At 74.4% G+C, this 56,371-nt stretch carries 50 protein-coding genes (2 of these 50 only partly in view); 15 read left to right on the top strand and 35 right to left on the bottom strand.

The window, feature by feature from the left end; all coding sequences use genetic code 11:
• The 7 genes from cysD to GBN72_RS02045 all read right to left on the bottom strand — a co-directional run.
• Window positions 1–95, bottom strand: the 5' portion of a protein-coding gene (gene cysD, locus GBN72_RS02070; protein ID WP_151769887.1) for a sulfate adenylyltransferase subunit CysD. 841 nt of this gene lie to the left of the window's left edge; the window shows 95 of its 936 coding nt (coding positions 1–95); its start codon is at window positions 93–95; its stop codon lies beyond the left edge, outside the window.
• On the bottom strand, window positions 92–646 hold the full coding sequence (cysC, locus tag GBN72_RS02065) for an adenylyl-sulfate kinase (RefSeq protein WP_246212206.1): 555 nt from the start codon (window positions 644–646) through the stop codon (window positions 92–94). The genes cysD and cysC overlap by 4 nt, the downstream gene beginning before the upstream one ends.
• A 41-nt stretch (window positions 647–687) precedes the next feature.
• The gene (locus tag GBN72_RS02060; protein WP_151769885.1) at window positions 688–1,398 is read right to left on the bottom strand and encodes a phosphoadenylyl-sulfate reductase; all 711 of its coding nucleotides are present in this window, start codon (window positions 1,396–1,398) and stop codon (window positions 688–690) included.
• Window positions 1,395–1,604, bottom strand: coding sequence for a hypothetical protein (locus GBN72_RS02055; protein ID WP_151769884.1), 210 nt, complete (start codon window positions 1,602–1,604; stop codon window positions 1,395–1,397). The genes GBN72_RS02060 and GBN72_RS02055 overlap by 4 nt, the downstream gene beginning before the upstream one ends.
• On the bottom strand, window positions 1,601–3,292 hold the full coding sequence (locus GBN72_RS02050; protein WP_151769883.1) for a nitrite/sulfite reductase: 1,692 nt from the start codon (window positions 3,290–3,292) through the stop codon (window positions 1,601–1,603). Before GBN72_RS02050 ends, GBN72_RS02055 begins: the two co-directional genes overlap by 4 nt.
• A gap of 136 nt (window positions 3,293–3,428) precedes the next feature.
• A complete protein-coding gene (locus GBN72_RS35995) occupies window positions 3,429–3,512 on the bottom strand; it encodes a putative leader peptide (RefSeq protein WP_356135130.1) in 84 nt (27 codons plus the stop codon).
• 472 nt (window positions 3,513–3,984) lie between these two features.
• Window positions 3,985–5,271 carry a hypothetical protein gene (locus tag GBN72_RS02045; protein ID WP_246212205.1) on the bottom strand — a complete coding sequence of 429 codons (1,287 nt, stop codon included), beginning with the start codon at window positions 5,269–5,271 and terminating at the stop codon, window positions 3,985–3,987.
• Between the two features lie 310 nt (window positions 5,272–5,581).
• Between GBN72_RS02045 and GBN72_RS33935 the strand changes: the two genes are divergently transcribed.
• Both GBN72_RS33935 and GBN72_RS02040 read left to right on the top strand, forming a co-directional pair.
• Window positions 5,582–5,743 (top strand): hypothetical protein, encoded by a 162-nt coding sequence (locus tag GBN72_RS33935; protein WP_164540317.1) that lies wholly within the window; start codon window positions 5,582–5,584, stop codon window positions 5,741–5,743.
• A gap of 358 nt (window positions 5,744–6,101) precedes the next feature.
• A complete protein-coding gene (locus tag GBN72_RS02040; protein ID WP_151769881.1) occupies window positions 6,102–6,980 on the top strand; it encodes a phosphotransferase in 879 nt (292 codons plus the stop codon).
• Window positions 6,981–7,029: 49 nt separating this feature from the next.
• Here the strand turns inward: GBN72_RS02040 and GBN72_RS02035 are convergent, their stop codons facing one another.
• Complete coding sequence (locus GBN72_RS02035; RefSeq protein WP_151769880.1) at window positions 7,030–7,740, bottom strand: 3'-5' exonuclease; 711 nt, start codon at window positions 7,738–7,740, stop codon at window positions 7,030–7,032.
• A gap of 127 nt (window positions 7,741–7,867) precedes the next feature.
• Entirely contained in the window at window positions 7,868–9,103 is a 1,236-nt protein-coding gene (locus GBN72_RS02030; protein WP_151769879.1) for a DUF5919 domain-containing protein, read from the bottom strand.
• Window positions 9,104–9,520: 417 nt separating this feature from the next.
• Here GBN72_RS02030 and glgX point away from each other — a divergent pair, with 417 nt between their 5' ends.
• Both glgX and treY read left to right on the top strand, forming a co-directional pair.
• Window positions 9,521–11,656 carry a glycogen debranching protein GlgX gene (gene glgX, locus GBN72_RS02025; protein ID WP_151769878.1) on the top strand — a complete coding sequence of 712 codons (2,136 nt, stop codon included), beginning with the start codon at window positions 9,521–9,523 and terminating at the stop codon, window positions 11,654–11,656.
• A 298-nt stretch (window positions 11,657–11,954) separates the two neighbouring features.
• The gene (gene treY / locus GBN72_RS02020) at window positions 11,955–14,300 is read left to right on the top strand and encodes a malto-oligosyltrehalose synthase (RefSeq protein ID WP_151769877.1); all 2,346 of its coding nucleotides are present in this window, start codon (window positions 11,955–11,957) and stop codon (window positions 14,298–14,300) included.
• A gap of 54 nt (window positions 14,301–14,354) precedes the next feature.
• On the opposite strand, the gene GBN72_RS02015 is transcribed toward treY, so the two are convergent.
• Window positions 14,355–14,858: an SSI family serine proteinase inhibitor gene (locus tag GBN72_RS02015; RefSeq protein ID WP_151769876.1), complete on the bottom strand. Its 504-nt coding sequence runs from the start codon at window positions 14,856–14,858 to the stop codon at window positions 14,355–14,357.
• Between the two features lie 183 nt (window positions 14,859–15,041).
• Between GBN72_RS02015 and treZ the strand changes: the two genes are divergently transcribed.
• Entirely contained in the window at window positions 15,042–16,787 is a 1,746-nt protein-coding gene (treZ, locus tag GBN72_RS02010) for a malto-oligosyltrehalose trehalohydrolase (protein WP_151769875.1), read from the top strand.
• 138 nt (window positions 16,788–16,925) lie between these two features.
• On the opposite strand, the gene GBN72_RS02005 is transcribed toward treZ, so the two are convergent.
• From GBN72_RS02005 to GBN72_RS01990, 4 genes are all read right to left on the bottom strand, one after another.
• Window positions 16,926–17,930 (bottom strand): phosphotransferase, encoded by a 1,005-nt coding sequence (locus GBN72_RS02005; protein ID WP_151769874.1) that lies wholly within the window; start codon window positions 17,928–17,930, stop codon window positions 16,926–16,928.
• A 69-nt stretch (window positions 17,931–17,999) separates the two neighbouring features.
• The gene (locus GBN72_RS02000; protein ID WP_151769873.1) at window positions 18,000–19,124 is read right to left on the bottom strand and encodes a M24 family metallopeptidase; all 1,125 of its coding nucleotides are present in this window, start codon (window positions 19,122–19,124) and stop codon (window positions 18,000–18,002) included.
• 247 nt (window positions 19,125–19,371) lie between these two features.
• Window positions 19,372–21,609 (bottom strand): germacradienol/geosmin synthase Cyc2, encoded by a 2,238-nt coding sequence (gene cyc2, locus GBN72_RS01995; protein WP_246212204.1) that lies wholly within the window; start codon window positions 21,607–21,609, stop codon window positions 19,372–19,374.
• A 138-nt stretch (window positions 21,610–21,747) separates the two neighbouring features.
• Window positions 21,748–22,542, bottom strand: a complete 795-nt coding sequence (locus GBN72_RS01990) for an SAM-dependent methyltransferase (protein WP_151769872.1) — start codon at window positions 22,540–22,542, stop codon at window positions 21,748–21,750.
• 285 nt (window positions 22,543–22,827) lie between these two features.
• Between GBN72_RS01990 and GBN72_RS01985 the strand changes: the two genes are divergently transcribed.
• From GBN72_RS01985 to GBN72_RS01975, 3 genes are all read left to right on the top strand, one after another.
• Window positions 22,828–23,910, top strand: a complete 1,083-nt coding sequence (locus GBN72_RS01985; RefSeq protein ID WP_246212203.1) for a polyprenyl synthetase family protein — start codon at window positions 22,828–22,830, stop codon at window positions 23,908–23,910.
• A 20-nt stretch (window positions 23,911–23,930) separates the two neighbouring features.
• Window positions 23,931–25,343 (top strand): FAD-dependent oxidoreductase, encoded by a 1,413-nt coding sequence (locus GBN72_RS01980; protein ID WP_151769871.1) that lies wholly within the window; start codon window positions 23,931–23,933, stop codon window positions 25,341–25,343.
• A 154-nt stretch (window positions 25,344–25,497) separates the two neighbouring features.
• On the top strand, window positions 25,498–25,890 hold the full coding sequence (locus GBN72_RS01975; protein ID WP_151769870.1) for a VOC family protein: 393 nt from the start codon (window positions 25,498–25,500) through the stop codon (window positions 25,888–25,890).
• Here GBN72_RS01975 and GBN72_RS01970 read toward each other — a convergent pair.
• Window positions 25,875–26,465 (bottom strand): DinB family protein, encoded by a 591-nt coding sequence (locus GBN72_RS01970; protein WP_164540314.1) that lies wholly within the window; start codon window positions 26,463–26,465, stop codon window positions 25,875–25,877. The genes GBN72_RS01975 and GBN72_RS01970 overlap by 16 nt on opposite strands.
• Before the next feature lie 115 nt (window positions 26,466–26,580).
• Here GBN72_RS01970 and GBN72_RS01965 point away from each other — a divergent pair, with 115 nt between their 5' ends.
• The gene (locus GBN72_RS01965) at window positions 26,581–27,192 is read left to right on the top strand and encodes an RBBP9/YdeN family alpha/beta hydrolase (RefSeq protein ID WP_151769869.1); all 612 of its coding nucleotides are present in this window, start codon (window positions 26,581–26,583) and stop codon (window positions 27,190–27,192) included.
• A gap of 129 nt (window positions 27,193–27,321) precedes the next feature.
• Here the strand turns inward: GBN72_RS01965 and GBN72_RS01960 are convergent, their stop codons facing one another.
• Complete coding sequence (locus GBN72_RS01960) at window positions 27,322–27,876, bottom strand: DinB family protein (RefSeq protein ID WP_151769868.1); 555 nt, start codon at window positions 27,874–27,876, stop codon at window positions 27,322–27,324.
• Between the two features lie 123 nt (window positions 27,877–27,999).
• On the opposite strand from GBN72_RS01960, the gene GBN72_RS01955 reads away from it, so the two are divergent.
• Window positions 28,000–29,022: a helix-turn-helix transcriptional regulator gene (locus GBN72_RS01955; protein WP_151769867.1), complete on the top strand. Its 1,023-nt coding sequence runs from the start codon at window positions 28,000–28,002 to the stop codon at window positions 29,020–29,022.
• On the opposite strand, the gene GBN72_RS01950 is transcribed toward GBN72_RS01955, so the two are convergent.
• From GBN72_RS01950 to GBN72_RS01940, 3 genes are all read right to left on the bottom strand, one after another.
• Entirely contained in the window at window positions 28,952–29,623 is a 672-nt protein-coding gene (locus tag GBN72_RS01950; RefSeq protein ID WP_151769866.1) for an acetoacetate decarboxylase family protein, read from the bottom strand. The two genes, GBN72_RS01955 and GBN72_RS01950, sit on opposite strands and share 71 nt — an antisense overlap.
• A 61-nt stretch (window positions 29,624–29,684) precedes the next feature.
• Window positions 29,685–30,617, bottom strand: coding sequence for an aldo/keto reductase (locus tag GBN72_RS01945; RefSeq protein ID WP_151769865.1), 933 nt, complete (start codon window positions 30,615–30,617; stop codon window positions 29,685–29,687).
• Between the two features lie 92 nt (window positions 30,618–30,709).
• Entirely contained in the window at window positions 30,710–31,150 is a 441-nt protein-coding gene (locus GBN72_RS01940) for an SRPBCC family protein (RefSeq protein ID WP_151769864.1), read from the bottom strand.
• Between the two features lie 93 nt (window positions 31,151–31,243).
• Between GBN72_RS01940 and GBN72_RS01935 the strand changes: the two genes are divergently transcribed.
• Both GBN72_RS01935 and GBN72_RS01930 read left to right on the top strand, forming a co-directional pair.
• On the top strand, window positions 31,244–31,639 hold the full coding sequence (locus GBN72_RS01935) for a hypothetical protein (RefSeq protein WP_246212202.1): 396 nt from the start codon (window positions 31,244–31,246) through the stop codon (window positions 31,637–31,639).
• A 38-nt stretch (window positions 31,640–31,677) separates the two neighbouring features.
• Window positions 31,678–32,451, top strand: a complete 774-nt coding sequence (locus tag GBN72_RS01930) for an aminoglycoside adenylyltransferase domain-containing protein (RefSeq protein WP_151769863.1) — start codon at window positions 31,678–31,680, stop codon at window positions 32,449–32,451.
• A 162-nt stretch (window positions 32,452–32,613) separates the two neighbouring features.
• On the opposite strand, the gene GBN72_RS34765 is transcribed toward GBN72_RS01930, so the two are convergent.
• Both GBN72_RS34765 and GBN72_RS01920 read right to left on the bottom strand, forming a co-directional pair.
• Window positions 32,614–32,973 carry an alpha/beta hydrolase fold domain-containing protein gene (locus tag GBN72_RS34765; RefSeq protein WP_369695877.1) on the bottom strand — a complete coding sequence of 120 codons (360 nt, stop codon included), beginning with the start codon at window positions 32,971–32,973 and terminating at the stop codon, window positions 32,614–32,616.
• Between the two features lie 435 nt (window positions 32,974–33,408).
• Window positions 33,409–33,927, bottom strand: coding sequence for a pyridoxamine 5'-phosphate oxidase family protein (locus tag GBN72_RS01920; protein ID WP_151769862.1), 519 nt, complete (start codon window positions 33,925–33,927; stop codon window positions 33,409–33,411).
• Window positions 33,928–34,081: 154 nt separating this feature from the next.
• Between GBN72_RS01920 and GBN72_RS01915 the strand changes: the two genes are divergently transcribed.
• Window positions 34,082–35,218: an amidinotransferase gene (locus tag GBN72_RS01915; protein ID WP_151769861.1), complete on the top strand. Its 1,137-nt coding sequence runs from the start codon at window positions 34,082–34,084 to the stop codon at window positions 35,216–35,218.
• Between the two features lie 306 nt (window positions 35,219–35,524).
• Window positions 35,525–37,087, top strand: a complete 1,563-nt coding sequence (locus GBN72_RS01910; RefSeq protein ID WP_151769860.1) for a sodium:solute symporter family protein — start codon at window positions 35,525–35,527, stop codon at window positions 37,085–37,087.
• 175 nt (window positions 37,088–37,262) lie between these two features.
• On the opposite strand, the gene GBN72_RS01905 is transcribed toward GBN72_RS01910, so the two are convergent.
• Window positions 37,263–38,858 (bottom strand): aldehyde dehydrogenase (NADP(+)), encoded by a 1,596-nt coding sequence (locus tag GBN72_RS01905; RefSeq protein ID WP_151769859.1) that lies wholly within the window; start codon window positions 38,856–38,858, stop codon window positions 37,263–37,265.
• 143 nt (window positions 38,859–39,001) lie between these two features.
• Between GBN72_RS01905 and GBN72_RS01900 the strand changes: the two genes are divergently transcribed.
• The gene (locus GBN72_RS01900) at window positions 39,002–39,772 is read left to right on the top strand and encodes an IclR family transcriptional regulator (RefSeq protein ID WP_151769858.1); all 771 of its coding nucleotides are present in this window, start codon (window positions 39,002–39,004) and stop codon (window positions 39,770–39,772) included.
• Window positions 39,773–39,830: 58 nt separating this feature from the next.
• Here the strand turns inward: GBN72_RS01900 and GBN72_RS01895 are convergent, their stop codons facing one another.
• The 13 genes from GBN72_RS01895 to GBN72_RS01835 form a co-directional block, all read right to left on the bottom strand.
• Entirely contained in the window at window positions 39,831–40,958 is a 1,128-nt protein-coding gene (locus tag GBN72_RS01895; RefSeq protein ID WP_151769857.1) for a pectinesterase family protein, read from the bottom strand.
• 788 nt (window positions 40,959–41,746) lie between these two features.
• A complete protein-coding gene (locus GBN72_RS01890) occupies window positions 41,747–43,096 on the bottom strand; it encodes a pectate lyase family protein (RefSeq protein WP_151769856.1) in 1,350 nt (449 codons plus the stop codon).
• 143 nt (window positions 43,097–43,239) lie between these two features.
• Window positions 43,240–44,574: an ABC transporter substrate-binding protein gene (locus tag GBN72_RS01885; protein ID WP_151769855.1), complete on the bottom strand. Its 1,335-nt coding sequence runs from the start codon at window positions 44,572–44,574 to the stop codon at window positions 43,240–43,242.
• A 60-nt stretch (window positions 44,575–44,634) separates the two neighbouring features.
• Window positions 44,635–46,191, bottom strand: coding sequence for a glycoside hydrolase family 43 protein (locus tag GBN72_RS01880; protein ID WP_151769854.1), 1,557 nt, complete (start codon window positions 46,189–46,191; stop codon window positions 44,635–44,637).
• Window positions 46,188–47,078 (bottom strand): DUF6807 domain-containing protein, encoded by an 891-nt coding sequence (locus GBN72_RS01875; protein ID WP_151769853.1) that lies wholly within the window; start codon window positions 47,076–47,078, stop codon window positions 46,188–46,190. The genes GBN72_RS01880 and GBN72_RS01875 overlap by 4 nt, the downstream gene beginning before the upstream one ends.
• Window positions 47,075–48,259 (bottom strand): Gfo/Idh/MocA family protein, encoded by a 1,185-nt coding sequence (locus tag GBN72_RS01870; RefSeq protein ID WP_151769852.1) that lies wholly within the window; start codon window positions 48,257–48,259, stop codon window positions 47,075–47,077. The genes GBN72_RS01875 and GBN72_RS01870 overlap by 4 nt, the downstream gene beginning before the upstream one ends.
• Window positions 48,260–48,331: 72 nt before the next feature.
• Window positions 48,332–49,240 (bottom strand): carbohydrate ABC transporter permease, encoded by a 909-nt coding sequence (locus GBN72_RS01865; RefSeq protein ID WP_151769851.1) that lies wholly within the window; start codon window positions 49,238–49,240, stop codon window positions 48,332–48,334.
• The gene (locus tag GBN72_RS01860) at window positions 49,237–50,190 is read right to left on the bottom strand and encodes a carbohydrate ABC transporter permease (protein WP_151769850.1); all 954 of its coding nucleotides are present in this window, start codon (window positions 50,188–50,190) and stop codon (window positions 49,237–49,239) included. The genes GBN72_RS01865 and GBN72_RS01860 overlap by 4 nt, the downstream gene beginning before the upstream one ends.
• Window positions 50,191–50,527: 337 nt before the next feature.
• Window positions 50,528–52,267 (bottom strand): L-arabinonate dehydratase, encoded by a 1,740-nt coding sequence (araD, locus tag GBN72_RS01855; RefSeq protein WP_151770874.1) that lies wholly within the window; start codon window positions 52,265–52,267, stop codon window positions 50,528–50,530.
• 62 nt (window positions 52,268–52,329) lie between these two features.
• Complete coding sequence (locus GBN72_RS01850; protein WP_151769849.1) at window positions 52,330–53,241, bottom strand: dihydrodipicolinate synthase family protein; 912 nt, start codon at window positions 53,239–53,241, stop codon at window positions 52,330–52,332.
• 62 nt (window positions 53,242–53,303) lie between these two features.
• A complete protein-coding gene (locus GBN72_RS01845; RefSeq protein WP_151769848.1) occupies window positions 53,304–53,966 on the bottom strand; it encodes a GntR family transcriptional regulator in 663 nt (220 codons plus the stop codon).
• A 253-nt stretch (window positions 53,967–54,219) separates the two neighbouring features.
• Entirely contained in the window at window positions 54,220–55,410 is a 1,191-nt protein-coding gene (locus GBN72_RS01840) for a hypothetical protein (protein WP_151769847.1), read from the bottom strand.
• Window positions 55,407–56,371, bottom strand: partial view of a 5-dehydro-4-deoxyglucarate dehydratase gene (locus GBN72_RS01835; protein WP_151769846.1) — the 3' portion only. It continues 28 nt past the right edge of the window; 965 of the gene's 993 nt are visible here — the last part of the coding sequence; its start codon lies beyond the right edge, outside the window; the stop codon is at window positions 55,407–55,409. Before GBN72_RS01835 ends, GBN72_RS01840 begins: the two co-directional genes overlap by 4 nt.

Below are 56,371 nucleotides of genomic sequence, written 5' to 3'. Positions count from 1 at the left end.
CGGAAGATGTGCACGGCCTCGGACTCGAGGACGTCGAGGTGGCCGAGCGGGCCCTGGCCCGCGGCGGTGTCGCGGAGTGCGGCGACGGTGGTCATGCCAGGCCCCTTTCGGTGAGCAGCGCGTGGACGGCGGCGGCGGACTCGGCGACGGTCTGGTCCTGCGACTCGATCCGCAGGTCGGGGGCGGCCGGCGCCTCGTACGGGTCGTCGACCCCGGTGAGGCCGGATATCTCGCCCGCGGCCTGCTTGGCGTACAGGCCCTTCACGTCGCGGACCGAGCAGACCTCGACCGGGGTGGCGACGTGCACCTCGAGGTAGGCGGTGCCGCCCGCCTCGTGGCGCTTGCGGACGGCGTCGCGGCTGTCGGCGTAGGGCGCGATGACCGGCACCAGCGTGGTCACGCCGTTGCGGGAGAGGAGTTCGGCGAGGAAGCCGATGCGCTGGACGTTGGTGTGGCGGTCCTCCCGGGTGAAGCCGAGGCCCGCCGAGAGGAACTCGCGGATCTCGTCGCCGTCGAGGACCTCCACGCGGTGTCCGTCCGCCCGCAGGCGTCCGGCGAGCTCCATGGCGATCGTGGTCTTGCCGGCGCTCGGCAGACCCGTCAGCCAGACGGTGGCTCCGCTCACGTGCTCGTTCTCCTTGCTCATCGCTTGCCCCACCGTCTCCCCCGTGGTTCCGGTGCCGCCGGTCATCCGTGCAGCCCGCACTCGGTCTTGCCGCGCCCGGCCCAGCGGCCGGCGCGGGCGTCCTCGCCCTCCAGCACCCGGCGGGTGCAGGGCGCGCAGCCGACGGAGGCGTAGCCGTCCATCAGCAGCGGGTTGGTGAGCACGCCGTGCTCGGCGACGTAGGCGTCCACGTCGTCCTGGGTCCAGCGGGCGATCGGCGAGACCTTGACCTTGCCGCGCCGCTCGTCCCAGCCGACGACGGGCGTGTTCGCGCGGGTCGGGGACTCGTCGCGGCGCAGGCCGGTCGCCCACGCCTGGTAGCCCTTGAGCCCTTCCTCCAGCGGCTGGACCTTGCGCAGCCTGCAGCACAGGTCCGGGTCGCGGTCGTGCAGCTTCGGCCCGTACTCGGCGTCCTGCTCGGCGACGGACTGCCGGGGGGTGAGGGTGAGGACGTTGACGTTCATCACGGCTTCGACGGCGTCGCGGGTGCCGATGGTCTCCTCGAAGTGGTAGCCGGTGTCGAGGAACACCACGTCCACCCCGGGACGGACCCGGGAGGCCAGGTGGGCGACGACCGCGTCCTCCATGGAGGAGGTCACGCAGAAGCGGTCGCCGAAGGTCTCGACCGCCCACCGCATGACGTCCAGGGCCGACGCGTCCTCGAGCTCCCGGCCCGCCCGCTCGGCGAGCGCCTTCAGTTCCTCGTCGGTGCGCTGCTGTTCCGTCGTGGTCATGTCCCCTCCTCGCCGTCGCTGTCTCCGTGCCGCAGGCCGTCCTGGTGGCCGCCGCCCTGGAACCCGCGGGCGAGCAGTCCGAGGAACTTCAGCCGGAAGGCGCGGTTGCACGCCCCGCACTCCCAGGTCCCCGGTCCCTCCTCACCCGGCCGCAGGTCCTCGTCCCCGCAGTACGGGCAGTGGAAGGGGGCGGCCCGCTCGCTCACGACAGGTCCTTCTCGCCGGCCCGCGCGGTCCAGGCGGCGAACCGCTCGCCGGCCTCGCGCTGGTCCAGGTAGCGGCGCAGCACCCGCTCGATGTAGTCGGGGAGTTCGGCGGAGGTGACCTTCAGGCCGCGGACCTTGCGGCCGAAGCCGGCCTCCAGGCCGAGGGCGCCGCCGAGGTGGACCTGGTAGCCCTCGACCTGCCGGCCGTCCTCGTCGAGCACGAGCTGGCCCTTGAGGCCGATGTCGGCCACCTGGATGCGGGCGCAGGCGTTGGGGCAGCCGTTGAGGTTGATGGTCAGCGGCTCGTCGAACTCCGGGAGCCGGCGCTCGAGTTCGTCGATGAGCGCGGAGCCGCGGGCCTTGGTCTCGACGATGGCCAGCTTGCAGAACTCGATGCCGGTGCAGGCCATGGTGCCGCGCCGGAACGAGGAGGGCTCGACGACCAGGTCCAGCGCGCGCAGCCCCTCGGTCAGCGAGGCGACCTGCTCCTCGGCCACGTCCAGCACGATCATCTTCTGCTCGACCGTGGTGCGCAGCCGGCCCGAGCCGTGCTCCGCGGCCAGGTCGGCGATCTTGGTGAGGGTGGCGCCGTCCACGCGGCCGACGCGCGGGGCGAAGCCGACGTAGAAGCGGCCGTCCTTCTGCCGGTGCACGCCGACGTGGTCGCGCCAGCGCTCCACCGGCTCGGCGGGCGCGGGCCCGTCGGCCAGCTCACGCTTGAGGTACTCGTCCTGGAGCACCTGGCGGAACTTCTCCGGGCCCCAGTCGGCGACCAGGAACTTCAGGCGGGCGCGGTTGCGCAGCCGGCGGTAGCCGTAGTCACGGAAGATCGAGATGACGCCTTCCAGGACGTCCGGGACGTCCTCCAGCGGCACCCAGGCTCCCAGCCGGACGCCGAGCTTGGGGTTGGTGGACAGGCCGCCGCCGACCCAGACGTCGAAGCCGGGGCCGTGCTCCGGGTGGCGGACGCCGACGAAGGCGACGTCGTTGATCTCGTGCGCGACGTCCAGCAGCGGGGAGCCGGAGATCGCGGTCTTGAACTTCCGCGGCAGGTTGGAGTAGGCGGGGTTGCCGACGACGCGGCGGTGGGCCTCCTCCAGCGCGGGGGTGCCGTCGATGATCTCGTCCTCGGCTATGCCGGCCACCGGGGAGCCGAGGAAGGCACGCGGGGTGTCGCCGCAGGCCTCGGTGGTGGACAGGCCGACCGCCTCGAGGCGGTTCCAGATCTCGGGGACGTCCTCGATGCGGATCCAGTGCAGCTGGATGTTCTGCCGGTCCGTGATGTCGGCGGTGCCGCGGGCGAACTCCTGGGAGATCTCGCCGATGACGCGCAGCTGCTCGGTGGTGAGCCGGCCGCCGTCGATGCGGACGCGCAGCATGAAGTAGCGGTCGTCCAGCTCCTCCGGCTCCAGCACGGCCGTCTTCCCGCCGTCGATCCCGGGGCGCCGCTGGGTGTACAGACCCCACCAGCGCATGCGTCCGCGGAGGTCGTTGGGGTCGATCGAGTCGAAGCCGCGCTTGGAGTAGATCGTCTCAATACGTGTCCGCACGTTGAGACCGTCGTCGTCCTTCTTGAACTGCTCGTTTCCGTTGAGGGGGGTGAAGTGCCCGGCGGCCCACTGACCCTCGCCGCGGTGTCGGCTCACCTTGCGGCGGGAGGCGGCGGGATTCTGAGGCGTGGCGGCCATGGTTCACAGTCCTTCGGGACAGGCGGGCAGTGCGACTCTGAGCTGGGCGGATGCGCGCAGGGGCAGAGGGGCGGACCGCGCAGGCGACGGCGCGGGCGCGGAGAAAGGGAGGGGGCGTCGGGCGGCTGAGAACGCGTCAGCAGGCCGGACAGATGGCGCTGGACATGCGGCCGAGGTCGACGTGACGTCGACTCACCAGGGCGATTCCAGTTCCGAACATGGCGGAAGCGTGACATGGCAGCGCGGAGACCGTCCAGCATCGTCCATACTTCGGACGGGGCTGTCTCGGTATGCGGTATGAAGGTGTCATGGACACCGGTGGAGAAGCTGCACGTACACCCAGGTCAAGGGTGGCGGGGACACCACGGTGGCACGCGGTACCCCGGGCTCGGGAGAGGTCCGTGAGACGGCTGGGGATCGCCTGACGGGCCGAGCCTGGCGGTCAGGCCGGGAGGCGCCGGTCGGAGGCGGGGGCGGGCGGTCCTCCGGAAGGGCGGTTGCCGCCGGCGCGCCGGCCCCGGACGGCGGGCCGCGGACGGGGCGGCCCCGCACGGCGGGCCGCGGGCAGGGTGGCTTCCCCGGCGCCGGGTGCACGCAGCCGGGGAAGCGCGCCGCACCTGCTGTCGCGGGCCCACCGGAGGGGACGCGGCCGGCGGCCGCCGCCGGAGGTCCGGACGGCGGTGGCGCCGGGACTACTCCAGGGAGGCGTCGACCGTGCCCAGGGGCACCGTGAACAGGGCCCGCTCCCCGCGCCCGGGCGCGTCCGAGACGCCCCAGAGCTCGCCGGTGCCCGGCCGGTGCGCCAGCCCGCGCGCGCCCGCCGCCCAGCAGAACGGCAACTCGTAGTCCCCGCACCGCGCGGCCCTGGCGGTCCGCTCCCCCGCCGACTGCGCCCACAGGGCCCCCCGGCCCCCGCCCGTCTCCCGCGGGTCCGACGCCAGGTACCAGCGGTCCCTGGTCTCCCCCGGCGCCCGGTAGGACACCACGCCCCGGATCTCGGCCGCCTCCGTCCGGAAGCTCTCCACCGGCCGGGCCGCCCCCGAGCCGTCCACGGAGAGCAGCCCCTCCCGGCCCGGGTACCGGCTGAACGTGTACCGCCACAGCCGCGACGGGCCCTCCGCCCGCCGCTCGGCGACGACCAGGGTGTCGGGTGCCGTGGACCGGTCGAGCGAGAGGGCGCCGAGACAGGCCGACCCCTCCTCCCGGGCACCGCATCCGTCGCCCTCCAGGCGGTACGAGGCGACGGCCGGCAGCACGAACGGCGTCCGTTCCGCGTCCCCCCGCGCCGTCGCCTTCGCCGTGGCCGTCGCCGTCGTCCGGTGGACGCGGTCCAGCGAGAACACGTGCAGCGTCTCCCCGCCGTCGGGCCGCCCCACCGTCGCCAGCAGTTTGTCCTGGTACCAGACCATGCCGCGGACCTCGGCCCCGAGCGGCCGGTAGGCGTCGCCCCGCTCCTCCTGCCCCGGTGCCGCGGGCAGCGCCAGCAGCCCCCAGGTGTAGGTGAGCCGGGCGGGGTCGCCGGCGTCGACGAAGGCGACCCGCGCGGAACCGGGGCCGGCGGCCTCCGGGGCGCGCGTCCAGGCCGAGAGGACGACCCGGTCCTCGCCCCACCGCCCGTCGTCGTCGGCGTCCGCGGAGGTGGTCACCGACACCGGCGTCCAGTCCTCGTCCACGGCGTCGGGCCTCTCCCAGCAGTAGGCCCGCACCACCTCGGGGTCGGCGGGCAGCGCCGCCTCGCCCGCGCAGCCGGCCTCCGCCGACATCTCGTGCCGGGCCTCGCGCAGGACGGTGCCGAGGGAGACGGGACGCCCCAGCCGCTCGGCCAGCGTGTCGAGCCGCCGCCAGGGGACGGCCTCCTCGCGGAGCGCGGGACCCGCCGCGGCGGGCAGCCGCTCCAGTCCGCCCGGCGTGTCGTCGGTCGCCTGCGAGACGCTGATGACCGTCGCCGCCCCGGTGAGCGCGAGTGCCGCCCCGCCCAACAGGGCACGCAGCGCAACACCCCTTCTGCGCCTGCGATGTCTGCCCCGGGCCATGGGGTCCTCCCGCGTCCTCGCCGTCTTCGCCGTAACACTGCGCCCCGGCAACGGACTTCGGGCCGTCACGGGGCAGAGGAGTTGTCCGTGGATGGTACGGCAGTTACGGCCGAGCCGGTCGACAACCCGGTGAACGCGGTGGCGTTCACCGCCACCCACCACCCGGTGCATACCCACGAAGCCGGGAGGATCCACACGATCCGCCCCGCCCCGGCCGCCGCGCGCGACGGGCCCTCGCGAACCCGCGCCGGGGGCGGTGCCACGACGTGCCGTCCGCGCCCCCGAGGGGGACCTGGTGCTGTGCGTCTCCGTGGAGCGGGAGCTCCCGGCCGTGAAGGACCCGCTGCCCGGGGCGACCGGCCTCTTCCGACCTCTCCCGCGGCGCGCCGCGGCCGCCCCCGGACCCGACGGCTCCTGAGCCCCGTCCCGGCCCGCTCCCGAGGGGCGTTTGCGCGGGGAGTGCGGGGACCGCCCGGGCATGCGCGAGCGGATCTCGGACGACGGGTCGGCGGCGGAGGAGGTCACCGCCGTCCTGCCGGCCACCATCGGTCCGTACGTGGTGATGCGGGGTCTCGCCAGCGGGGGCATGGGCGTGTTCCTCCTGTGCCGGACGGCCTCCGGTCCCGCCCGGCACACCGGTCCGCACCCCGGGCCGGGGCGCCGGAGCCGGTCCGGGCCGGGGCCCGGCCGTGGTCCGCCCCGGGCCCCGGCCCGGGGGTCCGCCGCGCGGATGTCAGACTGGGCCCGCACACCCGCACCACCTGCGAAGGACCCCCATGGACGAGGCAACGGCCCGCGCCGTCCTGGCCGCCGCGAGACACGCGCACCCCGAGCTGCGCGGCGTCGCCGCCGAGGACGCCCCGCTGCTGGCCCTCGGCGAGAACGCCGTGTTCGCCGCCGGCGACCTCGTGGTCAAGATCGCCCGCACGCCCGAGTTGCTGGACCGCGCCCGCCACGAGGTCGCCACCGCGCGCTGGCTGGAGGATCGGAAGGTCCCCGCGGTCCGCGCCGCCGCCGGGGAGCCCCGGCTGGTCGACGGGCACCCGGTCACCCTCTGGCACCGCCTTCCCGACGCGGTCCGCCCTGCCGACGCCCGCGACCTGGCCGAGCTGCTCCGCGTGGTGCACGCGTTGCCGGCGCCGCCCGTCCCGCTCCCCCGCCGTGAACTGCTGGGCGGGGTGGAGCGCTGGCTGACGCTGGCCGGGGACGCGATCGCCGCCGAGGACGCCGCCTACCTCCGCGCCCGCCGTGACGGCTTCGCCGCCGAGGCCGCCGCCCTCGTCCCGCACCTCGCGCCGGGCCCCGTCCACGGCGACGCGCTGCCCCGCAACGTCCTCGTCGGCCCGGACGGCCCGGTCCTGATGGACCTGGAGACCTTCTCCTTCGACCTCCGGGAGCACGACCTGGTCGTGATGGCCCTCTCGCACGACCGCTACGGTCTGCCCGCCGAGGCGTACGACACCTTCACCGGCGTCTACGGCTGGGACGTGCGCGAGTGGGAGGGCTGCGCGGTCCTCCGCGGCGCCCGGGAGACCGCCAGCTGCGCCTGGGTGGCCCAGCACGCGCCCCACAACCCCAAGGCCCTCGCCGAGTTCGGGCGACGCGTCGCCTCGCTCCGCGACGGCGACCCCACGGTGCGCTGGTACCCGTTCTGACTCCCGGTCCGACGCCCGATCCCACGCCCGGCCCGCGGGCCGGACGTCGCTACGCCGCTTCCCGCAGCGGCCACGCCCCGTCGACCACCGCGTCCGCCTCCCCCTTGGAACGGAGGAAGTCCTGCAGCCCGGCCGCCCATTCGGCCCGCCATCCGATCTGGAGCCGGTGCAGCTCCGTTGCGCCCAGGTCGGCCACCTTGGCGTGGCGCTCGGCTATCGCGCGGGCCAGGCGGGCCGCGGCCAGGGCGTCGGCGGCCGCGTCGTGCGCGCCCTCCAGCGGGACGCCGTACTCGGCGCAGACCGCCTCCAGCGTGCGCTTGCCGCGGCGGTAGCGGTCGACGGCCCGGTCGACCGTGTACGGGTCGACGACCGGCGCCGGGTCCTGGCCGCCCAGCCGCTCGCGCAGTGAGGGCAGGCCGTGGCGGCGGAGTTCGGCGGAGAGCAGCGTGAGGTCGAAGGCCGCGTTGTAGACCACGACCGGTATGCCCGCCTGCCAGTAGGAGGTGAGCACGCCGGCCACCTCGTCGGCCACCCGGTCGGCGGGCAGGCCACAGGCCGTCACCCGCTCGTTGGTGATACCGTGCACGGCGACCGCCTCGGCGGGGATCTCCATACCCGGATCGGCGAGCCATTCCCGGCGCCCGGCGGCCTCGCCCTCCCTGACCTCGAGCACGGCGGCGGTGACGATGCGCGCCTCGTGCGGGTCGGTACCGGTGGTCTCCAGGTCGAAGCCGATCAGCGGTGCGTGGTGCCAGCCCATGGCGGCCCCCCTTCTCGTGGTGATGCGTCCCCCAGGTGTTTCTCACCTTCGCACGCGCCACTGACAACGCGCGGGCCGCACCGCCTCCCGTACCCGCGCATCACCGCCGGAACCGGGACATCCCGAATCAGGACACCGGCCGCGAATCCGCCCAGGCCACCTCGAACTCCTCGCGGTAGGTGGGGAACAGGGCACCCTCCTCGGGGGCGCCCGACCTGACCACCCGGCCGCCGTTGCGCAGCAGCATCACCGGGGCCTCCATGCCGCGGGTGCGCCGCAGGTAGGACTGGACGACCGCGATACCGTCGGCGCCGTCCCCGTCGACCAGGTAGGCCGTGAACCGCGGCGTCTCGTCGTAGACCTGGATCTCGAAGGCACCCGGATCGCGCAGCCTGGCCCGCACCCGCCGCATGTGCAGGATGTTCATCTCCACCGCCCGGCCCAGCTCGCCCCGCTTGATGCCGAGTTCGCGCTCGCGACGGCGGACGGCGCTGGAGGCGGGGTTGAGGAAGAGCAGCCGCACCCGGGTGCCGGACTCGGCGAGGCGGACCAGCCGCCGGCCGGAGAAGTTCTGCACCAGCAGGTTGAGGCCGATGCCGATGGCGTCCAGGCGGCGCGCCCCGCCGAAGATGTCCTCGGCGGGGAAGTGGCGCAGCATCCGCACCCGGTCGGGGTGCACGGCGACCACGTCGGCGTACCGGTCGCCGACCAGGTCCTCGACCGCGTCGACGGGCAGCCGGCGGGCGGAGGGCACGTCGCCGCCGGAGCCGAGCATGTCGAGCAGCCGCGCGGAGGCGCGTTCGGCCTGGGCGAGGACGGCCTCGGAGAGCGCGCGGTTGCGGGTGACGACGTTGCGGGCGACCTCGAGCTCGTCCAGCGCCAGTTCGAGTTCGCGGCGGTCGTCGAAGTAGGGCTCGAAGCAGGGCCAGTGCTGGACGGTCAACTCGCGTAGCTGCGGGAGCGTCAGGAAGCTGAGCACGTTGTCGTCGGCCGGGTCGAGGAGGTAGCCCTTGCGGCGGCTGACCTCGCGGACGGCGACGGCGCGCTGCACCCACTCCTGCCCGGCGGGGCCGGCGGCGGCGACCACCCAGTCGTCGCCGTGCACCGGCTCGTAGACGGGGCGCAGCACGGCGGCCACCACGGCCCGCATCCGCTGTTCGACCAGATTCAGCCAGATGTAGGCGCGGCCGGCCCGCTGGGCGCGGGTGCGCACCTCGCTCCAGGCGTCGGTGCCCCATTCCAGCTCCGGTCCGATGGCGGCCTCCATCGGCCGGGCGAGTGACACCGCGCCGGGCGGGGCGTCTGCGGAGTCCGCCTCGCGACCGTTGTCGCCAGGGGGCAACTCCAGGCCTCCCGAGCCCACCCGTGCACCGCCTTCCGCTCCCCTGGAGCCGTCCTCTTCAATGATCAAGAAAGATTACTCCGGGTTGGCGGGCGGTGCAGCCGGATGCACAGGCTCCTTCCCCAACTACCGCATCCTGCACGCCTGTTCCAGCAGTGCCAGGGAGACGGAGTGAGTCTTTTCATACTGCATCGGCGGTGGTCGGGGGCCTGCCGGCGGCCGTACGGGCGGACCGGAGGCCAGAATGGCCGGTTCCGCTTCTTTCGCGGCGGTACGGCGTCCTTCATCATTCGCGTCGCCTTTCCGGGTGAGGTTTCGGGGAAGGACGTTGACCCGGGGTACCGAATCCGCACCGACGGCGCGTGCTTCGTCTTCTTTCGGGAAGAATCGCCACGAAGAGGTGCCGTAGATCCGCATCCACCTGGGAGAGTCGAATCCATGCAGGTCTGGCCCGGAGAGGCGTATCCACTGGGTGCCACGTACGACGGCGCCGGCACCAATTTCGCGGTCTTCACGGAGGCCGCCGAGCGCGTCGAGCTGTGTCTGCTCCACGACGACGGCTCGGAGACGGCCGTCGAGCTGCGCGAGAGCGACGCGTTCGTCCGCCACGCGTACCTGCCGGGGGTGATGCCCGGTCAGCGTTACGGCTTCCGGGTGCACGGCCCCTACGCACCCGAGCGCGGGCTGCGGACGAACGCGGCGAAGCTGCTGCTGGACCCGTACGCCAAGGCGGTCTCCGGCTCGGTCCGCTGGGGCGAGGAGGTGTACGGGTACCGGTTCGGGGCGCCGGACAGCCGCAACGACATGGACTCGGCCCCGCACACGATGACGTCGGTGGTGGTGAACCCGTACTTCGACTGGGGCGACGACCGGCCGCCGCGCACCCCGTACCACGAGACGGTGATCTACGAGGCCCACGTGAAGGGCCTGACGATGACCCATCCGGCGCTCCCGGAGGAACTGCGCGGCACCTACGCGGCGCTGGCCCATCCGGCGATCCTGGAGCACCTGACGGACCTGGGCGTGACCGCGCTGGAGCTGATGCCGGTCCACCAGTTCGTGAACGACCACCGGCTGGTGGACCTGGGGCTGAGCAACTACTGGGGCTACAACACCATCGGCTTCTTCGCCCCGCACAACGCCTACGCCTCCTGGGGCGACCGCGGGCAGCAGGTCCTGGAGTTCAAGTCCGCGGTGCGGGCGCTGCACGGGGCGGGGATCGAGGTCGTCCTCGACGTGGTCTACAACCACACCGCGGAAGGCAACCACCTGGGCCCCACGTTGTCGTTCCGCGGCCTGGACAACCCCTCGTACTACCGGCTGACGGACGACCCGCGCTACTACATGGACACCACGGGCACCGGCAACAGCCTGCTGATGCGGTCTCCGCACGTCCTGCAAATGATCATGGACTCGCTGCGGTACTGGGTCACCGAGATGCACGTCGACGGCTTCCGCTTCGACCTGGCCGCCACCCTGGCCCGGCAGTTCCACGAGGTGGACCGGCTGTCCTCCTTCTTCGACCTGGTCCAGCAGGACCCGGTGGTCTCCCAGGTGAAGCTGATCGCCGAGCCCTGGGACGTCGGCGAGGGCGGCTACCAGGTGGGCAACTTCCCGCCGCTGTGGACCGAGTGGAACGGCAAGTACCGCGACACCGTGCGCGACCTGTGGCGGGGCGAGCCGCGCACCCTGGCCGAGTTCGCGTCCCGGCTGACCGGGTCCTCCGACCTGTACCAGGACGACGGCCGCCGCCCCCTCGCCTCGGTCAACTTCGTGACCTGCCACGACGGTTTCACCCTGCGCGACCTGGTGTCCTACAACGGCAAGCACAACGAGGCCAACGGCGAGGACAACCGCGACGGCGAGAGCCACAACCGCTCCTGGAACTGCGGCGCCGAGGGCGACACCGACGACCCCCGGGTGCGCGCGCTGCGCGGGCGTCAGATCCGCAACTTCATCGCCACCCTGATGCTCTCCCAGGGCGTGCCGATGATCAGTCACGGCGACGAGTTCGCCCGCACCCAGCACGGCAACAACAACGCCTACTGCCAGGACGGCGAACTGGCCTGGGTGCCCTGGCCGTCCGGGGGCGGCGACGAGGACTTCGACGAGGAGACCCTGCGGATCCGCGAGTTCACCCGCTCGATGGTGTGGCTGCGCCGCGACCACCCGGTGTTCCGCCGCCGCCGCTTCTTCCACGGCCGCCCGGTCGAGGGCACCCACGACGAGCTCTCCGACATCGCCTGGTTCACCCCGGAGGGCGCCGAGATGACCCGGGAGGACTGGGAGTCCGCGCCGGCCAGCGCGCTGACCGTGTTCCTCAACGGCAACGCCATCTCCGAACCGGGGCCGCGCGGCGAGCGGGTCACCGACGACTCGTTCCTGCTGCTCTTCAACGCCTCGCCGCAGCCCATCGAGTTCACCCTGCCCGACGACCACGGGCAGCAGTGGCAGGTGGTCGTCGACACGGCCCTCGCGGAGGGCGTGCCGGAGGGCGGCGGGGTCAAGCTGCGCGCCGGCGAGCGGCTGACCCTCACCGACCGCGCCCTGACCGTGCTCCGGCGGCCCGCCTGACGCCCTGCCCGCCCCGCCCGTCCGCGGGCGCCCCGCCGCCGGGACGGCTCCCACGTGGAGCCTCCCGGCCGCACCGTTGCTCCCGGCCGCCCGCCCCGTTGCTCCCGCCCGGCCGCACCGTTGCTCCCGCCCGGCCGCCCCGTTCCTCCCGCCCGGCCGCCCGGTGCTTCCCTCCCGCGGGCCCGGTTCCTGCTTCACGCCCGCCCCGTTCACCCCTCCCGTCACACGTCTCGTCCCTCCCGTCACACGTCCGGCGGAAGACGGCGACCCCCGGCGCATCCCGGGGTACATCCCCTCCATGGACTCCCGCGCGCCCACCTCGACCTACCGGCTGCAACTGCAGCCCGGTTTCCCCTTCGCGGCGGCCGAGGCCGCCGTACCCCACCTCGCCGCCCTCGGCGTCTCGCACCTCCATCTCTCGCCGGTCCTGGAGGCCGTCCCCGGCTCCACCCACGGCTACGACGTGACCGACCCGGCCCGGGTACGGGAGGAACTGGGCGGGGAGGAGGGCCTGCGCTCCCTCTCCCGCGCCGCCCGCGCCCAAGGGCTGGGGCTGGTCGTCGACATCGTGCCGAACCACATGGCGATGGTCCCCCGGCACAACCGCCCGCTGTGGGAGGTCCTGCGCAAGGGCCCCGGCTCCCCCTACGCCTCCTGGTTCGACATCGACTGGGAGGCCGGCGGCGGCCGGACGCTGCTGCCGGTGCTCGGCGGCCCGCTCGGCGCCGAGCTCCCGCACCTGCGGGTCGACGGGGAGGTACTGCGCTACCACGACCACGCCTTCCCGCTCCGCGCCGGCACCGAAGGGCTGCCGCTGCCCGAACTGCTGGACGCCCAGTGGTACCGCCTCGGCTGGTGGCGGCTGGCCCGCACCGAACTCGGCTACCGGCGCTTCTTCACCGTCTCCGAACTGATCGGTGTCCGGGTGGAGGACCCGGAGGTCTTCGACGCCACCCACGGCAAGATCCTGGAGCTGCTCGAGGAGGGCGTGGTCGACGGGCTGCGCGTCGACCACCCCGACGGCCTTGCCGACCCCGGGGCCTACCTGCGACGGCTGGAGAAGGCGACCGGCGGCCGCTGGACCGTGGTGGAGAAGATCCTCGCCGAGGACGAGCGCCTCCCGGAGAGCTGGCCGGTGGCCGGCACCACCGGCTACGACGCACTGCGCCGCCTGGACGCGGTCCTCACCGACCCGGCGGGCGCCCGCGGCATGCTGGACCGCTTCCGGCGGTTCGCCGCACCGCCCGACGACCTCGGCGGCGACTGGGAGGCCACCCGGCGCCGCTGCGCCGAGCGGGTGGTCGACCACGAACTCGTCGCGGAGACCGGCCGGCTGACCCGGGCGGCCGCGGCCGCCTGCGCCGCCTCCCCCGATCCCGCGCTGCGCGACCGCGCGCCGTGGGCGCTGCGCACCGCGCTGCGGGAGCTGCTGGTGCGGATGGAGGTCTACCGCCCCTACACCCCGCGGGACGCGGCGGCGCGGCTCACCGAGGAGGCCGCCGCCGAGGCCCGCGCGGCGTTCACGGTGCCCGAGGAGGCCGAGGCGGTCGACGTGGTCCGCGGCCTGCTCTGCGGCCGTCACGGCGAATGGCCCGAACAGGTCGAGCTGTGCACCCGGTTCGCTCAGACCTCGTCGGCGCTGCGCGCCAAGTCGGTGGAGGACAGCGCCTTCTACCGCCACGTGCCGCTGCTGTCGGCCAACGAGGTCGGCGGCTCCCCCGGCCGGCCCGCGCTGGAGCCGGAGGAGTTCCACGCCTGGTGCGCGCGCACCCAGCGGGAGCGGCCGCTCACCGGCACGGTGCTCTCCACCCACGACACCAAGCGCAGCGCCGACGTGCGGGCGGCGATCGCGGTGCTGTCCCAGTGCCCGGACCGCTGGGCGGAGACGGTCGACGAGGCGGCCGCGGCGAGCACCGCCGGCGGCGGTCCGGACCGGCAGCTGGAGTGGGCGGGCTGGCAGACGCTGTTCGGTCTCGGCGACCCCTCCGCGGAACGGCTGACCGGCGCGCTGCTCAAGCACGCGCGCGAGAGCGGCCTGCACACCACCTGGACCGAGCAGGACGCCCGCTACGAGGAGACGGTGACCACCTTCGTCACCACGGCGCTGTGCGCGGCGCCCGGCGAACGGGTGACCGCGCTGCGGCAGTCGCTCGAACCGCACGTCCGGGCCAACGTGCTGGCCGCGGCGCTGCTCCACCTGACCATGCCCGGGGTTCCGGACGTCTACCAGGGCAGCGAGGGCGAGTACCGGGCGCTGGTCGACCCCGACAACCGTCCCCCCGCCGTACTGCCCCACCCCGGTCCGGGGGCGAAGGGCGTGCTCACCGCGGCCGCGCTCACCCTGCGCCGCCGCCGGCCCGGACTCTTCGGCGCCGACGCCTCCTACCGCCCGGTGGCCGCCGAGGGTCCGGCGGCCGGGCACTGCCTGGCCTTCACCCGCTCCGGCCGGGTGCTGACCGCCGTCACCCGGCTGTCGCTGCGCCTGGAGGAGGCCGGCGGCTGGGGCGACACCGTGCTGCCGCTGCCGCCCGGCCGCTGGACCGACGTGTGCGCGCCGGGACGCGAGTTCGAGGGGCCCACGCGGGTCGCCGACCTCCTGGGCGCGCTTCCGGTGGCCCTGCTGGAGCGGGTGGGCGAGGACTGACCGGGCGGCACGGGCGGGGCGCCGCCGACGGCCGCGCCCCGCCGCGCCGGGCGGTCACTCCGGGGCGGGCACCTGTGCCGGGGCGGGCGCCGGGGTGGTGCCGGCCAGGGTGAAGACGTCACCCGTTCGGGCGGTCATCACGCACGCGTTGGGAAAGGTCTCCGTGTACTGCACCGGCCGGCCGCCCCATTCGCCGCGGGCGCGGGCCGTGACCGGCGCGTACCGCATGGGGCAGACGGCGTCCGCGCGCGCCGGGATGGCCGTGGGGTCGCCGCCCGCCCGGGCCAGCTCCGCGCAGGCGCGGTCGGTCTCGCGGTGACCGGCGGCCTGCGGCGGGTCGCAGAGCAGCAGCGTGCCCCTGGCCTCGGCGGGGGCCGCGGAGCGGGCCTCCCCGTCGGTCACGGACACGTAGACCCAGTTGCCCTGGTACGGCTCGGGCGGAGCGGCCTGGGCGGGGGCGACGGCCGGCGCCGACAGCAGCAGCGCGGCGGCCGCCGTCAGCAGGGCGCCGCGCACCGGGAGGCCCCGGACTGCCGGGGCGCAGGGGATCGGTCTCATAGCCGATGCATCGGCATCCACCCGGTTCTGCCACACCAAAGCCACCTGATCGGAGTACGGAATGAGGTGTCGCTCAGGCGGGAAAGGTCGTGATGCCCAGCGCGATGATCCCTTGGTGACGCAGGATGGTCCCGCTGCATCCAGGGCATCCGGGCCCATCGCTGGAACGAGAGGGAGCCGTTCGTGGAGTTCGAGGTGTGGGCGCCGCAGGCCGGTCGGGTGACGCTCCATTGCGACGGGGGCGAGTTCCCGATGGAGGCCGACCCGCTGCGCCGCGGTTGGTGGACGGGGCAGGCCGCCGCGCGGGAGGGTTCGCGGTACGGGTTCGCCCTGGACGGCGGGCCGGTGCTGCCGGACCCCCGCTCCCGGCGGCAGCCCGACGGCCCGGACGGGTTGAGCGCCGTCGTCGACCACGGGCTGTACCGGTGGCGCGTGGACTGGCCGGGCCGTCCGCTGCCCGGGGCGGTCCTCTACGAGCTGCACGTGGGGACGTTCACCCGGGAGGGCACGCTGGACGCGGCCGCGGCGCGGCTGGAGCACCTCGCGGAGCTGGGCGTCACCCATGTGGAGCTGATGCCGCTGTGCCCCTTCCCGGGGCGGCACGGCTGGGGGTACGAGGGCGTCTCCCTGTGGGCGGTGCACGAGCCGTACGGCGGTCCGGAGGCGCTCATGCGGTTCGTGGACCGGGCGCACGAGCTGGGGCTGGGCGTCGTGCTCGACGTGGTCCACAACCACCTCGGGCCGTCCGGCAACCACCTCCCCGCGTTCGGCCCTTACTTCACCGACACCCACCAGACCCCGTGGGGCGCGGCGGTGAACCTGGACGCGCCCGGCTCCGACGAGGTCCGCGAGTTCCTGGTCGACAGCGCTCTGAGCTGGCTGCGGGACTACCGGCTGGACGGACTGCGGCTGGACGCGGTGCACGCGCTGCGGGACACGCGGGCCTACCACTTCCTGGAGGAGCTCTCCACGGCGGTGGACCGGCTGGCGGTCGGTCTGGGGCGGCCGCTGTTCCTGATCGCCGAGTCCGACCTGAACGACCCTCGTCTGGTCGCTCCCCGCGAGACGGGCGGTCCGGGGCTGCACGCGCAGTGGAACGACGACTTCCACCACGCGCTGCACACCGCGCTGACCGGCGAGTCGCAGGGCTACTACGCGGACTTCGCCCGTGACCCGTTCGCCGCGACGGCCAAGACGCTGACCGCCGGGTTCTTCCACGACGGCACGTACTCGAGCTTCCGCGGCCGGCGGCACGGGCGGCCGCTGGACCGCGCCCGGTTCGCCGCGCACCGGCTGCTGGGCTACTCGCAGACCCACGACCAGGTCGGCAACCGGGCGCAGGGCGACCGGCTGTCGGCCACCCTCTCCCCCGGCCTGCTGGCCTGCGCGGCCACCCTCACGCTGACCGCGCCGTTCACGCCGATGCTCTTCATGGGCGAGGAGTGGGGCGCCTCCACGCCCTGGCAGTTCTTCACCGACCACACCGATCCTGAGCTGGCGGAGGCGGTCCGGCAGGGGCGGCGGCGGGAGTTCGCGGCGCACGGCTGGGCGGAGGAGGACGTGCCGGATCCGCAGGATCCGGCGACCCGGGAGCGGTCCTGCCTGGACTGGACGGAGCCCTCGAAGGAGCCGCACGCGCGGTTGCTCGCCTGGTACCGGATGCTGATCGCGCTCCGCCACGAGCAGGGGGACCTCAAGGACCCGGACCTCTCGGACGTGCGGATCGCGTACGACGCGCAGGCGCGCTGGTTCGCGTTCCGGCGCGGGGACCTGCGCATCGTCGTCAACCTGGGTCAGGCGCCGGCCGACGTCCCCCTCGGCACCCGTCCCGTCGACGTCCTGGCGTCCTGGTCCCCCCTGGAGGCCCCCGACGCCGACGGCGTCCTGCGCCTGCCCGCCGAGTCCTGCGCGGTCCTCCTCCAGTCCTGACCCGGCCGGCCGCCCGCGGCACCCTGCGGGCGGCCGGCCCGCCGAGAAAAAGCCGCCACCCGAGAGGCGGCCAGGAACCCGAGGAAAGGGCCGGGGCCCGAGGAAGGTGCCGGGGCCCGAGGAAGGGGGCCCGGTGGGTCAGTAGGACTCGTCGCGGAGGTCGGAGACGCGTTCCAAGAGGATCGGCTCCCACGCCTGCGTGAGCTCCGTCCGCAGCAAGGTGTGCCGCTCCGACTCCGCCGCCCCGAACCGCCGGAGCAGCGCCGCGAGGCGGAGGATGGCGTCGCACCGCGCCAGCCACAGCCCCCGCAGGCAGGGCCGCGGCCCGTACCCGGCGAGCGTCGCCGCACGGACGGCGGCCGGGGAGCCGATGGCCCGGGCGAGCCCCGCGATGTCCTCGGCGGGGTCTCCCAGCACCGCGTCGGTCCAGTCGAGCACCCCCCGCACCCGGCCGTCCTCGCTGATCACCAGGTGCTCGGCGCTGAGCGCCCGGTGCACGAGGACCGCCGTCCCCGGCCGGACCTCCAGCTGGGCCGCCCCGGCCTCGCTCAGCGGCCGCAGCCACGCCGCGTCGATCTCGTCGGCGGCGACGAGTTCCTGGGCCGCCCGCCGGGCGCTCTGCCGCAGCGTCTCCAGCGACCGCGGCGCCGCCACGGGCACACCGGCCGTCTCCGCCTGCCGCAGCGGCACCGCGTGCAGGCCGGTGAGCAGACCGGCGAGGTCCGCCTCACCCAGCGCGGTCACCTTGTGCCGGGCCCCGGCGCCGCCCGGGATCCGGGTGTCCAGCGTGTAGACGAGCCCGGGGCTCCACTCCCCGTGCCCGCGGCTGACCGGCACCGGCACGCCCACGTGCGGCCTGACCAGGTCGCGCAGCCGCAGCTCGCGCAGGCGGCGCGCCGACTGCTCGCGGTCGTGGGCGAGCCGCAGCACGTGCCGGTCACCGACCCACCACGTGCTGTGGGCGCGCTCCGGCTCGGGGGTCTTCTCGTCCACCACGGGCCGGACGTCCGGCTCACCCGGGGGCCCGTCCCCGGACGCGGAGCCCGAGCCGGACCCGGACCCGGACTCGGACTCGGACGGAAGGAGGGTGCGGACCAGCTCGCGCAGCTCGTCGGTGGAAGGCGGTTTCGGTGCCTGATTCATGGTGGTGGTGCCGTTTTGTTCGTGCCGGAGGGGGTTCGGGATGCGGTCGACCGATCCGTGTCGCACGGGTCAGCCGACCGTCACGATCTCACGAGGCGCGTCGTTGAGGCGCCGTCCCCCGCCCTCGGTCACCGTCACGATGTCCTCGATGCGGACGCCGAAGCGCCCGGGGAGGTAGATGCCGGGCTCGACGGAGAAGCACATCCCCGGCACCAGCGGCTGCAGCTCTCCCTCGACCATGTAGGGCGGTTCGTGGGTGGTGACGCCGATGCCGTGGCCGGTGCGGTGGATGAAGCGCTCGCCGTACCCGGCCTCGGTGATCACCTCGCGGGCGGCCCGGTCGACGTCCTGGCAGGTGGCGCCGGGCCGGACGGCGCGGAACCCGGCCTCCTGGGCCTCGCGCACGATGTCGTGGACGCGGCGCTCCTCGTCGGTCGGCTCGCCGACGTGGACGGTGCGGGAGATGTCGGAGCCGTAGCCGTGCATCAGGCCGCCGAAGTCGAGGACGACCATGTCGCCCTCCTCGATGACCCGCTGCCCGGCCTCGTGGTGCGGGTCGGCGCCGTTCGGGCCGGAGCCGACGACGGTGAAGTCGACCTGTTCGTGGCCGAAACCGCGCAGCAGGCCGGCGAGGTCCGCGGCGACCTCTTCCTCGCGGCGGCCCGCGAACCGGACCGTGCGGATCCCGGCGAACGCGGCGTCCGCGGCGGCCCCGGCGGCGGCCATGCGCTCCAGCTCGACGGCGTCCTTGACGGCGCGCAGCATCGGCAGCCCTTCGCCGAGGGCGACGTAGGAGCCGGCGGGGAGGGCGCGGTCCAGGCCGAGGAGGTGGAGGGCCCAGGTGTTGTCGCTCACACCGAACCGGCCGCCGCCGTCGAGACCCCGGGCGGCGACGGCGTAGGGGTCCGTGCCGTCGGTCCAGTCCCGCAGGGCCAGGGCGGGGGCGCCGGCCGCCCTGGCGGCGTCGGCGGCCTCCAGCGCGGGCACGACCAGGACCGGGTCCCGGCCGGGGACCAGGACGAGCAGGGTGAGGCGTTCGGTGTCGGCGGGCGGGGTGTAGCCGCTGAGCCAGACCATGTCGGGGCCGGGCGCGATCAGCAGGCCCGCCAGTCCCGCGGCGGCGGCCTCCCGGGTGGCGCGTTCCATCCGCGCCCGGTGGTCCTCGGCACTGAAGGGTTCGAAGGGGCCGGACATCCGGGGGGCCTCCCTGGCCGTGACGGGCACCGTGCGGACGCGGTGCGGGACGGGCACCGGACGTGTGCCCGGATCTCCAGTGTCCCGCATCGGTCTCCGCCGCGACGCCGCATTCGCGGGCACCGCCCGCGGCCCGCCGCCCCGCCCGCGGCCAGTGGGAGGCGGGCCCCCTGTGTCCGCGCGCCGCGGCGCGCGGACACAGGGGGCGTACCGGTGCGGGCACGCCCCGGCCGGGCGGCCGGGCGGTTCAGCGGGCGGTCAGGAACTGCGGCCCGACGGGGCGGCCGAGCGGGTCCCTGGCACCGATGGACGCCGTGCCGGACGGCTGAACGGCCGGCGGGGCGGGCGGCGCGCCGGGCAGGAACCGGTGGGCGCGGCGGGAGAGCCAGGCGTCCTTGTAGCGGTCGACCTCGCGGTGCCAGTTGAGGATGCCGGCCATCCAGTTCCGCAGGTCGGCCACGTAGCCGTCAACGGCCTCGCGGGCCTCCGCGCCCAGCCCGAGGTCCTCGCGCAGGGCGGGCAGCTCATGGGCGACGACGTGCTGGAACTGCTCCATCCGCCGGGCCGCCAGGTCCTGCACGACCCGGAGGGCGTCGGGGTAGTCGCAGCCGAAGAAGTTCTGCACCACCAGCACGGCGTTGTGGATCTCGCCCTCGAACTCGATCTCCTTCTGGTACGAGAAGATGTCGTTGACCAGGCACGCGTAGTCGACGGCCGCGTTCTCCAGGGACCTGACCGGTCCGCTGCGGTAGACCTCGGGCGGCACGGCGGGGCCGTGGCCGAGGCGGCACAGGCTCATGGTGAGGTCGGCGCCGAAGGTGGCGCGCCGCATCTCCAGGTAGTCGACCGGGTCGGGGACGCGGTGCTGGAGCTGGTTGACGAGCTCCCAGACCCAGCTCTCGGTCATGTCGTCGACGGCCTTGCGCAGCGTCCCCCGCTGGTCGGGGGTCATCGCCTCGGTGGTGCGGGTCCACAGGTCGGCGAGGCCGCGTTCCATGGCGTTGGCGGGCGGCGGGGCCGTGCCGCCGTCGAGGGGCATGCAGGCGGACAGGCGCGCGGTGGTGAGCCGGGCGGCGGCCAGGTCGCGGCGGTGGCCGAAGACCAGCGGGTAGTAGTCGTCGCCGTAGGTGCCCCAGGCCAGCCAGGCGGAGGCCAGGTCGAGGGAGTCGGCGGTGCCCGCGGGGTGGATGCCCGCGGCGCACAGCGGCAGGTCGTAGGCGCGCAGCTTGTCCTCGTCCCACACCCCCTCGGCGAAGATCCCCATCTCCTGCGACCAGTCGCGCAGGCGGCCGCGGGCCCCGTGCAGGTGCGGGCTGAGGGTGAGCGTGAAGGGCATCGGCAGGTCGGGGATGCGGGCGGGCCCGACCCGCTGGAAGGGCACGTGGGTGTGGTTGCGCAGCCGCTGCGCCCCGGCGCCGGCGAGCAGGGCGCGCACGTCGGCGGCGGAGGCTCCCGCCCCGGTCGGGCCGCGCAGCGGGTCGGTGCGGGCGGCGACGGCGCCCTCGTTCATGTACCTGCTGGAGCGCAGGTGCCATTCGTGGCCGCCGGACTGCCAGTCCTGGAGTCCGCGCGCGTAGGCGGCGACGGCGGCGAGCTCGTCCGGGGCGAGGCCGGCCTCCAGGGCGAGGGCGGGGATCTCGGTGAGGGCGGTGTGCTCGAACTGGTGGAGGCGGGAGGTGAGGACGTCGTTGACGATCTCGGCGGCCTGCTGGGTGGCGCAGCCGAAGAAGTTCTCCAGGACCAGGACGCCGTTGCTGAGTTCGCCCTCCTCCTCGACCTCCCGCTGGTAGGAGAACAGGTCGTTGCGCAGGTGGACGCCGTCGGAGAAGGTCTCCATCAGCACCCTCAGCGGGCGGGACTCCGCGACGCGGTGCGGGACCTCGGCGGTGGCGTACTCGACCAGGCCGGCCGACCAGGGGGCGCCGCCGACCTTGCGGCGCATCTCGATGTACTCCACCGGATTGGCGATCCGGCCCTCACCGATGTTGGAGAGCTCCCACAGGGACTCGTTCAGCAGGTGTTCGGTGGCGAGGGCGAAGCGGCGGCGCCAGTGTCCGGACATGGCGGGGACGGTGCGGGCCCACAGGTCGGCGAGTCCGGCCTCCACCGGGTTCTCCGGGGCGGGCACGGGGGTGTCCGGGTCGGAGGGCATGAAGAGCGGAAGCCGCTCCAGGTGGGCCCGGCCCCCGGCCCGGTCCAGGCCGCGCTTGAACATCTCCAGGAAGTGGTCGTCGAAGAAGAAGACCCAGACGTACCAGTCGGTGATCAGTGAGAGGGCGGGACCGTCGCAGTCGGGGTGCGTGTAGGCGCACAGCAGACCGTAGTCGTGCGCGTCGAGGTCGGACTGCTCCCAGACGCCGGAGCCCTCCAGCATCCCCATCTCCCGCGCCCAGCGGGTGGAGTGGGCACGGGCCTCGTCGAGGTGCGGGTTCAACCGGGCGGGATACGGCATGTAGAACTGCGGGAGTCGGAACGGCTGCGTCATGGCCGGGTCCTGCCCCGGCCCCCTTCCGGCCATCCGCCGTCCGCCCCGGCTCCACACCTTCGCGTGAAACCGGGGCGAACGGGAACTCCCGCGCCTGCGGATGCTGTTCGGCAGCCGCCGGGCGGTCACGGACCCGCGCTACCGGACCTTGCGGCCGACGCCGCCGTGCTGCCCGACCGGGGTGGTGTCGGCGCCCTCCTCCGGGTGCCAGAGCGGCACGGGGACCACACCGGGCTCGACCATCTCCATGCCCTCGAAGTACGCCTCGATCTCCTCGACGGGGCGCAGGAAGTACGGGACGGCGCCGGTCTCGTTGTAGCCGTCCTGGGCGCGCTCGTACTCGGGGTCCACGCCCCGGGAGCCGTCGTTGACGCACAGGTAGCTGCCCGTGGGCAGCCCCGCCATCAGCCGCCGCACCAGGTCCAGGGCGGTGTCGTGGTCGCGGACGTGGCCCAGGGTGCCGCTGAGGATGAGGGCGGTGGGCCGGGTGAGGTCGAGGGTCTCGGCGGCGGCCTCGACGATGGCCTCCGGCCGGTGGAGGTCGGCGTCGAGGTAGGCGGTGGCGCCCTCGGGGGTGGAGGTGAGCAGCGCGCGGGCGTGGGTGAGGACCAGCGGGTCGTTGTCGACGTAGACGATCCGCGCGTCGGGGGCGTGCCGCTGGGCGACCTCGTGGGTGTTGTCGCTGGTGGGCAGGCCGGTGCCGACGTCGAGGAACTGCCGTATCCCGCACTCCAGCACCAGGTGGCGGATGCTGCGGCCGAGGAAGGCGCGGCTGGAGCGGGCGATGGTGGTGATGCCGGGGAAGACGGCGGTGTAGGCGTCGCCGGCCTCCTCGTCGACCGGGTAGTTGTCCTTGCCCCCCAGCCAGTAGTTCCAGATGCGGGCCGAGTGCGGGACCGAGGTGTCGATGGGGCGGGGTGACTGGGTGGTCATGTGTGCTCTCCTCCGGCCATGGGGGCAGCGTGGTGATTCCTGATGTCACTGATGTCACTGATGTCACTGATGTCACTGGCGTCGGAACTACCTGTCATGCAGAACTTAGACACCAACATCAACATCCTGCACACGAGTTGGCCGAATACTCCCCCCGGCCGGTCGTCGGCGGTCGGACGGCGTCGGCAATCGGTCGTCCTGGCCGAAACTTGCTCTGGCTTCCCCCCGATCAAGGGTGTTCGAATCAAACTCCACTCCAGACCCAGGGCCTGACGGGGGAAACGCGTGCCTTCCCTGACCTACCAGGAGCTTCACGCCCGCCACACGGACGCCATCCGTGCCGAGGTCGCGGCGGCGCTCGAACTGGCCGGGCCGCCGGGCGACCTGCTGCGGGCCTCCTGCGAGGAGTTGCTGCGCCGGCAGACGATGCGGTACCCGCTGTCGGTGCTGCCCCTCGCGGTGCACGGCGCCGAGACCGGCGACCCGGAGCCGGCGCTTCCGCTGGCGGTGGTGCACCTGCTGTGGTGGACGGCCGCCTGCCGCCTCGACGACCTCGCGGACGCCGAAGCCGCCGCCTCCTGCCCCGCAAGCGCCGCCGCATCCCCCGCATCCCCCGTGTCCCCCGCCTCCGCCGCCCGGCAGGACGGCACCGGGGCGTGCGCGGTCACCGGGCCGGGTGCCCCGGGGCACGAGACGGTGCTGACCACCCTGGCCGCCGGCTCCCTGCTGCCGCTGCGTCTGCTGGACTCCCCGCGCCTCCCCGGCCCCGTACGCCCGGCCCTCACCGCCGAGTTCACCTCCGGCGGCCTCGCGGCGGTGGCCGGTCAGCTGGCCGACCTGCGCGGTGGCGCGAACGGCTCGCCGCGCCGCGAGGCGGTGCTGACCGCCTACCGCGGCAAGTCCGGCGCCCCCTTCGCCATGATCACCACGATGGCCGCGCTGCTCGCCGGGGCGGAGCCGGACCGCGTCCGCCGGTGGCGGGAGCTCGGCACCCTCCTCGGCATCCTCTGGCAGCTCTTCAACGACCAGGAGGACATCGTCACCGGCCGCCACGAGGACCTGCGCAACGGCACCGTCACCCACCTCCTGGCCTGCGCAGCCGAGCGGTCCTCCCCCGAGGAGGCCGCCCGGCTGCGCCTCCTGCGCGCGGCGGCCCGCACCTCGCCGGAGGCCCGCGGGGAACTCCTGGAGCTGCTGCTCACCGGCCCGGCGCTGGAGGACTTCGCCCAGGACCTGGAGACGTACCGCCGTCTCGCGCACGCCCTCCTCGACCGCCTGCCCGGACGGGAGCCCTACGCCTCCTGCCTCCACGACCTGGTCGGCCAGGCGTCCCGTCTCTTCCTCCGCACGCCGGCCCCGGTCGTCTGACCCCTCGGGAAAGAGTCGTCATGTCCCGCCGCACCGCAGTCGTCGTGGGCGGCAGCATCACCGGGATGCTCGCCGCCGCCGTCCTGTCCGAGTACGCCGACGTCACCGTCGTGGAACGCGATCACCTCCCCGACGGCCCGGCGCCACGCCGGGGCCTGCCGCAGGCGCGGCACGCGCACGTGCTGTGGTCCGGCGGCGTCAAGGCGATGGAGTCGCTGCTGCCCGGCCTCACGCAGGCGCTGACGGCCCGGGGCGCGTGGCGCGCCGACATCATGACGGACCTCGTCTCCAAGGCCCCCTCGGGCCAGTGGTTCCGGCGCTTCACCCACTCCCGGCACACCAATGTGGTGTGCAGCCGGGACCTGCTGGACTCCGTGGTCCGCGACCGGGTGCTGCGGATCCCCCGGGTGACCGTGCGGCCGGGCACCGAGGCGGTCGGACTGGCGGGAGGGCCCGGCCTGGTCACCGGCGTCGACGTCGTCGCGGGCGAGGGCGGCGCGCGGGAGCGGATCGCCGCGGACCTGGTGGTGGACGCGAGCGGCCGCGCGGGCCGGGCGCCCGTCTGGCTGGCCGAACTGGGCCTGCCGCCGGTCCCGGAGCGCACGGTGGACGCCGGCATCGGTTACGCCAGCCGCCTCTACCGCGCCCCGGCCGGGGCCGTCGGGCGGTTCCCCGTCGTCAACGTCCAGGCCGATCCGCACGCCCAGGTGGGGCGGGGCGGCATCCTCAACCCGGTCGAGGGCGGGCGCTGGCTGGTCACCCTGGCCGGCAGCCGCGACGGCCGTCCGACGGCCGACGCGGACGCGTTCGTGCCGTTCGCCCGCTCCCTGCCCCATCCGGTCATCGGCGAACTGCTGGAGCGCGCCGAGCCGTTGGGGCCGGTGGTCACCACCCGTAGCACCGCCAACCGGCGGCGCTACTACGAACGCGCCGAGCGTCTGCCCGCGGGCTTCGCGATCCTCGGCGACGCGATCGCGGGCTACAACCCGGTCTACGGGCACGGTCTGAGCGCCGCCGCGCAGAGCGTCGTGGCGCTGCGCGAGGTGCTGCGCCGGCACGACCTGGCCGACCCGCTGACGGCGCGCCGCGTCCAGCGGGCCGCGGCCCGTCCGGTCGAGAACGCGTGGAACCTGGCGGTCGGGCAGGACGTCTTCTACCCGGGCGCCGCGGACCGGCCGCCGACCGGGGCGGAACGCCTGCTGGCCCGGTACGTGGACCGGGCCGTCGACGCGGGGGCCCGCAGTCCGCGCGCGCTGCGGATCCTGCTGGACGTGATGAGCATGGAACGCCCCGCGGCCAGGCTGATGCGGCCGGACATGCTGTACCTGCTGCTCCTCGGCCGCAAGAAGCCCCTGCTGGACGGCCCGCCCCTCACCGAGGCGGAGCTGCGGGCCGCGGGAGTGCCGGTACCGGCGGGCAGGCCGTCCGTCTAGACTGCCGCCCATGACTGCCGGGTCGGCCACGGGCCACGCACGAGTGAGGCGCCCGGCCACGGCATGACTCCGGCGCGGGCCCGCGGCCCGCCCGACGGTTCCGGATCCACGAACCCCGATCCTTCCGGAACCGCACCCAGGAGACCTTTTCCTCATGTCCGTCACCACAGTCCGGCTCGACCACGTCGCCGTCCTCGCCGAGGACCGTGAGCTGTCCGCGGAATTCCTCGCCGCCGTCCTGGGGCTCCGGGTCGGAGCGCCCTTCGGCCCGTTCCTCCCGGTCGATCTCGGCAACGGCGTCACCCTCGACTTCTACGAGCAGCGCGACGAGCCGGTCCAGGGCCAGCACTACGCCTTCCTGGTCCCCGACGAGGAGTTCGACGCGATGCTGTCCCGGCTGGAGACGCTCGGCGTCACCTACTTCGCCGACCCGCGCCACACCGAACCGGGCCGGTTCAACCGGCTCTTCGGCGGACGCGGCGCGTACTTCGCCGATCCGAACGGCCACAACATGGAGATCATGACCCGTCCCTACGCCCGCCCCTGAGCCGGCCGAGGTCCGGCTCTCCCACCGGCCCGGTGGAGGTCGCGCAGCAGCGCGACCTCCGCCCCGTGGTGGATCATCTCGCGGTTGATGTGGAGGACGAGCGAGGCCATCGGGTACTCGGCGAACGCGTGCTCCGCCGGGCCGCTGCGCCGGGCGAGCCCTTCCCCGCCGAGCCTGCGCACCCCCGCCGTCCAGGCCGCGTACGCCTCGTCGAGCTGGGCGAGGGCCTCGTCGGCCGTACCCGCCCAGGAAAAGGTCGTGTGGTCGACGGCCGGGCCGCCGAAGTGCGCGGCGACCCGCATGCCCAGGACGCCGACCACCATGTGGCCCAGCCGCCAGGCGATCGTGGTCACCGGTGGCGGGTCGGGCTCGGGGAAGGCGTAGTCGATGGTGAAGGCGCCGCCGCCGGCCGCGATCGGGGCCGCGCTCCGGCCGCGAGGACGCACGCTCCAGCAGTCCGGCACCGGCTCCCAGAAGTACTCCTCGTCGGTCAGGCCGGTCATCCGCGGCCTCATCTGGTCGCGCCAGTGCCGATCGAGCTGCTCGACCAGCTCGTTGTTCCAGTCGATGGCCATCCGTCCACGGTAGGGCGGGGAGCCGCCGGGGTGCGCAAGCCGCTCCGCCCCGGCGCGTTGTTCGCCTCCCGAGACGGTGTGGACGCCTCCGGCGACGACGGCCGATCATGGGGCGATGAGCGACGACAGCACGCCCGAGCAGGGCTTTCTCATCCTGCACGGCTGGCAGAACCGCCGGCCCGCCGACCACTGGCAGCACTGGCTGGCCGACCGGCTGACCGAGCTGGGGCACGAGGTGGTCTACCCGCAGCTGCCCGACCCGGACGAGCCGCGGCTGGACGTCTGGCTGACGGAGTACGGCAGGCACCTGGCCACGCTGCGCGCCCGGCACCGCACCGTCCTGTGCCACAGCCTGGCCTGCCCCACCTGGCTGCACGCCGTCGCCCGCGGGCAGGTCACCACGCCGGTCGACCGTGTCCTGCTGATCGCCCCGCCGGGTCCCGCCTTCCTGGGCGACCACCCGGAGATCACCCCGTTCACGGCCCCGCCGGTCACCGCGGCCGAGCTGGGCGCCGCGGCCCGCGGTACCCGCGTCGTCTGCGGGGACGACGACCCGTACTGCGTGGAGGGCGCGGAGAACGCCTACGCCGGCCCGCTGGGCGTGCCCGCGGACGTCCTGCCCGGTACCGCCCACCTGAACCCCACGTCCGGCTACGGGCCGTGGTCCGCGCTCCTCGACTGGTGCCTGGCCCCCACCGGTGACCGCCCCGTCGGGGCGGCCCGGTGAGGACGGCGACGGCTCGCTGAGGACGGCGGACGACACTCGGCGGACGACGCGGCGAGAGCCGAGGAGGCGAGGAGGCGAGAAGGCGGGGCGGCCACGGCGGAGGCGAGGGCGACGCGGATCTGGGCCGGTTCAGCCCATGGTCTTCGCCCCGTCCAGGCTCTCCCGGATGATGTCCGCATGGCCCGAGTGCTGGGCGGTCTCCGCGATGATGTGGAGCAGGGTCCGCCGCGCCGACCAGCTGCCGCCCTCCTCGAACCAGGGCGCCTTCGGCAGCGGGTGGCTCGCGTCCAGGTCGGGAAGGGTGGCGACCAGGTCGTCGGTGCGGGCCGCCACGTCCGCGTAGGCGTCGAGCACACCGGCCAGCGTCTCGTCGGGGAGCAGCTGGAACTCCGCGGCGCGCTCCGCCCAGTCGTCCTCCGTCATGGCGGTGAAGTCGCCCATCGACGACGGCCCCTCCAGGATGAAGTCCGCCCAGCCCTTCTCCACGCCCGTGACGTGCTTGATCAGCCCGCCCAGGCACAGCTCGCTCGCCGTGGTCCGCAGGCGCGCCTGGTCGTCGGTGAGACCGCGCGTGGTGGTGCGCAGGAACTCCCGGTGCCGCCGCAGCATCTCCCGCAGGTCGGCCCGCTCGCCGGTCAGGGTTCCGGTGGTGCCGCCGGTCGTGATCATCTCGTTGACGCTCATCTCGGTCTCCGCCTTCGCTTCGGTCTGCCACGGGGGACGTGACGCCCCTCGCCCTCGGACTTGTCCCACGGTATGAGGCATTGCGGCCACTTCCTGTCCGCAACTGCACCGACACTGGTGGACATGGCGAACACCAGCTCACGCACCCTGCGGCTGCTCTCCCTGCTGCAGACGCACCGCTACTGGCCGGGGACCGAGCTCGCCGGCCGGCTCGGCGTCTCCACCCGCACCCTGCGCCGGGACGTCGAGCGGCTGCGCGAACTCGGCTATCCCGTGGAGGCCCAGCGCGGGGTGGACGGCGGGTACCAGCTGGCGGCCGGGGCGGCGCTGCCGCCCCTGGTCATCGACGACGAGGAGGCGGTGGCCCTGGTGGTGGGCCTCCAGACGGCGGCGCAGCACGCGGTGGACGGGATGGCGGAGTCCTCGGTACGGGCGCTGGCGAAGGTGGTGCGGGTGATGCCGGCCCGGCTGCGCCGCCGGGTGGAGGCACTGCGCGCCGTGACGGTGCCGGCCGTCTGGGGCGGCGGCGAGAGCGCCGGCGTGGATCCGGCGGCGCTGACGGCGGTGGCGATGGCCTGCCGGGACGAGGAGCGGCTCCGGTTCGCCTACCGGGCGGCCGACGGCGCCCGGAGCGCACGGCACGCGGAGCCGCACCGGCTGGTGCCGCTGGGGCGGCGCTGGTACCTGGTCGCCTACGACCTGGACCGGGCCGGCTGGCGCAGCTTCCGGCTGGACCGGCTGAGTGCGCCGGAGGGGACCGGTGACCGGTTCCGCCCCCGGGAGCTGCCGGCCGCCGACGCCGCGGCCTTCGTGCGGGCCGGGCTGGAGAACCTGCCCCGCCCGCACCGGGTGGAGGCGCTGGTCGACGCCCCGCCGGACACCGTCCGGCGGCACATCGGGCGCTGGGCCCGGGTGGAGGAGTCGGCGGCGGAGTCGGCGGAGGGCCGCTGCCGGGTGCACATGACGACGGACGACCTGGACTGGGCGATGGCCGCTCTGGGCATGACGGGCGCGGAGTTCCAGGTCGTCGGCCCTCCGGAACTGGTGGACCTGGTCCGGGAGTGGGGCGGCCGGTTCAGCCGCGCCGGTCGAGCCGGTCGCGCGGGGACCGGAAGCCCACCCGGAAGCGGAAGTCCTCCAGCGTGAACGACAGCACCGGGCGGCCCCGGCCGAGGAAGTCCAGCGCCCCGGCCGGGTCGGGGCGGAAGGACGCCCTGGTCAGGGCCGGCCTGCCCGTCAGGTGGGCGGGGACGGCCAGCACCTGTCCGTCGACCTCCTGGAACAGGCGGGTGCGGATCGGCAGCCGGCCGGGCAGCGGCCGTCCCGGGCGGAAGGCGGCGCGCACCTCGCCGGTCCTGGCGGCGCGGAGCCGGAAGTGCTCCGTTCCGGCGGCCCCTCCCCCGGGTTCCAGGGCGAACTCCCCGAGTTCCTTGGGGATGCCCCACAGGGTCCGCCCGCCAGCCCTGGACCGCTCGCTGTCGACCCAGACCGCCACCGCGGTGCAGCCGGTGCGCCGGCCCCGCCGGACGGCGAGCGCCACCAGCAACTCCCGGTAGGACAGCGTCCCTTCGGGCGAGTAGTCGACGCAGAAGGTCAGCAGCGGGCACCGCCCGCCGACGACGAGCGGGCGCACCCCCTCGGGCAGCGGCCACCGCGGCAGGCGGCCGGGGCGGGCCTTCCACAGACCGACGTGCATCCGGCCGCGCAGATCCCACGGCTCGGGCGGAAAGGGCTCTGCTCCACTCATGCCCCCATGGTGCCCCCGCGCCCCGGCGGCGGCGGACGGCGCGCGTGGACGGCCGGGCCCCTCACGCCGTCTCCCCGCGCGGCCCGCGGTGCGCGTCGTTCAGCGTGGCCAGCTCAGCGTCCGTCAACGCGAGCGCTCCCGCCGCCACGTTGGCGGCCAGGTGCTCCGGATCGCCGGTGCCGGGTATGGCCAGCAGGTTCGGCCCCTGCGCCAGGCTCCAGGCCAGGCGGACCTGGGCGGGGGTGGCGTCGTGGGCGCGGGCGATCGCCGAGACCTCCGGACTCCCGCCGCCCACGCCGCCATCCTCCTTGGCGGCCCCGGCTATGGCGTAGAAGGGCACGAAGGCGATCCCCAGTTCGCCGCAGCGGGCCACGAACCCGGCCTGCCCGGCGTTGAAGCCGAGCCCGTAGGGGTTCTGCACGCCGACCACGGGCGCGATCCGCCTGGCCTCGTCGAGGTGCTCGGGCCCGATGTTGGAGAGTCCGAGGTGGCGGATCAGCCCCTTCTCCCTCAACTCGGCGAGCGCGCCGAAGTGTTCGCCGACCGGCCCGGGACGCATCACCCGCAGGTACACGAGGTCCAGATGGTCGCGTCCGAGCTGGCGGAGGTTCTCCTCGACCTGTCCGCGCAGTTCCCCGGGCGCGGCGCTGGTGGCCCAGGTCCCGTCGGCGGCGCGCCGGGGCCCCACCTTGGTGGCGATCACCAGGTCGCTCGGGTAGGGGCCGCCCAGCGCGCTGTTGATCAGTTCGTTGGCGGAGCGGAGCGGGGAGAAGTAGAAGTCGGCGGTGTCGATGTGGTTCACACCGAGGTCGACCGCGCGGCGGAGCACGGAGATGGCCCGCCCGCGGTCGCGGGGCACGGCGTCGGCGACGAGCGCGGTGCCGGTCTGCGGCAGTCGCATCGCCCCGAAGCCGACGCGGCGGACGGGCAGGTCGCCGAGGGTCCAGGTTCCGGAGGTCTCGGCGGTGACGGGCGTCGTCTGCTGTGAGGTCATAGCGGCGGATGATCGCACACCGGGCGCCCCGCGGCCCGGCCCGGCCCGGCCTCGGTCCAGCCCGGCCGGCCTCGCGGCGGCGGTGCGGCGTCTCAGCCGGCCGCGTCGGCGTGCCGGGCCAGGCCGCGGACCAGGTCGCCCGTGAACCGGTGCAGGGCCGCCCGGTAGATCCACCCGGTGCCGGGCACCTTCGCCCGGAACACCGACCGCCACCGGATCGTGGTGCCGCCGTCCTCGCCCGGGGTCAGCTCGACGTCCGCCCGGTAGTCGCGCAGCGGCAGCCCGGAGAGCAGCACGTAGGCGAAGTGCCGGTCGGGCACGCTCGCGACGATCCGCTCCCGCGAGACGTGCCGCCCGGTCCGGAAGACCCGTACCGCGCCCACGCCCTCGCCGCCGCCCGGCGCCTCGGACTCCAGGACGAACGAATCCAGCGGCGACCACGCCGGCCACCCGGCCCCGTCCCGCAGCAGCGCGTGCACCAGGGCCGGGGCGGCCGTGGTGCGCACGGTGTGGGCGACGACCTGAGGTCCCATCGGTGTCCTCCCGTTCCGGCGGCGTCCTGGTGTCGACGATAGGGCCCCCGCGGGCCTCCTGCCCCGCCCGGGTACGCGACTAGGCTGCGCGCCGTGGACGCCTTCCTTCCTCCCCTGCTGGTGCTCGGCGGCCTGGCGGCCGCCGTGGCCGCGTTCGCCCGGCTGGCCCGCCGGGTCCGCCGCCGGGGCACGGCCGGGGCGGCGGCCGCCGCGGCGCTCGCCTCCTGGGAGGAGGCGTTCCGGGTCACCTCCCACGAGGCCTACCAGGAGGTGCGGGTCCAGGCGGAGCGCACGCCGCCCCGGCCCTCGCCGGACGGTCCGGGCGGGCGGGAGCGGTACCGCCGCCCGCCCGACGGAGTTACCCTGCCCCCATGGCCCTCACCCTCTGCTTCGCCGCGTACCGCACCCGCCGCGCCGCCTGAGCGCGGCGACCTTGGCCCCGGTCCGTCACGAGGACCGCACGGCACGACAGCCTCGCCGCGCCCGTAGACCGTCCACAGACACCTCCACGGGCACGGAGATCCGACATGTTCACCCCTTACCCGGAGCTCGACACGCTCCTCACCGGCCTGGCCCGCTCGGTCCGCGACATCCTCGGCGACACCTTCGTCGGCATGTACGTCCAGGGCTCGTTCGCCCTCGGCGCGGGAGACCCGCACAGCGACTGCGACTTCGTGGTCGCGGCCACCCGCCTGCCGGACGGCGGGACGGAGGCGGCGCTGCGCCGGCTCCACGACGGCATCCCGCTGCGTCCCGGCCACTGGACGCGGCACCTCGAGGGTTCCTACGCCGACACCGCCTCCCTGCGCGACGTGGGCGGCCTCGGCGTCCGCTGGCTGTTCAACGACCACGGGCACCGGGAGCTGACCTGGGACACCCACTGCAACAGCGCGCACAGCCGCTGGATCCTGCGCCACCACGGCATCACCCTGGCCGGTCCGCCGGTCACCGAGGTGGTCGACGAGGTGCCTCCCGAGGCGGTCCGCGCGGAGGCGCGGGCGGCGCTGCCCGGGCTGCTGGACTCCGTCGGGACCTGGACATCCTTCGACCTGGCCTGGACGCAGCGCTACACGGTGACGACGTACTGCCGCGTGCTGTACTCGCTGCGGACCGGCCGGGTGACCTCGAAGCCGGGAGCGCTGACCTGGGGCCGTGAGCATCTGGCGCCCCGGTGGCGGCCGTTGCTCACCCAGGTGCTGGAGGACCGCGGCCGCGGCTGGGACGCGGCCGACCCTCCGCGGCCGGGTTCCCTGGAGGCCACCCGCGCGTTCGCCGCCTACGCGGAGTCCTTCGCGCGCTGACCGGCTCCCGTTCCGTACCGGGCGCGTCGCGCCGGCTCCTGGGTGCGGCGCGCCCGGTGCGGGGCGTCCGCGTGCACGCCGGTCACGACGGTCGCCGCGAGTGGGCCGTTCCCGCGCCGGCAGGCCGGCGCGGGCGGGCTTCCCGGCCGGCCGGGAAGGCGCTCAGCCCGTGGCCGGCCGCCCTCCCAGCCACGCGTGGGCGCGCCGGACGTACGCCCGCACCCACGGCACCTCGCCCGCCGGCGTCTCGACACCGTGCGGGGCGCCCGGCATCACGTCCAGTTCCGTCGCGACGCCGGCCGCCCGGAGCCGTCCGGCGTAGGCGCATGCCTCCGGGTGGAAGAGGTCCGCGTCGCCGACCCCGATCCAGGCGGGCGGCAGCCCCGTGAGGTCCCGGCGGCGGGCGGGCACGGCGTACCCGGGCGGCGGCGTCCCGTCGGCGCCGGGTTCCACGCCGAGGTAGGACGACCAGCCGGCCCGGTTGCTGCGGTTGTCCCACACCGGGTGGCGGACGGCGTCCAGGCCGCGGTCCGCGGCCGTGCGGTCGTCGTGTCGACTCCGAGGTCACCGGCGTGTTCCAGCAGCCGGCCCCACACCGCATGGCAGTCGTCGAGGGGCACGGGGTACGGGTGCTCGGTGCGAGCCGGTACTCGGCGCACAGCCGTCCCGCCCACCGGTGGTCCTGCACGGCCGCGCCGCTCACCAGCCCGCCGCCGTGGATCCACAGCACGGCCGCGCCGGTCCGCCGGCTTCCCGGCGCGGGCACGTAGAGCCGTGACGGTCCGCCGGGCAGGCCCGCGACGAGCCCGGACAGGACCCCTTCGGGAAGGCGTCCCGCCGGCAGCCGCGCCCGGACCGCCCGCCCGATCCCGCGCCCGAGCGGCCCCGCGGGGATGCTCGGCAGGAACCGGGCGCGGTTGCGTACGGCGGGGTGCAGCCGCTCGGGCCTCATGCCGGTCACCGTACGGCCGGTCCGGCCTCCCGTTCAACGGTCCCGTCCGTCCCTGCCCGGGCCGCGGCCACGGCCCACACCCCGTCCCGCATCACCTGGCGTCCCCGCATCTCGTGCTCCCCGTTGCGAGCCTCGACCGACCGCGGCCGCACCCGGATCCACACGTGTTCCCGGGCCTCCTCACGCGGGTCCCAGCCCGTCTTCGCCACGAACGCCTCCGCCGCCTCCCCGGGGACCTCCGCGCGGGTGAGGACGTCGGCGTCCCCGTCCACCAGGACCACGTCGAGCGTGTCGCCCAGCGCCAGACGGACACGGCGGACGGCCCGGAGGTTGCGGGCGGTCCGCGTGGCCGGACGGGTGGCGAGCCAGAGGGCGTCGTCGTGCCGGACGAACCAGAGCGGCACCAGGTACGGCGTCCCCCCGGCGTCCGCGGACGCCACCCAGACGTCCGTCTCGTGGGTGAGGCGGGCGAGGACGTCACGGGTGCGCTGTTCCATGCCGCGGGGCGGCCGACCGGTCTGCATGCCCGCACGCTAGCCGCCGGGCCGCACCGGCCGCCCCCGCCCCGGGTCCCTGACCGGCTCGGCCGACGGGCCTAGGACCCGGACCTCCGGACGCCCCGGATGTCGCATTTCAGATATATTGACCATCGACTTCGCCCGGCGAAAGCGGTTGAGCATGACGTCACTGCAGCAGAAGCCCGAGACACCGACGGCGGCCGCCGACGAACCCGTCCCGCTCCTGTCACCGGTCAACTCGCACAACGAGTGGGATCCGCTCGAGGAGATCGTCGTCGGCCGCCTCGACGGGGCGACCATCCCCACCCGTCACCCGGTGGTGGCCTGCAACATTCCGCCCTGGGCGGCCCGCCTGCAGGGCCTGGTGGCGGGCGTCCGCTATCCGCGGGCACTGATCGAACGGGCGCAGGAGGAACTCGACGGGTTCGTCACCCTGCTGGAGTCCCTGGGCATCACGGTCCGGCGCCCGGAGGCCGCCGAGCACCGCAAGCGCTTCGCCACCCCCGACTGGGCGTCACGCGGCTTCTGCAACACCTGCCCGCGCGACAGCATGCTGGTGATCGGCGACGAGATCATCGAGACGCCGATGGCCTGGCCCTGCCGCTACTTCGAGACGCACACCTACCGCCCGGTCCTCAAGGACTACTTCCGGCGCGGCGCCCGCTGGACCGCGGCTCCGCGCCCGCAGCTCACCGACGAGCTCTACGACGGCGAGTTCCGCATCCCGCGGCCCGGCGAGCCGATGCGGTACATCCTCACCGAGTTCGAGCCGGTCTTCGACGCCGCCGACTTCGTCCGCGCGGGGCGGGACCTGTTCGTGACCCGCAGCAACGTCACCAACCTCAGCGGCATCGAGTGGCTCCGCCGCCACCTCGGCCCCCGGTACCGGATCCACGAGATCGAGAGCCGCTGCCGGGCCCCCATGCACATCGACACCACCTTCATGGTGCTGGCCCCGGGGAAGGCGCTGGTCAACCCCGAGTACATCGACGTCGACCGGCTGCCGGACGTGCTGCGGTCCTGGGACATCCTGGTCGCCCCCGAGCCCGACCCGATCCGCGACCCGCTGCTCAAGCTCACCTCGCTGTGCGGCAGGTGGCTCAGCCTCAACGTCCTGATGCTGGACGAGAAGCGGGTGGTCGCCGAACGCCACCACACCGGCATGCTCCGCGCGCTGGAGAAGTGGGGCTTCGAGCCGGTCCCCTGCGACCTGCTCCACTACGCGCCGTTCGGCGGCTCCTTCCACTGCGCGACGCTGGACATCCGCCGCCGGGGGACGCTGCAGTCGTACTTCTGAGACCCTGACGCGAGACGGTGAGGCTCCCCCCGCCCGGTGAGGCGGGGGGAGCCTCACCGCGCGTGCGGCTCCGCGGTGGCCCGCATGCGGCCCGAGTGCGGCCCGAGTGCGGCCCGAGTGCGGACGGGCACCGCGACGACCTGCGGTTCGTTCAGTCCGCTGAACACCCATCGGGTACGCGAACGACGATCACCGTCAAATCCCGCCCTGCGCAGCGTATTGACGCCCCATCACGGCACTTCTACTGTGACGGCACCCATTCAGGGATCTGTCAGCTATTCATGTCCATGAACGCGAGGAGCCGAGATGGCCGCACTGGACTGGGTGGTGCTGGGCGCGTACTTCTTCGTAATGGTCGGCATCGGCCTGTGGTCGAGGAAGCGCATCCACACCATCGCCGACTTCTTCACGGCCCGTGGCCGCATACCGTGGTGGCTCTCCGGCATCTCGCACCACATGTCCGGGTACAGCGCGATCATGTTCGTCACCTTCGCCGCGGTGGCGTACGACCACGGGGTCACCGTCTACTTCTGGTGGCCGCTCACCATCGGCGTGGGCATCGGCATCGGCGCCTTCGTCTTCGCCGCGCGCTGGAACCGGCTGCGGGCCAAGCACGGCGTCAACTCGCCGCTCGCCTACCTCGCCGTCCGCTACAACCTGCCCACCCAGCAGGTGCTCGCCTACAGCGGCGCCGCGCTGAAGGTCGTCGACATCGCCGCGAAGTGGGTCGCCATCGCCCTGCTGCTCCAGGGGTTCGCGGACATCCCTCTCGTCTGGGGCATCACGCTGACGGGCGTCTGCACCATGTTCTACATGGCCTTCGGCGGACTGTGGGCCGACGTCCTCACCGACTTCGGGCAGTTCGTCATCCAGGCCGTGGCCGGCTTCGCGATGCTCTTCGCGCTCTTCGCCCACCTGGACGGCGTGGCCACCCTGTGGACCATGTGGGGCGACCTGCCGGAGAGTCACGGCGACCCGGTCACCGGGCCGGTCACCTCCGGTCTGATCATGGCGTTCCTCCTGGTCAAGACCTTCGAGTACAACGGCGGCATGTGGAACCTGGCGCAGCGCTACATGGCCGCCCCGTCGGGCTCCCGGGCCAAGCGGTCGGCCCTGCTCTCCAGCTTCCTGTGGATCGTGTGGCCGTTCATCCTCTTCATCCCGATGATCGCCGCCCCGCTCGTCGTGCCCGGCATCGAGAACGGCGAGCAGTCGTACATCATGCTGGCCCAGGAGCTGCTGCCCGCGGGCATCATCGGGCTGCTGCTCGCCGGGTTCTTCTCGCACACGATGGCCATGGTGGCCTCCGACTCCAACGTCATCACGGCCGTCATCACCCGTGACCTCGCCCCGGTGCTGTTCCCGCGGGTCCGGCGCCTCACCCAGGCCGGGCAGCTGACGTTCGCCCGGATCACCACGGTCGCGTTCGTCACGGTCAGCATGACCTTCGCGCTCTTCGCCGATCCGGACGGCTTCATCATGACGGTGGTGGTCAGCATCGTCGCCGCGACCATGGGGCCGATCTCCATCCCGCTGATGCTCGGGCTGCTCCCCTGGTTCCGGCGCCACGGCCCGCTCGCCGCGATCACCTCCTGGGCGGGCGGCCTGTCGGTGTGGGCGTACCTGTACTGGGGCGTGGAGGACGCCACGCAGACCATGAACGTGGGGCTGCCGGTGCTCACCTCACTGACCCTGTACGTGGTCGTCGGGTTCCTGCGGCCCGAGCGCAGCACGGCGCGCGACACCCTGATCGACTCCCTCGACAGCGACCCGTCGGACGCCGAACGCGCGGCGCTGGAGGCGAGGTTCGAGGGCGACCTGCCCGGCTCGGACGGCGACGCCGTCGCGGAGACGGTCGTCACCCGCTGACAGACAGGCACGGCCGCACGGCGCCGTCCGTCCCCCACACCGGGGGCGGGCGGCGCCGTGGCGCGTCGCGGCCTCGCGGCACGCCCACGTCGCTCGCGCCCCGGGAACACCGCGGCCCGGCCCCCAGGTCGGGGGCCGGGCCGCGGAGGGCGCGAGCGCAGGGTGCGGGGCCGGGTCAGGCGCCTGCCGCGCCGTCGGTGTCGGGGTCCGCGCCGGCGCGGGGCGCGGGCAGCGCACGGCCCGTCTCCGGGCGGCCGTCCACCCGGCGCGGGAGCCCGAGGGGGTTGTCGTCGTGGAGTTCTTGCGGGAGCAGGGCCTGCGGCGCCGACTGGTAGGCGACGGGCCGCAGCCAGCGCTCGATCGCGGTGCCGCCGACCGAGGTGGAGGTGGAGGTGGTGGCCGGGTACGGGCCGCCGTGGTGCTGGGCGGGGGCGACGGCGACCCCGGTGGGCCAGCCGTCGACCAGGACGCGTCCGGCCAGCGGGGTGAGCAGCGCGAGCAGGGCCGCGCCCCGGCCGTCCGCGCCCGCGGCCTCGTCGGCGCCGAGGTGGACGGTCGCGGTGAGGTTGCCGGGCAGACGGCCGAGAACGGCGGCCGCCTCCTCGTCGCTGCCGTAGCGCGCGACGACGGTGACCGGCCCGAAGCACTCCTCCAGGAGCGCGTCGTGCCCGTCCCCGGCGGCCAGCGGGCCCGCGGGAACGGTCAGGAAGCCCGCCGTGACGCCGTGGTCGCCGTCCGCCCCGGGGAGCACCGGCGCCTGCACACCGGGCAGGGCGGCGCGCTCGGCGGCGCCGGCGAGGAACGCGTCGCGCATGCGGTGGTCGAGCATCACGCCGCCCCGGGCGCCGGCCACCGCCTCGGTGAGCGCCTTGACCAGGCCGTCCCCCGCCGCCCCTTCGGGGACCAGCGCGAAGCCCGGCTTGGTGCAGAACTGGCCCGTCCCCAGGGTCGCCGACGCGGCGAGCCCGGCCCCGATCTCCTCCCCGCGCTCGGCCGCGGCGGCCTCGGTGACCAGGACCGGGTTGAGGCTGCCGAGTTCGCCGTGGAACGGGATGGGCACCTCCCGCGCGGCGGCCGCGTCGTACAGCGCCCTGCCGCCGCGCACCGAACCGGTGAACCCGGCGGCGGCGACCAGCGGGTGGCCGACGAGCGTGACGCCCGCCTCGAATCCGTGGACGAGGACGACGACGTCCTCGGGCAGGCCCTCCTCGGCCGCGGCCCGGCGCAGCAGCGACGCGCAGAGCTCGGAGGTGGCCGGGTGGTCCGGGTGGGCCTTGACGACGACGGGGCAGCCCGCGGCGAGGGCGCTGGCGGTGTCGCCGCCGGGCACCGAGAAGGCGAGCGGGAAGTTGCTGGCGCTGTACACGGCGACGACGCCGAGCGGCACCTTCCAGCGCCGCAGGTCGGGCCACGGCGGGGTGCGGGTGTCGTCGGCGTGGTCGATGCGCACGTCGAGGAAGCCGCCCTCCTCGACAATGTCGGCGAAGGCCCTCAACTGGGCTGTGGTGCGCGCGAGTTCGCCGGTCAGGCGGGGGACGCCGAGGGCGGTCTCCGCGTCGGCCGTGCCGACCACCTCGCCCTGGGCCTCGTCCAGGAGACGGGCGGCGGTGCGCAGCAGGGCGGCCCGCGCGGGGCGTTCGGCCAGCGCCGCGCGGGCGTCGTGCGCTGCGCGTACGGCGCGGTCCACGTCCTCGGACGTGGCCTCCTGGGCGACCTGCTCCCGGCGCTTCCCGGTTCGGGGATCGACGCTCCAGACTGGTGCTGCGGTCACGGTGGGGTTCCTCCGGATCCTGCCGGTGCGCCGGTCCGCCGCGACGGCCGGGGACGACCGGTGTGCGTTCGCTATTCTGAACGTCATTCCTGTGTATGAATGTCAGGAACTCTATTTGCGGGCGTTCGAAGGGGTCAAGGGGAATGCCGACTGCCGAGACGGGTGGCGCACAGGTCAAGTCCGCCGTGCGGACCGTGGAGTTGCTGGAGTACTTCGCCGGGCTCCCCGGGATGCACAGCCTGGCCGCCGTGCAGGAGGCCGTCGGGTATCCGAAGTCCAGCCTGTACATGCTGCTGCGCACCCTGGTGGAGCTGGGCTGGGTGGAGACGGACGCGACCGGCACGCGGTACGGCATCGGCGTGCGCGCGCTGCTGGTCGGTACCTCGTACATCGACGGGGACGAGGTGGTGGCGGCGGCGCGGCCGACCCTGGACCGGCTCTCCGACGACACCACGGAGACCATCCATCTCGCCCGTCTCGACGGCACCAACGTGGTCTATCTGTCCACCCGTCAGTCGCAGCACTACCTGCGGCCCTTCACCCGCATCGGCCGCCGCCTCCCGGCGCACGCCACCTCGCTCGGCAAGGCGCTGCTGGCCGCCCTCTCCGACGACCAGGTGCGCGAGCTGCTGCCGGAGACGCTGCCCGCGCTGACCGAGCACACCATCACCGACCGGGAGCGGTTGATCGAGGAGCTGCACCAGGTCCGCGAGCAGGGGTACGCGGTCGACCGGGAGGAGAACACGCTGGGGCTGCGGTGCTTCGGCACGGCGATCCCCTACCGCACCCCGGCGCGTGACGCGATCAGCTGCTCGGTGCCGGTGGCCCGGCTCACGTCCGCCCACGAACAGTCCATCCTGGACGCGCTGTTCGACGCCCGGGACCGGCTCACGATGGCCACCCGCAGGCTCTGACGCCCGCCCGGCCGCCCGTGCCGCCCGTCCGCCCCGTGCCGTCGGGGTGCGGCGGCGGTCACGCGGCGCGCCGCAGGGCGGCCCGCGCGTCCCAGTCGCCCAGGTACGCCCCGGGCGTGTGCGCGGCGGCCTCGGCGGCGGTGAGCCGGGGCCGGTTCTCCGGCACGGTGACCCGGGCGCCGGGTCCTCGGTTGGCGTACTCGCGGAACAGGAAGCTCTGCCACGGGTACTGCTCGCGCATGTTCGCGTACGGCGCGGTGGCGTCGGTCCCGGCGTCCAGGAAGCTGTCCCGGACGACGAGGCGCGGCCACGCGGTGGGGTCGCTGCTCGGCACCCAGGGCCGGGCGAGCTTGTAGGCGCCGTCGGGTGCCGCGCTGGTGAAGCGGCAGCGCACGGCGAGGAAGCCGTGCGGTGTCCCGGCGGCCGTACTGGGCGCGAAGACGAAGCCGTAGGGGGTGAAGTCCACGGGCCGGTCGAGCGTGCGGAACTCGCCGCCCGCGTGGACGGCGGTGGCCCGCCCGAAGACGAAGTCGACGTCGCCCTCGGTGTAGCAGTGGTGGAAGTACTGCCGGGCGGTGAGCGTGCGGTGCCGGGTGTCGGTGAGCAGGGTGTCCTGGTGGCCGAGGAAGCGGCAGCGGTCGAACAGGCTCCGGTCGCCGAGCACCCGCAGCGCGACCGCCTGCTGCGCGGAGATCTCCGGGTGGTCGGCGCGCAGGAAGTCGTTGGCGAAGGTGAGGCGGCGGGCGGTGAACCCGTCGGGCGCGGCGGTGACGGTGGCGCTGCCGGAGGTGCCGTACGTGCCGGAACCGTCGGGTCGCGGTGTGCCGGAGGCGTTGTCGTACACGATCACGGTGTCGCGCGGGTCGCCCGTGGAGCCGAGCAGGGTGAGACCGGTCTTGGTCTCGGGGACGCCGACGGTCTCCCGGTACGTGCCGGGGGCGAGGACGACCGTCCAGGGCCGGTCCGGGTGGTCCGGGGTGGCGTCGACGGCGGCCTGGACGGTGGGGAGGTCACCGGTGCCGTCCGGCGTGACGCGCAGGGTGCGGGGCCGGCCGGGCGTGGGCCCGGCGGCGGCGCGGGCGCTCGGGGCGCCGAGGCCGAGGGCCGCGGCGGCGCCGGTCCCGACGCCGGCGAGCAGCGCGGTGCGGCGGGTGACACGGGGCGTGGGGTCGGCCGATGCGGTCAAGGCGTGCCTCCTGGGGGTTCGGGGTTGCGTCCCCTGGCCGGACGGCGGGGACGCGTGGACGGCGGGGCGGGTACGGCCACGGTCCCCCGGCCCCCACTTGGGCCGCGCCCTGCGACCCCCTGCACCCGCCCGGGACCGGGGCCCGTGCGGGACCGGGGACCGTGCGGGACCGGGGCCCGTGCAGGACCCGGGCCCGTGCAGGACCCGGGCCCGTATGAGGCCGGAGCCCGTATGAGGCCGGGCCCGGGGCCGGTGCGAGGCCGGTGCGAGGCCGGTCGGGGCCGGCGCCCGTACGGGGCCGGTGTGGGGCCTGGGCGAGGCCGGGGCCGGTGCGGGGCCGGTGCGGGGCCGGTGTACACGTGGGGCCTGTGCCCGTGCGAGATACTGCGCCCGACCGGGACACCGGCATCCGACCGGGACACCGGTGCCCGTCCGGGACCGGGTACGCGCGCAGGCCGTCGGACCGTACGGGTGGAGCACTTGTCCACGGCCGGGCCCGCGTGCGGCGGGTGCCCGTGCCGGGCCGGGCCCGTGTGGTCCGTCGGTGCACGGGCGGGGCGCACGCAAGGGCACCGGCCCGTGCGGGGCGGCGTCCGTGGGGAGCTGCCGCCCGCACGGGACCGGACCCGCGCACCATGCGGGCGGGCGACGCCCCGCGGGCCCACCGGCACCGTGCGGGACGGCACCGGGAGGGGCACCGCCGCCCGTGCGGGACCGGTGTCGATGCGCCTGCGCCGGCCCGCGCGGGCGGAGCACCCGCGCGGGCCGGCGGCGTGGGCCGCGCGGGATCAGAGTTCGTGCGGCTCGCACTCGTCGAGCTGCCCGGCCCCGGCCCAGCGGGCGACGAACCCCGGCACCTCACCGGTCTCGTCGACCCGCGCCCGCAGCTCCGGGCTCCAGCCCGCGTCCGACCGGAGCAGGGCGTCCGGGTGCCCGGCGTTGTACGCCGCGATCAGGTCCACCTCGGCTCCGTTGACGAAGTTGTCCTCGGCGGTGATGGGCGCCTCGCTCCACTTGTACAGGACCTCACCGGCGGAGACGGACGCGGGAAGGGTGAAGTGGTTCTTCTCGGCGAAGATCGCCGACTCCCGCCCGACGCCGTAGGCGTAGCCGAAGACTTCGGCGTCGCGGACCAGGTGGTGGTTGTTGTAGACGTCGACCTGCCCGAAGCGGACGCGCGGCGTGCGCTCCCCGGTGTCCCGGAACAGGTTGTGGTGCAGGGTGACCCGCAGCCTGCCGCTGTCCGTGGCGCCCGCGCCGTCGCTGTTGCCGATCAGGATGGTCTTGCTGTGGTCGGCGAAGACGTTCCAGGAAGCGGTGACGAGGTCGGCGCCCCGCACGACGTCGAGCTGCCCGTCGTGCTGCTGGTAGAGCTGCCCGTAGTGGCGGGGCTGGGCGTCGTCGGGACGACGGCCGTCGGTGAACGTGTTGTGGTCGACCCACACGTGGGTGGAGCCGTACACGACCAGGCTGTCGTACTCGGAGTTCCAGGCGCCCTCGGCCCCGTCGGTCGGGTCCCACTGCGGGAAGCAGTCGAAGGTGTCCTCGAACGTCAGGTTGCGGACGATGACGTTGTCCACGCCGCGGACCTGGACGTTCGCGCCCAGCAGCCGGGCACGGTCGCCGATGCCGACGATGGTGGTGTTGGCCCCGACGTCGAGCCGGATCCGCTCCGCCTGGCGGCGGGCGGAGGCGACGCGCGCGTCCTCCAGCGGCCCCGACGGCTCGGCGGTTCCCCAGGTGGCCGGGTCGTAGGCCGCGAGGTAGCCCTCCTGGGTGTAGCCGTCCGTGGCGTAGTCGGCGCAGCCCAGCGGTTCGCCCGCGGCGTCGCTGTTGGCGTCGAGGGTGCCTCTGACCCGGATGATCCTCGGGGTGCCGTCACCGTTGCCGACGGCCGCCTTGAGCTCCTCCCAGGTGTCGACGGTGTACACGTGGGCGGCGTCGGCGGCGGCGCCGCCGGTGGTTCCGCCGTCGGCGGCGGCCCAGCCGTCGTTCTGCGGGAGGACCTGGCGGGCGGGGTTGCCCGCCTTGGCCGGGGCGGCCCCGGCGGCGCCCGCCGAGGTCACGGCCAGGACCAGCGCGGTGCAGCCCACGACGGCTGCCCGAATGAAGCGTGCATGACACAACTGACTGCGCATTGCGGCTCCTGAGAAGGGGATGAGGGAGGTGCGGTGCTACGGCCGGCGGAGCGCGGCGGGCGGGACCGCGGTGTCCGGGCGCGGGCGGCGGGGGACGGCCGCGCCCGGACGAACGGCGGTGCGGTGCCCGCCCGCCACCGAGGTCACTGCTGCTGCTTCCACTCCGCCTGGGCCTCGTTGAGCTTCTCGGCGAGGCCGTCGGCGAACTGCTTCGCGGTGATCTCGCCGAGCAGCAGCTTCTGGAAGTCCGGCTCGCTGTCGGCCTTGCTGATGTTGTTCCAGTCCGGCAGGTAGTACGGGAGCTGGACGACCTTGGTGCCGGGGTCGTTCAGGGACTCCATGGCCGCCTTCACCGGCTTGACCTCGCTGATCCAGGCGTCGCCGGAGGCGTCGGTGTTGGCGGGGATGGAGCCCGCCTCCTGGTTCCAGAGGCTGTTCATCTCGTGGGACGCGGCGAACTCGATGAACTTCCAGGCCGCCGTCTTGTTCTTGCTGCTCTTGAACAGGCCGAGCCCGTCGACCGGGTTGGAGACGATGGTGCGCGGGCTGCCCTCGGCGGACGGGGGCAGCGGAATGCCCTCCACCTTGCCCTCCCCGAACGCCTTCACGTGGTCGGTGTAGGAGCCCAGGTTGTGCTGGAGCATGCCGATCTCGCCCTGGCCGAACTGGGCGACCATCTTGGCGAAGTCGTTGTTCAGGTCGGCCTCTGGCGTGGCCTTCTTGTAGAGGCCGACGTACTTCTCCAGCGCCGCGACGTTCTTCGGGTCGTTGACGGTGGTCTTGTCGCCGTTCCAGAAGGTGTCGACGCCGGACTGGGCGTACATCATGTCGAGCGCCTGGGCGACCGAGCCCGCGCCGCCGCGGATGGTGAAGCCGAACTTGTTCTTCTTCGCGTCGGTGAGCTTGTCGGCGGCGGCGTAGAAGCCGTCCCAGGTGGTGGGCGGCTCGGCGCCCGCCGCCTCGAACAGCTCGGTGCGGTACCACAGGGTGCCCTGGTTGGCGCTGGTCGGCACGGAGTACATCTCGTCGCCCCGGCCGGCCGCCGACCTCACGCTCTCGGCCATCTGCTCCGAGAGCTTGCCCTTGAGCGCGCCGGACTCGATCCGGTCGCCGACCGGTTCCAGGGCGTCCTGCGCCACCATGTTGGCCAGGTAGGCGGTGCCGACGCCGCCGACGTCGGGCAGGCCGCCGCCCGCGATGGCCGTGTCGTACTTGGACTGCACGTCGGTGATGGGGATCGGCACGTACTTGACGTCGATGTCCGGGTTCTTCTTCTCGAACTCGGCGATGATCTTCTCCCAGACCGGGGTGCGGACACCGCCGTTGTTGTCCCAGAAGGTGATCTCGCCCTTGCCCGAGCCCTCGTCACCGCTGCCGCCGCTGCCGTCGTCGCCGCAGGCGGTGGCCGTCAGGGCGAGCACCGCGGTCAGCGCCACGGCTGCCGCGCCTCTTCGGTTCCGGTGGATCGTCAGCTTCATGTCGGCTCTTCTCTCGTGGGATGGGTTTCTCTCGGGAAGTGCGTTCAGGCGGTCAGGCGGTCAGGCGGTGGTGCGGTACCGGGTGAAGACGGCCGTGCCCGCCTCGCCCGTGCCGGGCGGGGCGGCCGCGAACAGGCCCAGCAGGGCGGCGACCCAGCCCCAGGGGGCGGCGGCGAAAACCTGGCCGAAGGGGCGGAAGCCGTCCCCGTCGCCCGTGTCGGCCGAGAAGCGGCACCGGGCCCCCGGGGAGACCTCGACGCGCAGCCGGGCACGTCCGGCGGGCGCGTCCCTCGGGTGCGCGGCGTCCCGCTCCCCCGCCGCCGTGTCCTCGGAGAACCGATGGACGAGGCGGACGCCGTCGGCGGTGCGTTCGAGGCCGATCCAGGCGTAGGCGCCACCGACGACGGCGAGCCCGGCCCTGGCTCCCTCGGCGGCGCCGTCGAGGGAGAGGTCCACCTCGGCGGTGAAGGTCTCGGCGGGCATCCGCTGTGTCAGGACGTGGGCGAGGGCGCGCAGGTCGTGGACGCGGTCGGCGCGCACGCAGGTCAGGCGCAGGCCGTCGCCGTCGTGCGCGGCGGTCCACCCCTCGTCGGGGTTGGCCGCCCACTGCCACTGGAGGCCGAATCCGCCGCCCGGGAAGTCGTCGTCGGTGGCGGGCGCCGCGGGAGGCCCCGGCGGGGCCTGCGGCTTGCGGTGGACGGCGACGGGCGCGCCGTCGTCGCCCAGGACCGGCCAGGGGCGCCCCTGCTCGTCGGTGGTCCAGCGCATCGGCTGCAGGTGGACGACCCTGCCGTACGCGCCGCGTGACTGGAAGTGCAGGAACCAGTCCTCGCCCTGCGGGGTGCGGACCCAGCCGCCCTGGTGGGGGCCGTTGACGTCGGTGCGGCCCTGTTCCAGGACCACCCTCTCCTCGTAGGGGCCGAAGAAGGACCGCGCCCGGAAGGCTCCCTGCCAGCCGGTCTCCACCGACCCGGCGGGGGCGAGGATCCAGAACCAGCCGTCGTGCCGGTAGAGCTTGGGGCCCTCGAGGGTGAACCAGCCGGGCAGCCGGTCGCCGTCGACGACGATCCGGCCCTCGTCGAGGAGGGTGCGGCCGTCGGGGCTCATCCGGTGGCCGGTGAGACGGTTCTTCACCCCGGCGCGCGACCTGGCCCAGCCGTGCACGAGGTACGCCTCGCCGGTCTCCTCGTCCCACAGCGGACAGGCGTCGATGAGTCCCCTGCCCGGCTTCAGCAGGTGCGGGGTGGTCCAGGGGCCCTCGATGCCGGGGGCGTTGACCTGGAGGACGCCCTGGTCGGGGTCGCCCCAGAAGATCCAGAAGCGGCCGGCGTGGTGGCGCAGCGCCGGGGCCCAGACACCGCAGTCCTGGCGGGGCACGGTGAAGTCCGCCTCGGGCGTGAGCCGTTCGAGGGCGTGCCCGACGAGGGTCCAGTTGACCAGGTCTCGGGAGTGCAGCAGCGGCAGGCCGGGGGCGCGGCCGAAGCTGGAGGCGGTGAGGTAGTAGTCGTCGCCGACGCGGATCACGTCGGGGTCGGACCAGTCGGCGTTCAGGACCGGGTTGCGGTAGGTGCCGTCGCCGAGGTCGGCGGTCCACGGCCGGTCACCGGGGGCGTTCACTGCGCGGTCGCCTCCTTCACGAGATCCTGGGCGGCCTGCCGGCCGAGGCGGCCGTCGGCGACGACGGTGACCAGGCTGCGTACCAGCGGTCGCCCGGCCGGGACGGTCAGCGGGCGGGACCAGGCGAGCGACGAGCCGACGCCCGGGTACTCGGTGGTCCGCACGAACCAGGGGTCGCGGCGGGTGGTTCCGTCAGCCGCGGCGAAGACGAGCGTCCAGCCGTTCCCGGCGAGCGCGATCCAGTCGGCGACCTGGCCGTGGACGGCCTCCTCGCCGTCGGCGTCCGGGGTGAGGACGGCGGGGGCCTCGGCCTCCTTGGGGGCGCGCCAGAAGAAGCCGCCGTATCCGGCGCCGGGGCGGCCGTTGGTGGCGGGGCTGCCGATCGTGACGGGGCCGTCCGCGGGGGTGAGCGCGAAGGTGAGGCCGAGCGCCCAGGCGCGGTCGGTGAGCGCGGTGGCGGTGACGGTGCGGTGCTCGTGCAGCAGCGGGGCGCCGTCGGCCTCCCACACGAGGTCCTCCTCGAACCGGCCGGCCTCCCGCAGGCGCCAGCCGGTGTGGCGCTGCGTGCCGTGGTTGTCGAGCGGGACCGGGCCGCGGTCCCGGACGAAGGTGCGGCCGCCCCAGAAGTTGCGGCCGTCGACGTCGGGGACGGCGAGGCCCGCGCCGAGGTGGTGGAGGTGGTCGCCGGGCAGTTCCTCGGTGACCAGGGCGCCGCCGAGGGTGGTCACCGGGTGGAGGTAGGGGCGGGGCGACAGGCGGGGGTCGAGGCCGGGGCGGGTGGCGTAGCGGGCGACGGTACGCCCGGCGCAGCGCAGGTCGGCGAGGACGTCCGGGAGGGGCGCGGCCTCCTCGGGCCCGGTCGGGGCGGCGGTCACGTGGTCGGTCATGCCGTTCTCGTTCCGGAGGGGGCGGAGGGTGCCGTCCAGGGCGCGGCACCGGTTTCGGAGAAGAGCCGGAGGGTGTCGGCGCAGGCGGCGACCAGGCCGTCGACGCCCGGCACCACGCGCCGGGGCGTGGGCGTGTCGTGGGCGGTGTGCCAGGCGTCCGGTGGCAGCGGGAGGGGATCGGGGGCGGTGCGGACCGCTTCGAGGACGCGCATGAAGGCGCCGGACCGGGCGGGCGGGGCGAGCAGTTCCGTGCCGTCCGCGAGGTGCGCGAGGAGGTTCTCCAGCAGGTCGGTGCGGCCGTGGACGTGTTCCTCGGGGCCGTGTCCGGCGCGCTGCACGAGCACCCGGTCCTGCTTGTACCAGAAGGTGATCCGGCCGCTCTCGCCGTGGACGAGCACGTACGGTTCACCGGGCCGCTCGGCGCACAGCGTGGCGGCGACGACGACGTCCACCCCGCGCGTGGTGGTGACCCGCACGCAGGAGGTGTCGTCGGCCTCGATGTCGTTCGCCCGCAGCAGTTCCGTCTCGACGCCGGTGACGTCCTCGGCGCGGTCGGCGTCGGCGAGGGCCAGGGCGGTGGACACGGCGTGGGCCAGGGCGTTGGTGAGCACGCCGTCGACCACCTCGACGGTGCCGAGGCGGCGCCTGCCCGCCCAGGGGGCGCGGCCCCAGTAGGCGGCGTCGCGGACCCAGGCACCCGCGGCGCCGATGCCCCGGACGCGGCCGACGGCTCCGGAGGAGATCAGCGCGCGGACGGCGGGCAGCGCGTGGGAGCCGAGGGCCTGGAAGCCGATCTGGCAGGCGGTGCCCGCCTCCCGCACCGCTTCCTCGACGCGCCGGTGGGCGGCCCAGGAGGCGGCGGGCGGCTTCTCCAGCAGCAGGTGCACGCCGCGCGCGGCGGCGGCGGTGGCGAGGTCGGCGTGCGTCTGGAGGGGCGTGCAGACGACGGCGGCGCGGGCCCCGGTGGCGTCCAGCAGGCCGGCGAAGTCGGCCGACTGCCGCAGCGACGGCGAGAAGCCGTCCAGTTCGGCGCCGGTGAGCGGGGTGAGGTCGCAGACCCCGGCGAGCCGTACGAGGCCGGTGCGTTCGAGGCGGCGGATGTTGTCCAGGTGCCGGCGGCCGTGGCCGCGCGCCCCGGCGAGCACCAGGGGAAGCGGCGGGGGCGGGTGCGGGACGCGCATGGTGCGGACCTCCTTGGGCGTACGCGAGGGGGAAGGGGCTGGGGCGGTGGCGGGGGCGGGGGTGACGGCGGGTCAGCCCTTGACCGCGCCGGCGCTGAAGCCGGTGATCAGCCACTTCTGGATGAAGGCGAAGACGATGACCACGGGGACGGCGGCGATCACACCGCCGGCGGCGAGCGCCCCGAGGTCCACGCTGTCGGCGCCGATCAGGGTGTTGAGGCCGACGGGGATCGTCTGCTTGTCCTGTTCGCTCAGGAACATCAGCGCGAACAGGAAGTGGTTCCAGCTGTGCACGAAGGCGAACGACCCGACCGCGATCAGCCCCGGCCGCAGCAGCGGCAGCACCACGGCGCGGAAGGCGCGCAGCCGCGAGCAGCCGTCGACCCAGGCGGCCTCCTCCAGGGAGACCGGGACGTTCTTGATGAAGCCGCTGATGAGGATCATCGACAGGGGGAGCTGGAAGACCGTCTCGGCGATGATGACGCTGCCCAGCGAGTTGATCATGCTGAGGTTGCGGAAGATCTCGAAGAGCGGCACCAGCATGAGCGCGCCGGGGATGAACTGCGAGCACAGCAGCGCCAGCATGAAGGCGTTCTTCACGCGGAACTGGAACCGGGCCAGCGCGTACCCGCCGGCGAGGGCGATCAGCGTGGTGGTGACGAGCGTGGCGACGCCGACCAGCATGCTGTTCTGGAAGAAGACCCCGAAGCTGCGCTCGTTCCAGACCTTCTCGAAGTGCTCGAAGGTGATCGGCCAGGGCACCAGCGAGGTCGATCCGGCGGGCCGCAGCGCGAAGAGCAGCATCCAGTAGAACGGCACCAGGGTGAAGAGCAGGTAGAGCCCCAGCGGCAGGTAGATCTGCCAGCGCGGCACCTCGTCGAAGGCTCGCTGCCGCCGGCGGCGGCGCTTCGGCGGGATCACGGGGGTGTCGGACGGTGGCGCCGTGCGGCGGGCATCCGTCTCGGTGAGTGCGGCGGTCACCGGGAGTCGCCTCCGAACTTGCTCAGACGCAGGTAGAGGATGGAGCAGAACAGGAGGATCACGAAGGCCACCGTCGTCAGCGCCGAGGCGTAGCCGAAGTCGTGGCCCTCGATGCCCGTGTTGGCGACGTAGAGCGGGAGCGTCGTGGTGACGCCCGCGGGGCCGCCGCCGGTCAGGGTGTAGAGGAGGTCGACGTTGTTGAACTCCCACACGGCGCGCAGCAGCGTGGAGAGGATGATGGCGTCCTTCAGGTGCGGCAGCGTGATGTGGACGAACTGCCGCAGCCGCCCGGCGCCGTCGACCGACGCCGCCTCGTAGAGGTCCTTGGGGACGGACTGGAGGTCGGCGAGGATGAGGATCGCGAAGAACGGCACGCCGCGCCAGAGTTCGGTGACGACCACGGCCCAGAAGACGGTGCCGGTGTCGGACAGCACGGAGGTGCCGTACGAGCCGATCCCCGCGTCCGCCAGGTAGCGGCTGACGCCGGTGGACGGGTTGTAGAGCAGCATCCAGATGGTGGTCGTCAGCACCCCGGAGACGGCCCAGGGCGAGAAGACCAGGGCGCGGGCGACGGCGCGGCCCACGAACGTCTGGTTGACCAGCAGGGCCAGCGCCAGGCCGAGGACGAGCTGGAGCGAGACCTCGGTGACGACCCACTTGGCGCTGAACACCAGGGAGTCCCGGAAGAGCGGGTCGTCGGTGAAGACGCGGGTGAAGTTGTCGAGGCCCGCGAAGCCGTTGCGCCAGGGTTTGGTGACGTTGTAGTGCTGGAGGCTGTAGTAGAAGACGCTGATCACCGGGTACGCGATGAAACCCAGCATGAGCAGCCCGGCGGGGGCGATCAGCAGGTACGGCAGGTGGCGGGGTGTGCTGCTGCCGGTCCTGCGCCGTCCGGGCGCACCCCGGGGTGTCTTCGCCACGGCTGTGGCTGCGGCCTGCGCTGGGGCCATGACCTCTGTCTCCGTTCTCACTCACGGTCGTGCGTGTCGTACGGGACTCCCGTGCCGGACCCGGACGGGTCCGGCACGGGCCGCCGGCCGCTCGGGCCGACGGACTGACGGATGTTGACGGGTGATGGGGCCGTGGGGCCGTGGGGCGGCAAGTAGAAAGCGCTTGCTCCATGGCCGTGCGGAAAGCGGTGGTGCGAGATGGTGCGCGGTGGTGCGGATGTCGTGACGCGGGGGCGACGCGGTGCGGATGTCGCGGTGCGGGATGTCGCGGTGCGGGATGTCGCGGCGGGTGGTGCGCCGCCGGCCGGGGCACGGGGCTCGGCCGGCCGGCGGCAGCTCAGCCGGCGTAGGGTTCGGGCACCTTCCCCGGGCGGGCCAGGAAGGCGAAGTCGCAGCCGGTGTCGGCCTGGGTGATCTGCTCCTGGTACAGCGCGCCGTAGCCGCGTTCCCACCGCTGCGGCGGCGGTGTCCAGGCGGCGCGGCGGCGCTCCAGCTCCGCGTCGTCGACCTCCAGGCGCAGGGTGCGGGCCGGGACGTCGAGGGTGATCGGGTCGCCGGTGCGCACCAGGGCCAGCGGGCCGCCGACGTACGACTCGGGCGCCACGTGCAGCACGCAGGCGCCGTAACTCGTGCCGCTCATCCGGGCGTCGGAGATGCGCACCATGTCCCGCACGCCCTCCTTGAGGAGGTACTCGGGGATGGGCAGCATCCCGTACTCCGGCATGCCGGGCCCTCCTTGCGGTCCCGCGTTGCGCAGCACCAGCACGTGGTCGGCGGTGATGCCGAGCGCGGGGTCGTCGATGGTGCGCTGCATGGTGCGGTAGTCGTCGAAGACGACGGCCGGTCCGGTGTGCCGCAGCAGGTGCGGCTCGGCGGCGATGTGCTTGATCACCGCGCCGTCGGGGCAGAGGTTGCCGCGCAGGACCGCGACGCCGCCCTCGTCGGCCAGCGGCCGCTCGCGCGGGCGGATGACCTCGTCGTCGTGGACTAGGGCGCCCTCGAGCTGGTCGCGGAGCGTGGGGTGGGCGGCGGTGGGCCGGTCCAGGTGGAGCACGTCGGTGAGGCGGGAGAGGAAGCCGGGCAGGCCGCCCGCGAAGTGGAAGTCCTCCATGAGGTACGCGCCGCCGGGCCGCAGGTTGGCGAGGACCGGCACGGTGCGGGCGATGCGGTCGAAGTCGTCGAGGGTCAGCGTGACGCCGGAGCGGCCCGCCATGGCGATCAGGTGGATGACGGCGTTGGTGGAGCCGCCGAGCGCGAGGACGGTGGCGACCGCGTCCTCGTACGCCTCCCGGGTGAGGATCTTCGACGGGGTGACGTCCTGCCAGATCATGTCGACGATCCGGGCGCCGGCGGCCGCGGCCATCCGCTCGTGACCGGAGTCGACGGCGGGGATGGACGAGGCGCCGGGCATCGTCATGCCGAGCACCTCGGCGGCGGCGGTGAGCGTGGAGGCGGTGCCCATGGTCATGCAGTGGCCGGGCGAGCGGGCCAGCCCGTTCTCCAGCTCGGAGAGTTCGCCGTCGCCGATCTCGCCGGTGCGGCGCTGGTCCCAGTACTTCCACATGTCGGTGCCGCTGCCGAGGACCTCCTTGCGCCAGTGGCCCGGCAGCATGGGTCCGGCCGGCACGAACACGGCGGGCAGGTCGGCGCTGGCGGCGCCCATCAGCAGCGCCGGGGTGGTCTTGTCGCAGCCGCCGAGGAGGACCGCGCCGTCCACCGGGTAGGAGCGCAGCAGTTCCTCGGCCTCCATGGCGAGGAGGTTGCGGTAGAGCATCGGGGTCGGCTTCTGGAAGGTCTCCGACAGCGTGGAGACCGGGAACTCCAGCGGGAAGCCGCCCGCCTGCCACACCCCGCGCTTGACGGCCTGGGCGCGCTCCCGCAGGTGGACGTGGCAGGGGTTGATGTCGGACCAGGTGTTGAGGATCGCGACGACGGGCTTGCCGAGGTGCTCCTCGGGCAGGTAACCGAGCTGGCGGGTGCGGGCGCGGTGGCTGAAGGTGCGCAGGCCCGACGAGACGGAGTCGCCGTACCACCGGTGGCTGCGCAGGTCCTCGGGGCGCAGGGCCTCGGGGCGCATGGCCGCGGGGCGCACGTCCTCGGGGCGCACGTCTTCGGGGTGCGGGGCCTCAGGGCGGGTGGTCATATCTCCCACCCCGTCAGCAGGGCGGCGACCGCGGCGCGGCGCTCCTCGGTGATCTCGTGGCTGGGCGGGCGGACGTCCCGGCGGCACAGGCCGAGCACGGCGAGGGCCTCCTTGACGACGCTCACGTTGTCCGCGGACTGCCGGTCGGCACGCAGCTCCTCGAAGGGCCGGATCCGCTCCCACACCTTCATGGCGGCGGGGACGTCGCCGGAGCGCAGCGCGTCGAGCATGGTGAGCGAGACCGCGGGGGCGACGTTGACCAGGCCCGAGGTGAAGCCGGTGGCCCCGCCCGCCCAGTAGGAGGGGGCGTACAGCTCGGCGAGGCCCGCCACCCACACGAAGCGGTCGAGGCCCGCGTCGCGGGCGAAGGCGGCGAAGTGCGCGGCGTCCGGCACGGCGTACTTCACGCCGATCACGTTGGGGCAGGCCGCGCCCAGTTCGGCGAGGGCCTCGCCGTCCAGGTGCGGGTTGCGGACGTAGGGCACGACGCCCAGTTCGGGCACGGCCTCGGCGACGGCGCGGTGGTAGCCGATCCAGCCGTCGCGGGAGACGTAGGGGTGGACGGGCTGGTGGACCATGACCATCTGCGCGCCCGCCTCGCGGGCGTGGACGGCGGCGGCCACGGCGGTCGGCACGTCGTGTCCGACACCCACGAGGACCGTCGCCCGGTCCCCGGTCTCCTCGAGCGTCACCTCGGTGACGGTTCTGCGCTCCTCGGGGGTCAGCGCGTAGAACTCCCCGGTGTTGCCGTTCGGGGTGAGGGTGCGCACGCCCGCGTCGAGCAGGCGGCGCAGCAGGGCCCGGTGCGCCGTGAGGTCGAGACCGCCGTCGTCGCCGAACGGCGTCACGGGGATCGCGACGACGTCGGCCAGTGCCGTTCTGAGGGGAGTGTGGTCCGCGTGCGCCATGGGGGCCGCCCTTTCTTCTGCGTGACGTTGTCCGTGCACCTGCTCGGCCTGACCGGTCGGTGTCACATGCCGCCACCGCCCTCGGGGAGGTCCGCGGGGAAGGACCGGTGGACGAACGAGGCGATGTGGTCGTGCAGGCAGCGGGCCGCGCCGTCCGCGTCGCCGGCCCGCGCCAGCCGGAGGATCTCCCGGTGCTCGGCGGCCTCGCGCTCCCAGGAGGGCATGGCCCCCCACACCACGGCGGAGACGAGCGCGGCCTGGTCGCGCACCTCGTCGAGCATCCGGGCGAGCAGCGGGTTGCCGCACGGCAGGTACAGCGCCCGGTGGAACTCCCGGTTGGCGAGGCTGCGTTCGGCTTTGTCCTCGGCGCCGTCGGCCCGCACGAGCGCCTCCGCCGCCGCCTCCAGGGACGCCTGGCGGGCGATGGTGCGGCGCAGCGCCTCGGGTTCGAGCAGCAGGCGGACGTCGTACACCTCGTGCGCCATGGCCGCGTCCACCTCGCGCACGGTGACGCCCTTGTACTGGCTCATCACCACCAGCCCGGTCCCCGCGAGGGTCTTGAGCGCCTCGCGCACCGGCGTCTTGGAGACGCCGAACCGCGCGGCGAGCTCGGTCTCCACCAGCGCCTGACCTGGCACGAGCTGTCCGGTGAGGATGCCGTGCTTGATCGCGTCCAGCACGTACTGGGTGCGCGAGGGGATGGGACTGGGGGCGGCGAAGGCCATGGGGTCTCTTTCATATCTGACGTATCGCGTCTCATATATGACGTACGAAGTACGACGCGATGAAGCTAGGACCGTGGCTGTGTTTCGTCAATGCTTCGGGCAAGGAAAATCCGTACACGCGCGCCGAGTTGCCCGTGGCGGCCGCCTCGTCGGGCGGCATGCGCCCGACACGCGGGCACGCCCCTGGCGCCCCCCGCGGAACGGGGGGCGCCAGGGGCGTGGAGGGGTGGGCCGGGCCTGGGCCCGGCCCGGATCAGCCGAGCGCGGCGAGCTGTTCCGCGACGGCGCGCAGGTCGGCGTCGGAGGCCAGACCGGCGTGGTAGAGCCGTAGTTCGGTGGCGCCCAGCGAGGCCGCGTGGCGGGCGTCGGCGGCGAGCGTGGCGGGGCTGCCGCCCATGCCGGAGACGACCGTGAGGTTGGCGGCCAGCGCCGTGCCCTCGCGGCGGTGGGGCCCGAAGGGTGCGAGGACCGCCTCACGGGCCGCGGCCCCGCCCGTGCAGGGCAGGACGACGCCGTCCGCGAGGCCCAGTACGTGGCCCGGGTCGACGCCGGCGTTGGCGCCGCAGCGGTGGGCCGCCGGGTCGGCGTGGAGCAGGACGCGGAAACCGGGCGGCGCGGCGGCCCGGACCGCCCCGACGGCCGCGTCCTGGAGCGCGCGGGCGGCCCGTGTGCGCCAGGCGAGCGTGGCGGCGGCCGGGCCCGCGCCGAGCAGTTTCTCCACGGCCGGCCACCCGGCGCCGTCCGCGCCCGCCCCGCCCCACACGGGTTCCAGCGCGCGGCGGACCAGCGCCGCCAGTTCCCCGGGGTCCAGTCCCTGGGCGGCGTACCCGTCACGGCAGTCCGGGCAGAAGCACAGCGACATCAGGTACTGGGCCGCGTCGCCGAGCGCCACCCCGCCCACCTTGTCGTGGGCGTGCAGGTGCGCGAAGCCGTACCAGCCGCAGGACTCCAGTTCGGTGCCCGTGGCGCCGGGGCGGACGGCCGCCTCGGCGGCGAGGCCGGTGAGGTACTCCCGGACGGCGGGCCGGGCGATGCACGGGGCCCACGGGTAGCGGTCGCCGTACGCGTTGACCACGCAGAGGTCCGGACGCTCCACGCCCAGGCGGGAGTTGTGGGCGAGCACCACCCAGGAGTGGACCTCGAGACCGGCGTCGGCGAGGGCGTCCGCGGCCTGCCCGAAGGGGTCGTCCCCGGCCGGGGCCCAGGCGCCCGCGGGGTACGGCCGCAGTTCCCGGCCCGCCCAGCGGCCGTCGTCGGGCGGGTAGAGGACCGCGGCGTGCTCGGCGGTGACGATCCGGTGCGCGGGGTGCCGGGGGGTGAGCGCCCGGGTGGAGTGGTAGGCGGAGGCGAGTGTCACCTGCCGCACGCCGAGGGCGGCGGTGCGGGCGGCGGCCTCCGGGTCGCCGACGACGTCCCAGGGGTAGAGGAAGGCGGACGCCCTCACGCCGCACCTCCGCCGTCCGCGCCCGGCAGGCCCTCCGGGCGTTCGGCCTCCGGCAGCAGGGCGTAGCCGCGGGTGACGATGTCGGCGAGTTCCTTGACGTGCTCGGCGGCCGGTTCGCTCAGCGGCGGCCGTACCTCGCCCACCTCGCCGCCGCGCAGCCGCACACCGGCCTTGACGAGCGAGACGGCGTAGCCGCGGCCCTGGGAGCGCAGTTCCACCAGCGGCCGGTAGAAGCCGTCGATGAGGCGGTCGACCGTGGCGTCGTCGCCGGTGGTGAGGGCCCGGTGGAAGGCGACGGCGATCTCCGGGGCGAAGCAGAAGGCGGCCGAGGAGTAGAGGGTGACGCCGACGCCGCGGTAGGCGAGCGCGGTGAGTTCGGCGGTGGGGAGCCCGTTGAAGTAGAGGAAGTCCTCGCCGGGCCGTTCGGTGCGGACGGCGCTGACGATCCGCTGTACGAGGTCGAGGTCGCCCAGACCGTCCTTCAGGCCCACGATCCGCGGGTGACGTGCGAGCCGGGCCACCGTCCGCGGGGTGAACACCGCGTTGTCGCGCTGGTAGACGATGACGTCGAGGGCGGTGGCGTCCGCGAGGGCGGTGTAGTGGGCGAGCAGTCCGTCCTGGTCGGCGGCGACCAGGTACGGCGGCATGGCGAGCAGCCCGTCGGCGCCCGCCTCCTCGGCGGCGCGGGCGTAGCGCACGGCGAGCGCGGTGCCGTACCCGGCGCCCGCGAAGACCGGCACCCGCCCGGCGGCCTCGGCCACCGCCGCGGCGACGCAGCACTGGAACTCCTCGGGTGTCAGGGCGTGGAACTCGCCGGTCCCGCAGCACGCGAAGACGGCGGCGGCGCCGGCGTCGATGCCGTCGCGCACATGGGCGCGGAAGGCGTCGAGGTCGACGTCCCCGTCCGGCCCGTACGCGGTGACGGGGAAGAACAGCACGCCGTCGAGCCGGGCGCTGAGAG

The organism is Streptomyces abyssomicinicus, from assembly GCF_008974245.1.
Lineage (GTDB): Bacteria > Actinomycetota > Actinomycetes > Streptomycetales > Streptomycetaceae > Streptomyces > Streptomyces abyssomicinicus.
Note: the sequence above shows the minus strand (reverse complement) of the source record. Positions and strands in the feature narration are given on the sequence as shown.

What these genes read in the sequence shown, in the direction of transcription:
- cysC (WP_246212206.1), bottom strand. Translation starts at nt 646, where the DNA reads ATGAGCAAGGAGAACGAGCACGTGAGCGGAGCCACCGTCTGGCTGACG.
- GBN72_RS02060 (WP_151769885.1), bottom strand. Translation starts at nt 1,398, where the DNA reads ATGACCACGACGGAACAGCAGCGCACCGACGAGGAACTGAAGGCGCTC.
- GBN72_RS02050 (WP_151769883.1), bottom strand. Translation starts at nt 3,292, where the DNA reads ATGGCCGCCACGCCTCAGAATCCCGCCGCCTCCCGCCGCAAGGTGAGC.
- GBN72_RS35995 (WP_356135130.1), bottom strand. Translation starts at nt 3,512, where the DNA reads ATGTTCGGAACTGGAATCGCCCTGGTGAGTCGACGTCACGTCGACCTC.
- GBN72_RS02040 (WP_151769881.1), top strand. Translation starts at nt 6,102, where the DNA reads ATGGACGAGGCAACGGCCCGCGCCGTCCTGGCCGCCGCGAGACACGCG.
- GBN72_RS02035 (WP_151769880.1), bottom strand. Translation starts at nt 7,740, where the DNA reads ATGGGCTGGCACCACGCACCGCTGATCGGCTTCGACCTGGAGACCACC.
- glgX (WP_151769878.1), top strand. Translation starts at nt 9,521, where the DNA reads ATGCAGGTCTGGCCCGGAGAGGCGTATCCACTGGGTGCCACGTACGAC.
- treY (WP_151769877.1), top strand. Translation starts at nt 11,955, where the DNA reads ATGGACTCCCGCGCGCCCACCTCGACCTACCGGCTGCAACTGCAGCCC.
- GBN72_RS02015 (WP_151769876.1), bottom strand. Translation starts at nt 14,858, where the DNA reads ATGAGACCGATCCCCTGCGCCCCGGCAGTCCGGGGCCTCCCGGTGCGC.
- GBN72_RS02005 (WP_151769874.1), bottom strand. Translation starts at nt 17,930, where the DNA reads ATGAATCAGGCACCGAAACCGCCTTCCACCGACGAGCTGCGCGAGCTG.
- GBN72_RS02000 (WP_151769873.1), bottom strand. Translation starts at nt 19,124, where the DNA reads ATGTCCGGCCCCTTCGAACCCTTCAGTGCCGAGGACCACCGGGCGCGG.
- cyc2 (WP_246212204.1), bottom strand. Translation starts at nt 21,609, where the DNA reads ATGACGCAGCCGTTCCGACTCCCGCAGTTCTACATGCCGTATCCCGCC.
- GBN72_RS01990 (WP_151769872.1), bottom strand. Translation starts at nt 22,542, where the DNA reads ATGACCACCCAGTCACCCCGCCCCATCGACACCTCGGTCCCGCACTCG.
- GBN72_RS01980 (WP_151769871.1), top strand. Translation starts at nt 23,931, where the DNA reads ATGTCCCGCCGCACCGCAGTCGTCGTGGGCGGCAGCATCACCGGGATG.
- GBN72_RS01975 (WP_151769870.1), top strand. Translation starts at nt 25,498, where the DNA reads ATGTCCGTCACCACAGTCCGGCTCGACCACGTCGCCGTCCTCGCCGAG.
- GBN72_RS01970 (WP_164540314.1), bottom strand. Translation starts at nt 26,465, where the DNA reads ATGGCCATCGACTGGAACAACGAGCTGGTCGAGCAGCTCGATCGGCAC.
- GBN72_RS01965 (WP_151769869.1), top strand. Translation starts at nt 26,581, where the DNA reads ATGAGCGACGACAGCACGCCCGAGCAGGGCTTTCTCATCCTGCACGGC.
- GBN72_RS01960 (WP_151769868.1), bottom strand. Translation starts at nt 27,876, where the DNA reads ATGAGCGTCAACGAGATGATCACGACCGGCGGCACCACCGGAACCCTG.
- GBN72_RS01955 (WP_151769867.1), top strand. Translation starts at nt 28,000, where the DNA reads ATGGCGAACACCAGCTCACGCACCCTGCGGCTGCTCTCCCTGCTGCAG.
- GBN72_RS01950 (WP_151769866.1), bottom strand. Translation starts at nt 29,623, where the DNA reads ATGAGTGGAGCAGAGCCCTTTCCGCCCGAGCCGTGGGATCTGCGCGGC.
- GBN72_RS01945 (WP_151769865.1), bottom strand. Translation starts at nt 30,617, where the DNA reads ATGACCTCACAGCAGACGACGCCCGTCACCGCCGAGACCTCCGGAACC.
- GBN72_RS01940 (WP_151769864.1), bottom strand. Translation starts at nt 31,150, where the DNA reads ATGGGACCTCAGGTCGTCGCCCACACCGTGCGCACCACGGCCGCCCCG.
- GBN72_RS01930 (WP_151769863.1), top strand. Translation starts at nt 31,678, where the DNA reads ATGTTCACCCCTTACCCGGAGCTCGACACGCTCCTCACCGGCCTGGCC.
- GBN72_RS01920 (WP_151769862.1), bottom strand. Translation starts at nt 33,927, where the DNA reads ATGCAGACCGGTCGGCCGCCCCGCGGCATGGAACAGCGCACCCGTGAC.
- GBN72_RS01915 (WP_151769861.1), top strand. Translation starts at nt 34,082, where the DNA reads ATGACGTCACTGCAGCAGAAGCCCGAGACACCGACGGCGGCCGCCGAC.
- GBN72_RS01910 (WP_151769860.1), top strand. Translation starts at nt 35,525, where the DNA reads ATGGCCGCACTGGACTGGGTGGTGCTGGGCGCGTACTTCTTCGTAATG.
- GBN72_RS01900 (WP_151769858.1), top strand. Translation starts at nt 39,002, where the DNA reads ATGCCGACTGCCGAGACGGGTGGCGCACAGGTCAAGTCCGCCGTGCGG.
- GBN72_RS01890 (WP_151769856.1), bottom strand. Translation starts at nt 43,096, where the DNA reads ATGCGCAGTCAGTTGTGTCATGCACGCTTCATTCGGGCAGCCGTCGTG.
- GBN72_RS01885 (WP_151769855.1), bottom strand. Translation starts at nt 44,574, where the DNA reads ATGAAGCTGACGATCCACCGGAACCGAAGAGGCGCGGCAGCCGTGGCG.
- GBN72_RS01875 (WP_151769853.1), bottom strand. Translation starts at nt 47,078, where the DNA reads ATGACCGACCACGTGACCGCCGCCCCGACCGGGCCCGAGGAGGCCGCG.
- GBN72_RS01870 (WP_151769852.1), bottom strand. Translation starts at nt 48,259, where the DNA reads ATGCGCGTCCCGCACCCGCCCCCGCCGCTTCCCCTGGTGCTCGCCGGG.
- GBN72_RS01860 (WP_151769850.1), bottom strand. Translation starts at nt 50,190, where the DNA reads ATGGCCCCAGCGCAGGCCGCAGCCACAGCCGTGGCGAAGACACCCCGG.
- araD (WP_151770874.1), bottom strand. Translation starts at nt 52,267, where the DNA reads ATGCGCCCCGAGGCCCTGCGCCCCGAGGACCTGCGCAGCCACCGGTGG.
- GBN72_RS01850 (WP_151769849.1), bottom strand. Translation starts at nt 53,241, where the DNA reads ATGGCGCACGCGGACCACACTCCCCTCAGAACGGCACTGGCCGACGTC.
- GBN72_RS01845 (WP_151769848.1), bottom strand. Translation starts at nt 53,966, where the DNA reads ATGGCCTTCGCCGCCCCCAGTCCCATCCCCTCGCGCACCCAGTACGTG.